Source organism: uncultured Maricaulis sp. (assembly GCF_905480005.1).
Lineage (GTDB): Bacteria > Pseudomonadota > Alphaproteobacteria > Caulobacterales > Maricaulaceae > Maricaulis.
The window spans coordinates 1-54,158 of the sequence record NZ_CAJQOO010000122.1; the positions used below are offsets into that span (position 1 = coordinate 1).

General features: G+C 63.1%; 62 protein-coding genes. 39 read left to right on the top strand and 23 right to left on the bottom strand.

Annotation, left to right across the window (positions count from 1 at the left end):
• From QZ266_RS10570 to sdhC, 6 genes are all read right to left on the bottom strand, one after another.
• A partial coding sequence (locus QZ266_RS10570; protein ID WP_295694943.1) for a 2Fe-2S iron-sulfur cluster-binding protein occupies positions 1–439 on the bottom strand: 439 nt, incomplete at its 3' end.
• A gap of 27 nt (positions 440–466) precedes the next feature.
• The gene (locus QZ266_RS10575) at positions 467–844 is read right to left on the bottom strand and encodes a hypothetical protein (RefSeq protein WP_295694945.1); all 378 of its coding nucleotides are present in this window, start codon (positions 842–844) and stop codon (positions 467–469) included.
• Entirely contained in the window at positions 844–1,269 is a 426-nt protein-coding gene (locus QZ266_RS10580; RefSeq protein WP_295694948.1) for a DUF3052 domain-containing protein, read from the bottom strand. The genes QZ266_RS10575 and QZ266_RS10580 overlap by 1 nt, the downstream gene beginning before the upstream one ends.
• Positions 1,270–1,271: 2 nt before the next feature.
• Positions 1,272–3,059 carry a succinate dehydrogenase flavoprotein subunit gene (gene sdhA / locus QZ266_RS10585; protein WP_295694950.1) on the bottom strand — a complete coding sequence of 596 codons (1,788 nt, stop codon included), beginning with the start codon at positions 3,057–3,059 and terminating at the stop codon, positions 1,272–1,274.
• Positions 3,060–3,071: 12 nt separating this feature from the next.
• Positions 3,072–3,443 (bottom strand): succinate dehydrogenase, hydrophobic membrane anchor protein, encoded by a 372-nt coding sequence (gene sdhD, locus QZ266_RS10590; RefSeq protein ID WP_295694952.1) that lies wholly within the window; start codon positions 3,441–3,443, stop codon positions 3,072–3,074.
• A gap of 2 nt (positions 3,444–3,445) precedes the next feature.
• Complete coding sequence (gene sdhC, locus QZ266_RS10595; protein WP_295694954.1) at positions 3,446–3,838, bottom strand: succinate dehydrogenase, cytochrome b556 subunit; 393 nt, start codon at positions 3,836–3,838, stop codon at positions 3,446–3,448.
• A 222-nt stretch (positions 3,839–4,060) separates the two neighbouring features.
• Here sdhC and QZ266_RS10600 point away from each other — a divergent pair, with 222 nt between their 5' ends.
• The 9 genes from QZ266_RS10600 (at position 4,061) to QZ266_RS10640 (ending at position 13,787) form a co-directional block, all read left to right on the top strand.
• A complete protein-coding gene (locus QZ266_RS10600) occupies positions 4,061–4,930 on the top strand; it encodes an SDR family oxidoreductase (protein ID WP_295694955.1) in 870 nt (289 codons plus the stop codon).
• A gap of 74 nt (positions 4,931–5,004) precedes the next feature.
• Positions 5,005–6,708 (top strand): hypothetical protein, encoded by a 1,704-nt coding sequence (locus QZ266_RS10605; RefSeq protein WP_295694957.1) that lies wholly within the window; start codon positions 5,005–5,007, stop codon positions 6,706–6,708.
• A gap of 77 nt (positions 6,709–6,785) precedes the next feature.
• Positions 6,786–8,627: a DUF885 family protein gene (locus QZ266_RS10610; protein ID WP_295694959.1), complete on the top strand. Its 1,842-nt coding sequence runs from the start codon at positions 6,786–6,788 to the stop codon at positions 8,625–8,627.
• On the top strand, positions 8,624–9,238 hold the full coding sequence (locus QZ266_RS10615; protein ID WP_295694961.1) for a hypothetical protein: 615 nt from the start codon (positions 8,624–8,626) through the stop codon (positions 9,236–9,238). Before QZ266_RS10610 ends, QZ266_RS10615 begins: the two co-directional genes overlap by 4 nt.
• Positions 9,239–9,309: 71 nt before the next feature.
• Positions 9,310–10,644: a tRNA (N(6)-L-threonylcarbamoyladenosine(37)-C(2))-methylthiotransferase MtaB gene (gene mtaB, locus QZ266_RS10620; protein ID WP_295694962.1), complete on the top strand. Its 1,335-nt coding sequence runs from the start codon at positions 9,310–9,312 to the stop codon at positions 10,642–10,644.
• Positions 10,641–11,570: a signal recognition particle-docking protein FtsY gene (ftsY, locus tag QZ266_RS10625; protein WP_295694964.1), complete on the top strand. Its 930-nt coding sequence runs from the start codon at positions 10,641–10,643 to the stop codon at positions 11,568–11,570. The genes mtaB and ftsY overlap by 4 nt, the downstream gene beginning before the upstream one ends.
• Positions 11,571–11,573: 3 nt before the next feature.
• Positions 11,574–12,422, top strand: coding sequence for a DMT family transporter (locus QZ266_RS10630; protein ID WP_295694966.1), 849 nt, complete (start codon positions 11,574–11,576; stop codon positions 12,420–12,422).
• A gap of 21 nt (positions 12,423–12,443) precedes the next feature.
• On the top strand, positions 12,444–13,085 hold the full coding sequence (locus tag QZ266_RS10635; protein ID WP_295694968.1) for a septation protein IspZ: 642 nt from the start codon (positions 12,444–12,446) through the stop codon (positions 13,083–13,085).
• Between the two features lie 90 nt (positions 13,086–13,175).
• The gene (locus QZ266_RS10640; protein ID WP_295694970.1) at positions 13,176–13,787 is read left to right on the top strand and encodes a MarR family winged helix-turn-helix transcriptional regulator; all 612 of its coding nucleotides are present in this window, start codon (positions 13,176–13,178) and stop codon (positions 13,785–13,787) included.
• Here the strand turns inward: QZ266_RS10640 and QZ266_RS10645 are convergent.
• From QZ266_RS10645 to ccmA, 5 genes are all read right to left on the bottom strand, one after another.
• Positions 13,784–14,290, bottom strand: coding sequence for a redoxin family protein (locus QZ266_RS10645; protein WP_295694972.1), 507 nt, complete (start codon positions 14,288–14,290; stop codon positions 13,784–13,786). The genes QZ266_RS10640 and QZ266_RS10645 overlap by 4 nt on opposite strands.
• On the bottom strand, positions 14,290–14,445 hold the full coding sequence (gene ccmD / locus QZ266_RS10650; RefSeq protein WP_295694974.1) for a heme exporter protein CcmD: 156 nt from the start codon (positions 14,443–14,445) through the stop codon (positions 14,290–14,292). Before ccmD ends, QZ266_RS10645 begins: the two co-directional genes overlap by 1 nt.
• On the bottom strand, positions 14,442–15,191 hold the full coding sequence (gene ccmC / locus QZ266_RS10655) for a heme ABC transporter permease CcmC (protein ID WP_295694976.1): 750 nt from the start codon (positions 15,189–15,191) through the stop codon (positions 14,442–14,444). Before ccmC ends, ccmD begins: the two co-directional genes overlap by 4 nt.
• A 202-nt stretch (positions 15,192–15,393) precedes the next feature.
• Complete coding sequence (locus QZ266_RS10660) at positions 15,394–16,062, bottom strand: heme exporter protein CcmB (RefSeq protein ID WP_295694977.1); 669 nt, start codon at positions 16,060–16,062, stop codon at positions 15,394–15,396.
• Positions 16,059–16,718: a heme ABC exporter ATP-binding protein CcmA gene (ccmA, locus tag QZ266_RS10665; protein WP_295694979.1), complete on the bottom strand. Its 660-nt coding sequence runs from the start codon at positions 16,716–16,718 to the stop codon at positions 16,059–16,061. Before ccmA ends, QZ266_RS10660 begins: the two co-directional genes overlap by 4 nt.
• 156 nt (positions 16,719–16,874) lie before the next feature.
• Between ccmA and acnA the strand changes: the two genes are divergently transcribed.
• Together acnA and QZ266_RS10675 are read left to right on the top strand one after the other, a co-directional pair.
• The gene (gene acnA / locus QZ266_RS10670) at positions 16,875–19,550 is read left to right on the top strand and encodes an aconitate hydratase AcnA (protein ID WP_295694981.1); all 2,676 of its coding nucleotides are present in this window, start codon (positions 16,875–16,877) and stop codon (positions 19,548–19,550) included.
• Between the two features lie 111 nt (positions 19,551–19,661).
• Positions 19,662–20,378 (top strand): thioredoxin family protein, encoded by a 717-nt coding sequence (locus QZ266_RS10675; RefSeq protein WP_295694982.1) that lies wholly within the window; start codon positions 19,662–19,664, stop codon positions 20,376–20,378.
• Here QZ266_RS10675 and QZ266_RS10680 read toward each other — a convergent pair.
• Positions 20,375–20,926 (bottom strand): ActR/PrrA/RegA family redox response regulator transcription factor, encoded by a 552-nt coding sequence (locus QZ266_RS10680; protein ID WP_295694984.1) that lies wholly within the window; start codon positions 20,924–20,926, stop codon positions 20,375–20,377. The genes QZ266_RS10675 and QZ266_RS10680 overlap by 4 nt on opposite strands.
• Before the next feature lie 37 nt (positions 20,927–20,963).
• The gene (locus QZ266_RS10685; protein ID WP_295694986.1) at positions 20,964–22,286 is read right to left on the bottom strand and encodes an ActS/PrrB/RegB family redox-sensitive histidine kinase; all 1,323 of its coding nucleotides are present in this window, start codon (positions 22,284–22,286) and stop codon (positions 20,964–20,966) included.
• Between the two features lie 151 nt (positions 22,287–22,437).
• On the opposite strand from QZ266_RS10685, the gene QZ266_RS10690 reads away from it, so the two are divergent.
• A complete protein-coding gene (locus QZ266_RS10690; RefSeq protein ID WP_295694988.1) occupies positions 22,438–23,070 on the top strand; it encodes an SCO family protein in 633 nt (210 codons plus the stop codon).
• A gap of 46 nt (positions 23,071–23,116) precedes the next feature.
• A complete protein-coding gene (locus QZ266_RS10695; protein WP_295694990.1) occupies positions 23,117–24,382 on the top strand; it encodes a polyhydroxyalkanoate depolymerase in 1,266 nt (421 codons plus the stop codon).
• Between the two features lie 82 nt (positions 24,383–24,464).
• On the opposite strand, the gene QZ266_RS10700 is transcribed toward QZ266_RS10695, so the two are convergent.
• Both QZ266_RS10700 and QZ266_RS10705 read right to left on the bottom strand, forming a co-directional pair.
• A complete protein-coding gene (locus QZ266_RS10700) occupies positions 24,465–26,033 on the bottom strand; it encodes a hypothetical protein (protein ID WP_295694992.1) in 1,569 nt (522 codons plus the stop codon).
• A 107-nt stretch (positions 26,034–26,140) separates the two neighbouring features.
• Positions 26,141–28,168, bottom strand: a complete 2,028-nt coding sequence (locus QZ266_RS10705; RefSeq protein ID WP_295694994.1) for a transglycosylase domain-containing protein — start codon at positions 28,166–28,168, stop codon at positions 26,141–26,143.
• Between the two features lie 131 nt (positions 28,169–28,299).
• On the opposite strand from QZ266_RS10705, the gene QZ266_RS10710 reads away from it, so the two are divergent.
• Positions 28,300–28,479: a hypothetical protein gene (locus QZ266_RS10710; RefSeq protein WP_295694996.1), complete on the top strand. Its 180-nt coding sequence runs from the start codon at positions 28,300–28,302 to the stop codon at positions 28,477–28,479.
• On the opposite strand, the gene QZ266_RS10715 is transcribed toward QZ266_RS10710, so the two are convergent.
• Complete coding sequence (locus QZ266_RS10715) at positions 28,467–30,341, bottom strand: sodium:proton antiporter (RefSeq protein WP_295694998.1); 1,875 nt, start codon at positions 30,339–30,341, stop codon at positions 28,467–28,469. The genes QZ266_RS10710 and QZ266_RS10715 overlap by 13 nt on opposite strands.
• Before the next feature lie 65 nt (positions 30,342–30,406).
• On the opposite strand from QZ266_RS10715, the gene QZ266_RS10720 reads away from it, so the two are divergent.
• Positions 30,407–30,664: a hypothetical protein gene (locus tag QZ266_RS10720; RefSeq protein ID WP_295694999.1), complete on the top strand. Its 258-nt coding sequence runs from the start codon at positions 30,407–30,409 to the stop codon at positions 30,662–30,664.
• Here the strand turns inward: QZ266_RS10720 and QZ266_RS10725 are convergent.
• Positions 30,661–31,191, bottom strand: coding sequence for a hypothetical protein (locus QZ266_RS10725; RefSeq protein WP_295695001.1), 531 nt, complete (start codon positions 31,189–31,191; stop codon positions 30,661–30,663). The two genes, QZ266_RS10720 and QZ266_RS10725, sit on opposite strands and share 4 nt — an antisense overlap.
• Before the next feature lie 62 nt (positions 31,192–31,253).
• Here QZ266_RS10725 and QZ266_RS10730 point away from each other — a divergent pair, with 62 nt between their 5' ends.
• Complete coding sequence (locus QZ266_RS10730; protein ID WP_295695003.1) at positions 31,254–32,249, top strand: glycerophosphodiester phosphodiesterase family protein; 996 nt, start codon at positions 31,254–31,256, stop codon at positions 32,247–32,249.
• A gap of 97 nt (positions 32,250–32,346) precedes the next feature.
• Here QZ266_RS10730 and QZ266_RS10735 read toward each other — a convergent pair whose 3' ends face one another.
• Entirely contained in the window at positions 32,347–32,559 is a 213-nt protein-coding gene (locus QZ266_RS10735) for a cold-shock protein (protein ID WP_295695005.1), read from the bottom strand.
• Between the two features lie 291 nt (positions 32,560–32,850).
• Between QZ266_RS10735 and QZ266_RS10740 the strand changes: the two genes are divergently transcribed.
• From QZ266_RS10740 to QZ266_RS10765, 6 genes are all read left to right on the top strand, one after another.
• Entirely contained in the window at positions 32,851–33,438 is a 588-nt protein-coding gene (locus tag QZ266_RS10740) for a hypothetical protein (protein WP_295695007.1), read from the top strand.
• Positions 33,435–33,746 carry a hypothetical protein gene (locus QZ266_RS10745; protein ID WP_295695009.1) on the top strand — a complete coding sequence of 104 codons (312 nt, stop codon included), beginning with the start codon at positions 33,435–33,437 and terminating at the stop codon, positions 33,744–33,746. The genes QZ266_RS10740 and QZ266_RS10745 overlap by 4 nt, the downstream gene beginning before the upstream one ends.
• Before the next feature lie 311 nt (positions 33,747–34,057).
• Positions 34,058–35,077 carry an aspartate-semialdehyde dehydrogenase gene (locus QZ266_RS10750; RefSeq protein WP_295695011.1) on the top strand — a complete coding sequence of 340 codons (1,020 nt, stop codon included), beginning with the start codon at positions 34,058–34,060 and terminating at the stop codon, positions 35,075–35,077.
• Positions 35,078–35,180: 103 nt separating this feature from the next.
• Positions 35,181–36,089, top strand: a complete 909-nt coding sequence (gene rarD, locus QZ266_RS10755) for an EamA family transporter RarD (RefSeq protein ID WP_295695013.1) — start codon at positions 35,181–35,183, stop codon at positions 36,087–36,089.
• A gap of 106 nt (positions 36,090–36,195) precedes the next feature.
• Positions 36,196–37,155: an alpha/beta hydrolase gene (locus tag QZ266_RS10760; protein WP_295695015.1), complete on the top strand. Its 960-nt coding sequence runs from the start codon at positions 36,196–36,198 to the stop codon at positions 37,153–37,155.
• Positions 37,156–37,235: 80 nt separating this feature from the next.
• Entirely contained in the window at positions 37,236–37,637 is a 402-nt protein-coding gene (locus QZ266_RS10765) for a hypothetical protein (RefSeq protein WP_295695016.1), read from the top strand.
• Positions 37,638–37,650: 13 nt separating this feature from the next.
• Here QZ266_RS10765 and QZ266_RS10770 read toward each other — a convergent pair whose 3' ends face one another.
• Together QZ266_RS10770 and QZ266_RS10775 are read right to left on the bottom strand one after the other, a co-directional pair.
• On the bottom strand, positions 37,651–38,790 hold the full coding sequence (locus QZ266_RS10770) for a serine hydrolase domain-containing protein (protein WP_295695018.1): 1,140 nt from the start codon (positions 38,788–38,790) through the stop codon (positions 37,651–37,653).
• A 41-nt stretch (positions 38,791–38,831) separates the two neighbouring features.
• The gene (locus tag QZ266_RS10775; protein WP_295695020.1) at positions 38,832–39,698 is read right to left on the bottom strand and encodes a PfkB family carbohydrate kinase; all 867 of its coding nucleotides are present in this window, start codon (positions 39,696–39,698) and stop codon (positions 38,832–38,834) included.
• Between the two features lie 45 nt (positions 39,699–39,743).
• On the opposite strand from QZ266_RS10775, the gene QZ266_RS10780 reads away from it, so the two are divergent.
• Together QZ266_RS10780 and arsC are read left to right on the top strand one after the other, a co-directional pair.
• Positions 39,744–40,592, top strand: coding sequence for a CoA ester lyase (locus QZ266_RS10780; protein WP_295695022.1), 849 nt, complete (start codon positions 39,744–39,746; stop codon positions 40,590–40,592).
• Positions 40,593–40,677: 85 nt separating this feature from the next.
• Positions 40,678–41,031: an arsenate reductase (glutaredoxin) gene (arsC, locus tag QZ266_RS10785; RefSeq protein ID WP_295695024.1), complete on the top strand. Its 354-nt coding sequence runs from the start codon at positions 40,678–40,680 to the stop codon at positions 41,029–41,031.
• Positions 41,032–41,041: 10 nt separating this feature from the next.
• On the opposite strand, the gene QZ266_RS10790 is transcribed toward arsC, so the two are convergent.
• Positions 41,042–41,572: a DUF4166 domain-containing protein gene (locus QZ266_RS10790; RefSeq protein WP_295695026.1), complete on the bottom strand. Its 531-nt coding sequence runs from the start codon at positions 41,570–41,572 to the stop codon at positions 41,042–41,044.
• 10 nt (positions 41,573–41,582) lie between these two features.
• A complete protein-coding gene (locus QZ266_RS10795) occupies positions 41,583–42,089 on the bottom strand; it encodes a MarR family transcriptional regulator (RefSeq protein WP_295695028.1) in 507 nt (168 codons plus the stop codon).
• A gap of 198 nt (positions 42,090–42,287) precedes the next feature.
• Here QZ266_RS10795 and QZ266_RS10800 point away from each other — a divergent pair, with 198 nt between their 5' ends.
• Positions 42,288–42,650: a response regulator gene (locus tag QZ266_RS10800; protein ID WP_295695030.1), complete on the top strand. Its 363-nt coding sequence runs from the start codon at positions 42,288–42,290 to the stop codon at positions 42,648–42,650.
• 4 nt (positions 42,651–42,654) lie between these two features.
• Here QZ266_RS10800 and QZ266_RS10805 read toward each other — a convergent pair whose 3' ends face one another.
• Positions 42,655–43,563 (bottom strand): hydrogen peroxide-inducible genes activator, encoded by a 909-nt coding sequence (locus QZ266_RS10805; RefSeq protein WP_295695032.1) that lies wholly within the window; start codon positions 43,561–43,563, stop codon positions 42,655–42,657.
• A gap of 124 nt (positions 43,564–43,687) precedes the next feature.
• On the opposite strand from QZ266_RS10805, the gene QZ266_RS10810 reads away from it, so the two are divergent.
• From QZ266_RS10810 to rplS, 14 genes are all read left to right on the top strand, one after another.
• A complete protein-coding gene (locus tag QZ266_RS10810; RefSeq protein ID WP_295695033.1) occupies positions 43,688–44,233 on the top strand; it encodes a peroxiredoxin in 546 nt (181 codons plus the stop codon).
• A gap of 150 nt (positions 44,234–44,383) precedes the next feature.
• Positions 44,384–44,905, top strand: coding sequence for a carboxymuconolactone decarboxylase family protein (locus QZ266_RS10815; protein WP_366523924.1), 522 nt, complete (start codon positions 44,384–44,386; stop codon positions 44,903–44,905).
• A gap of 129 nt (positions 44,906–45,034) precedes the next feature.
• Positions 45,035–45,337, top strand: coding sequence for a hypothetical protein (locus tag QZ266_RS10820; protein WP_295695036.1), 303 nt, complete (start codon positions 45,035–45,037; stop codon positions 45,335–45,337).
• Positions 45,338–45,436: 99 nt separating this feature from the next.
• Positions 45,437–46,711: a dicarboxylate/amino acid:cation symporter gene (locus QZ266_RS10825; protein WP_295695038.1), complete on the top strand. Its 1,275-nt coding sequence runs from the start codon at positions 45,437–45,439 to the stop codon at positions 46,709–46,711.
• A gap of 79 nt (positions 46,712–46,790) precedes the next feature.
• Positions 46,791–48,074 (top strand): glycosyltransferase, encoded by a 1,284-nt coding sequence (locus QZ266_RS10830; RefSeq protein ID WP_295695040.1) that lies wholly within the window; start codon positions 46,791–46,793, stop codon positions 48,072–48,074.
• Positions 48,075–48,108: 34 nt separating this feature from the next.
• Entirely contained in the window at positions 48,109–48,729 is a 621-nt protein-coding gene (locus QZ266_RS10835) for a hypothetical protein (protein ID WP_295695042.1), read from the top strand.
• 31 nt (positions 48,730–48,760) lie between these two features.
• Positions 48,761–49,129 carry a hypothetical protein gene (locus tag QZ266_RS10840; RefSeq protein WP_295695043.1) on the top strand — a complete coding sequence of 123 codons (369 nt, stop codon included), beginning with the start codon at positions 48,761–48,763 and terminating at the stop codon, positions 49,127–49,129.
• A gap of 356 nt (positions 49,130–49,485) precedes the next feature.
• Positions 49,486–49,677 (top strand): hypothetical protein, encoded by a 192-nt coding sequence (locus QZ266_RS10845; protein ID WP_295695045.1) that lies wholly within the window; start codon positions 49,486–49,488, stop codon positions 49,675–49,677.
• Between the two features lie 203 nt (positions 49,678–49,880).
• A complete protein-coding gene (gene ffh / locus QZ266_RS10850; protein ID WP_295695046.1) occupies positions 49,881–51,443 on the top strand; it encodes a signal recognition particle protein in 1,563 nt (520 codons plus the stop codon).
• Entirely contained in the window at positions 51,440–51,865 is a 426-nt protein-coding gene (locus tag QZ266_RS10855; RefSeq protein WP_295695048.1) for a hypothetical protein, read from the top strand. Before ffh ends, QZ266_RS10855 begins: the two co-directional genes overlap by 4 nt.
• Before the next feature lie 32 nt (positions 51,866–51,897).
• Positions 51,898–52,356 carry a 30S ribosomal protein S16 gene (rpsP, locus tag QZ266_RS15335; RefSeq protein ID WP_301063432.1) on the top strand — a complete coding sequence of 153 codons (459 nt, stop codon included), beginning with the start codon at positions 51,898–51,900 and terminating at the stop codon, positions 52,354–52,356.
• 59 nt (positions 52,357–52,415) lie between these two features.
• A complete protein-coding gene (gene rimM / locus QZ266_RS10865) occupies positions 52,416–52,973 on the top strand; it encodes a ribosome maturation factor RimM (protein WP_295695050.1) in 558 nt (185 codons plus the stop codon).
• A complete protein-coding gene (gene trmD / locus QZ266_RS10870; protein ID WP_295695052.1) occupies positions 52,966–53,706 on the top strand; it encodes a tRNA (guanosine(37)-N1)-methyltransferase TrmD in 741 nt (246 codons plus the stop codon). Before rimM ends, trmD begins: the two co-directional genes overlap by 8 nt.
• The gene (gene rplS, locus QZ266_RS10875; RefSeq protein ID WP_295695053.1) at positions 53,703–54,101 is read left to right on the top strand and encodes a 50S ribosomal protein L19; all 399 of its coding nucleotides are present in this window, start codon (positions 53,703–53,705) and stop codon (positions 54,099–54,101) included. The genes trmD and rplS overlap by 4 nt, the downstream gene beginning before the upstream one ends.
• The last annotated feature ends 57 nt before the right edge of the window (positions 54,102–54,158 follow it).

A 54,158-nucleotide genomic window follows, 5' to 3' on the forward strand; every position in this document is an offset into this window, starting at 1 on the left:
TGTCGGTCTTGAGATAGGGCTTCACCGCCGCGTGCTGGGCATAGAATTGCGTCAGGTCCGGGATCAGGTCGCGGACCACCGGCTGGTGCGGTAGCGGCGAAATGGTGATGTCGCCCTTGTACTCGTCAATGCCCGAGGTGCAGGCGATGGTGTTGCGGCCGCCGATATTCATCGAGCAGGAGCCACACACGCCTTCGCGACAGGAGCGGCGGAAGGCCAGCGAGGCGTCGACATTGTTCTTGATCCACAACAGGGCATCGAGAACCATCGGTCCGCAATCATCCATGTCGACCTTGTAGGTGTCCCAACTCGGATTCTGGTCGGTTTCCGGGTTGTAGCGATAGACCTTGAAGGTACGCGTATTCTTCGCCCCGTCCGGCGTCGGATGGGTCTTGCCCTTTTGCGGAGCGGAACCTTTGGGGAGTGTCAGCTGAACCATTGTGGAGCCTTCTTCGGAATTCCTGCGTCAGACGATCGGTTCGTCATCGCAATTGGTCACGGCACCGACGCTGCCGTAGCTTGTAACGAAATAGAGATGTCGCTCATCCCGGAACACTGTCCAGCATGACGCGCCCGCCTGAGGGTTCCGGACGCTGTACCGGTAGCAGATTTCGTCATTCTCAACCCACCAACTACCGACCTCGCGCTGCGGCGTGGCGGTCTGATCAAACAGGGTGCCATCGGCCCGGGTCAGCTCGTGCCACTCCGCGCCATCCGGGTAGCACCCCCGCAGGCTGGCACCGGTAAACACGTCGGTCAGCGCGGCACCGTCGAGCTCTGTGGGCTCGCCCTGAGCCGTCAGAAGCGCCGCCGCAACCAAAGCGAATGAAACCGAAGCCAGCATCAATTCACCATCCGCTTGTTCCGGGGGATCATCAGTTTCAGGCCGGACCAGATCGCGTCAACAGCACACACTTTCACATCGACCAAGTCGATGGGAAGGGCGACGTCGCGGATCACGTCCTCGGTCATGTCGGTTTCGACTTTCGACGCCTTCTTGGGCCAGGAGACCCAGATCATGCCGTCTTGCCGGATGGATGAGCGAAGGCGCGGCAGATCGGTTTCGAACTCGGTGCGCACCTTTGTGAAATAGTGCACATAGTCGAGATCATCGCCGGCCTCGGCCGTCGCCTGTTCGCGGGCAAAGATCGCCGCCGAGCGCAGATCGTCATGCGCCTCGGGCAAATTCAGGAATGCCACAGCCTGCCCGTCCTTGAGACCGAGCTTTCTTGGCAGGGGTGTTCCTGAATATCCGGCGGTTTGCGCCATGCCTAGTAAACCCGTGCCTTCGGCTTGATGTACTCGATATCGTTCGACATCGTGTAGGTGTGGACCGGGCGGTAGTCGATCTTCACATTGCCGGCCTCGTCGCACCAGGCGAGCGTGTGCTTCATCCAGTTTTCATCGTCGCGATCGGCGAAGTCCTCGCGGGCATGGGCGCCGCGGCTCTCTTCGCGATTGGCCGCACCATTCACCGTCACAGCCGCCTGGCTGAGCAGATTGTCCATCTCGAGGGTTTCCATGAGGTCGGTATTCCAGACCATGGTCCGGTCGGTGACACCGATATCGGCCATACCCGTATAGACTTGGCGGATCGCCTCGACGCCTTCATTCAGGACCTCACCGGTGCGGAAGACGGCGCAGTTATTCTGCATGGAGCGCTGCATTTCCAGCCGCAGCTTGGCGGTCGGCGTGGCGCCGGCAGCATTGCGATACTTGTCCAGTCGATCCAACGAAACCTGGCCGTCGGTCGCTTTGATCTCGGGCTGGCTGGCGCCGGCCTTGGTCGTCTCGCCCAGGCGCAGGCCTGCGGCGCGGCCGAAGACGACGAGGTCGATCAGCGAGTTCGAGCCGAGACGATTGGCGCCATGCACCGAGACGCAGGCCGCTTCGCCCACAGCCATCAGGCCCGGCACGACCGTATCGGCATCGCCACCGACCTTGGTCAGGACTTCGCCATGATAATTGGTCGGGATGCCGCCCATATTGTAGTGGACCGTCGGCAGGACCGGGATCGGCTCCTTGGTCACATCGACACCCGCGAAGACGCGGGCGCTTTCGGAAATGCCCGGCAGGCGCTCGCCGAGAATGTCCGGATCGAGATGATCGAGATGGAGATGGATATGGTCGCCATTGGCGCCAACCCCGCGGCCTTCGCGGATTTCCATCGTCATCGAGCGCGAGACGACATCGCGGGACGCGAGGTCCTTTGCCGATGGCGCATAGCGCTCCATGAAGCGCTCGCCGTTGGAATTGGTCAGATAGCCGCCTTCACCGCGGGCCCCCTCGGTGATCAGGCAGCCGGCGCCGTAAATGCCGGTCGGGTGGAATTGCACGAATTCCATGTCCTGGAGCGGCAGGCCGGCGCGCAGCACCATGGCATTGCCGTCACCGGTGCAGGTGTGCGCCGAGGTGGCGGAGAAATAGGCGCGGCCATAGCCGCCCGTTGCCAGGACCACGGTCTGGGCGCGGAAACGGTGCAATGTCCCGTCGTCAAGCTTCCAAGCCGTAATGCCGCGGCAGACACCGTCATCATCCATGATCAGATCGAGCGCAAAATACTCGATGAAGAATTCGGTCTCATTGCGGACCGACTGGCCATAGAGCGTATGCAGGATGGCGTGACCGGTCCGGTCGGCAGCAGCACAGGTGCGCTGGACCGGGCCTTCGCCGTAATTCTTGGTCATGCCGCCAAAGGCGCGCTGGTAGATCTTGCCGTCCTCGGTGCGCGAGAAGGGCACGCCCCAGTGCTCGAGCTCGTAAACAGCATCGGGCGCATTGCGGCAAAGATATTCAATCGCGTCCTGGTCACCCAGCCAGTCCGACCCCTTGACGGTGTCATACATGTGCCAGCGCCAGTCATCCTCACCCATATTGCCGAGCGAGGCGGAAATCCCGCCCTGGGCAGCAACCGTGTGCGAACGGGTCGGGAAGACCTTGGTGATGCAGGCGGTCTTCAGACCAGCCTGGGAAGCTCCGAGTGCCGCGCGGAGGCCCGAGCCCCCGGCGCCGACGACGACCACATCATAGGTGTGATCGATCCAATTGTATTCGGCCATGTGGTGCGTCCGTTAAAGCGCGAGTTTGAGCAGGGCGAAGGCGGTAACCAGCCACAGCCCCAGCGTCAGGAATGTATTCCCCAGCATGAGCACCATCTTGGTGCCCGACTTGTGGATATAGTCCTCGATGATCACCTGCATACCCAGACGCATGTGCGACAAACCCGCCGTCAGGGTGAGCAGCGTAATGATGGCGCCCGCCGGGCTGGCGAAGAAGTCGGCGGCAGTCTCCGGCGCGCCCGACTTGGCCAGCATCCAGACGAAGACCGGAGCGAGGAAGAAAAGGGCGATCGAGGTCACCCGGTGCGTGATCCAGTGGCTCGCGGCATGGCCGGAGGCTCCGAGGCCGCGGACCTTGGCGGTCGGGGTGCGATAATCACTCATGATCAGATCCCCAGCTCGAGCCAGACCAGCGCGGTCGGAATGATGGCACCAACAATGATCAGTACAGAGCGCAGATTGGACCCCGCCGGATCATAGCCCTTGCCGGCATCCCAGACGAGGTGGCGCAGACCGTTGAGCCAGTGATAACTCACCGCATAGGTGAGCGCGATCAGGCCCAGCTGCGTCACCCAGGCCATCCAGCCCTCGAACAGGAAGCTGACTGCGCCCTCGGCGCCGAAAGCCAGCAGGATCACCCAGACGCTGATCGCGACTGCGCCGATATAATTCGCCACGCCCGTGGCACGATGAAGGATGGATGACGCCATCGTCGCGTGCCAGCGCCAGACCTGAAGGTGTGGCGACAACGGACGCGGATCAGACCAGTCGGAAGCCATGCGGCAGCCTTTCGCTCTTTTGTCCGGAACCTGCGCGGCAGCCCCGCCGACGCAGAAAGTCAGTGCTGAGGCAGCACAATAGGCCTGAAGCTGTCAGGGTCAACGCGACAGGAAGTGCACCGCTGACAACATCCGGACATTTTTTCAGGGATTCGGTACGCAATCCCGTTTGAGAACGGCCCGGCACGCCCTAGGTTAAGCCTGTCCATCAAGGAGATCGACATGACCCAAGTCCAGCCATCCGCCGTCGTGACAGGCGCCTCCACAGGGATCGGCGCCGCCTGTGCCAAGCGTCTTGTCGATGAGGGCTGGCGTGTCTTTGCCGGCGTGCGAAAGCCGGCAGATGGCGAGCGCCTCAAGGCCGATCTGGGCGCCAGCCTCATCCCGGTCATTATCGACGTCACCGACACGGCGAGCGTCAAGGCCGCCGCCAAGACAGTCGGCGCGGCGCTCGACGGCCAGACGCTGAAAGGCTTGGTCAATAACGCCGGGATCGCCGTGGCGGGTCCGATGCTGGAATTGCCGCTCGAGGAATTCGAGAACCAGATGGACGTCAATGTGACCGGTATTGTCCGCGTCACCCAGGCTTTCGGACCGCTTCTGGGCGTCGATGCAAGCCTGACCGGCGAGCCGGGCCGTATCGTCATGATGTCCTCGGTTGCCGGCGAGATGGGGGCCCCCTTCCTGGGGCCCTATGCCGCGTCCAAACATGCCGTTGAAGGGATCAGCAAATCGCTGCGCCGCGAGCTGATGTTGTATGGCATCGAGGTTGTCGTGATCGGACCGGGCGCCGTCGCGACGCCGATCTGGTCCAAGGCCGAAGAGATCGATACCACGCCGTATGAGAACAGCCCCTTCTTCGAGGCCATGACCCGCATCCAGGGCTGGATGGCCAAGAACGGTCCGGCCGGCTTCCCGCCCTCGAAGATTGCGGACCGGGTCTTCCGCGGGCTGACAGATGCCAAGCCGCGCTTCCGCTATGCCATCGTGCCGGACAGGCTGACCAATTGGTCTCTGCCGCAGATCCTGCCCGAGCGCCTGGTCAACAATCTGGTCGCCAAGCGCGTCGGACTGCAACGCAAACATCGCTAGATGCGTATTTCCGCGTGTTAATTTGATCAGGTGTCCTGTTTGCCGCTGAATACGGTCCATTCGGGGAGACACACATGCTGCACACACTTCTGGCCACTGCCGGGACGCTCGCGCTTCAAGCGGCCGACGATCCAGCCACACTGGACTACACGCTCGATATCTCCAGCGAAGCCGGGGTGACCTACGTCACCGTCGAGGTGAACCTGACTGGCGAGGCCGATGGCGAAACCGGCATCATTCTGCCGAATAGCTGGGGCGGTCAGGACGCCTTGTGGGGCGCCATCGATGACGTCTCGCTGACCAGCGATGACAGCGCAGCCGCCATCCAGACAGGGGATGACCCCTCAAGCCTGACCCTGACACATGCTCCCGGTGCAGACCTCAGCCTGCGTTACACGATTACGCCGGAACGCACGGGCGAACCGCAAAATGCGCTGGGCGACAATTATCGCCCCTATGTGGAACCGGACTGGGTTCACCTTATCGGACAGACCATATTTGCCTTTCCTGATTCCGACGCGGATTTCGATGTCGAGGTCGCGCTCACGGCGCCTGATGGCTGGGCGCTGGCATCGGACCTCGAACAGGGTGATCTGGACGTCAATACACTGCTGACCAGCATCACGGTGGCCGGCGATTTCAGGCTCCAGGACAATCTGGTCGACGGCGTCTCTCAGCGGGTCGCCATTCGCGGTGACCAGGCCTTTACCGATGCCGACATGGCCCAGTCGGTCAGCCAGGTTCTGGCCGCCAATGCCACCTATTGGGGCGTCGAGGCCGAACCCTTCCTGGTCACGGTTCTGGAACTGGAGGCGGAACCGGGCGTGATGAGCGTCGGCGGCACCAATCTGGGCGACGCCTTTGCCTTCTTCACGACCAGCAATGCGGAGCGCGCCATCCTCCTTCGCATCCTCATGCATGAACATGTCCACACGTGGATTCCCGGCCGCGTGGGCGGCGCCATTACCGGCGAAACCGAGCCGTCCGGATACTGGTTCTCCGAAGGTTTCACCGACTTCCTCACCCAGCGCGCCGCTGTGCGGGCCGGTCTGTGGCCGGCGGAAGTTGCGATCGAGACCTGGAATGAAGCGCTGGTGGAAAACTACGCCTCCCCGGTTCGGGATGCGCCCAATGACGCCATCATCGCCGGCTTCTGGACCGATGGCGACTTTCAGCGTCTGCCCTATCATCGCGGTATGATTTTCGCCGCCCTCATCGACCAGACCATCCATGCCCAAACCGGCGGCCGCCTCGATCTCGACGACGTCCTTCTGGCGATGCAGGATGATCCGCCGGCTGACCCCGCGCCGCTCGCTTTCGCGGACCGGGTTCTGGATGTCACCGGTATCGACATCGCTCCCCTGATCGACTGCCACATCATCAATGGCGAACCGGTCAGCCTGCCAGCCGAGACCTTCGGGGCCTGCGGCCTCGTCGAGACGATCAGCGAACCGGTCTTCGTCTATGGCATGTCGGGACAACGCAATGCCGATGATCGCTATGAGATCGCTGCCGTGGATCCGGACGGGCCGGCGGCGCCCGCGGGCTTCCAGCCCGGCATGATCATTCTGGAACGCCTCGAAGGGGCCGTGGGCGATGCCACGGTGGACAGTGTGCTGCGCGTCCAGACACCGCAGGGCGAAACGCTCGACCTGCGCTACCGCCCGACCAATGGCGAGGTGCAGACCTATCCGCGCATCACGATGGCGCCCGGCGATCTCGTTTCGAATGGCTGCACGGCACGGCTGGCGGGCTTGCCCGCAACCGGCACAGACTGATCGGATCGGCACGATGACGGCCCGGCTTGCGGGTCGTCGCGTGCCGGGCCATCCTCTGGCCAACAGGGGAGAGATTTATGCTTTTTCAACGACCCGCGCGCCTGCTCGCCGGCGCCTCGCTGCTCGTCCTGGGCATGACCGCGCCTGCCGCTCTTGCCATGTCGCCGGCGGACCAGACCGCCAAGACGACCTTGACCATGCAGGACGAGACGGCCGCCAGCGCTTTCGCCCAGCTGGTCGAGGACTTTGAAGCTTTCGAGCACGAAAACAGCCCCGGCGCCCGCGCTCGCGACGGTGATCTGGAAGCGGCCGGCGAATGGTTTGACATTTCGCCCGAAAGCCTCGCCGCCCAGGCCGAGGCCGAAACCGGTTTTCTGCAGCGGCTCGAAGCCATTGATGTTGACGCGCTCGATGAAAATGACGCGACGTCCTATGCCGTGCTCGACTATATCCTGCGCTTCCGGGTGGAATTGGCACCCTTTGACGAGATGCGTGCGCCGTTCCGGAATGATAGCGGGTTCTTCTCGGCCCCGTCCTATGCCTCTGCCTCGACCCGCCCGCGCACAATTGCCCGCGCCGACGCCTGGGTCGCGCGGATCAATGCCATCCCGGATTATTTCGACGCCAATATCGCCTGGATGCAGCAGGGGCTGGAAGACGGCTTCACCCAGCCGCGCCTGATCGCCGAGCTGGCCGCCTCCCAGATCGAATCCCTGAGCGACCCGGAAACGCTGACCACACTCCTGATCGCCCCGATCGACCGCTTGCCGGAAGGTCTGCCGCAAGCCGAGCGTGATCGCGTGCGCGCCGACGCCGAAGCTGCCATTCGCGACGCCGCCATCCCGGCTTACGAGACTCTGCTCGCCTTCTTCCAGGACGAGTACATCCCGCAGACCCGCGCGAGTCTCGGCATTTCGGAAACTCCGGACGGTCGCGAATACTACCAGACCGTCGTCCGCTACCACACCACACTGGATACATCGCCGGAAGAGGTTCACCAGCGCGGCCTCAATGAGGTCGCGCGCATCCGGGCGGAAATGGACGAGGTGATTTCCCGCACGGGTTTCGAAGGCACATTCGCCGAATTCCTGAACTTCCTGCGCACGGACCCGCAATTCTACGCCGAGACGCCGGAAGAATTGCTGATGCATGCCGCCTGGATATCGAAGCGGGCCGACGATGCCATGCCCCGCTTTTTCGGCAATCTGCCGCGCCTGCCCTATGGCGTCAGGCCCGTGCCGGACACGATGGCCCCAACCTATACGACGGGCCGTTACTGGCCGGGCGATCTGGAAAATGGGGTGGCCGGCGGCTACATGGTCAACACCTATGACCTGACCCAGCGCCCGCTTTATACCCTGCCGGCCCTGACCGTTCATGAGGCGGTGCCGGGTCACCACCACCAGATCTCGATCGCCGCCGAGCTCGAAGACGTCCCGGATTTCCGCCGCGACAGCTATATCACCGCCTTTGGTGAAGGTTGGGGTCTCTATACCGAGACCCTGGCCACCGATATGGGGCTCTATACGACGCCTTATGAGGAGTTTGGCCGCCTGACCTACGAGATGTGGCGCGCCTGCCGTCTCGTGGTCGATACCGGCATCCATTACATGGGCTGGACCCAGGCCGAGGCTGAGGCCTGCCTGCTGGAGAATTCAGCCCTGGCGCCTCACAATGTGCGCACAGAGGTCCAGCGCTACATCTCCTGGCCTGGCCAGGCGCTGGCCTACAAGTCCGGGGAGTTGCTGATGCGTGATTTGCGCGCCCAGGCCGAAGCCCGGCTCGGCGCGGACTTCGACATCCGGGCCTTCCATGATCGGCTTCTGGACGATGGGGCCATGCCGCTGTCAGCCCTGGAAGCAAAGATGCTGGCCTGGATCGATGAACAGGAAGCGGAGCTGGCGGAGGCGGCCGAATGATCGCCTTTGCCCTGACCGACGCCCTGGTCACGATCGGGGCGATTCTCGGCATTTATCTGCTCTGGCCGCACCGGCGCAATGGCAAGGTCCGGATGATCCGGCTGGGCCTCGGCCTGATGGGCTTTGCCGCACTGGTCGGGGCGATCCGCTTTGCCTCGGGACAGGTCGATGCGCTCGCCGAAGCGCACAGCCTGACCAGCCAGTTCGCGGCGGCGGCAGGCCTCCTGTTGATCGCCACCGGGCTGTTGCTGAAAGCGAATGATGCCCGGCTGGATCCGGGCATCACCCGCTATGTGCGCTACGGCATTCCCATGCTTGTCGTTTTCCTGATGATTTTCCCGGGAACGGGCGGCGTTCTCGGCTTCCTGCCGACGCTGGCCTTCATCCTCGGACTGATCGGCAGCGGCATGCTGATCATGCACGGCCAGCGCCCGGCGGGCCTGGCCTGGCTGGCCAGCTTCCTGGTGCTTGGCGTGGCCTCCATCCTGATAGGGGGAAGCCGGACCGAAACAACATTCGGGATCACCAACTGGCACCTCTACCACGCCCTGCTCGGCATCTGGGCGGTCATGGTGGGCGAGGCAACCAAGCGGGTCATGGCCCGGTCCTGACACCGGAGTGACGGAGTGATTGCCCGCGCGGCTTGACGATGGGCAGCCACTCCACCACTTATCCGCACTCCATGAGCACGCATGATGACAATCCGGCCGCTTCCGGTGCCGACACCCCGCCGACACGGCCGGTCGACACCGAAGCCGGGCTCGACATTCTGACCTTCGGCTGCCGGCTCAATGCCTGGGAGAGCGAGGTCATGCGCAAGCATGCGCGTGAGCAGGGGCTGACCAATACCATCCTGGTGAATACCTGCGCCGTGACCAATGAGGCGGTGCGCCAGGCGCGTCAGCACATTCGCCGCGCCCGCCGCGACAATCCCGACGCCCGGATCATCGTCACCGGCTGCGCCGCCCAGGTCGATCCGGACATGTTCGGCAACATGCCGGAAGTGAACCGCGTCATCGGCAATGACGAAAAACTCAAGGCGGAGACTTTCCGGCCGGCTGACCTTCTGGGTGGCACCGAGAAGGTGCGCGTCAACGACATCATGAGCGTCACCGAAACCGCAGGCCATCTGGTCGAGGGCATGGAGGGGCGCGCCCGCGCCTATGTTCAGGTCCAGAATGGCTGCGACCATCGCTGCACCTTCTGCATCATCCCCTATGGCCGCGGCAATTCACGCTCGGTGGGAGCCGGCGAGGTGGTCGACCAGATCAAGACGCTCGTCGATAGCGGCCATAGCGAAGTCGTGCTGACCGGTGTCGACCTGACCTCATGGGGCGATGACCTGCCGGGCACGCCGCCGCTGGGCCGCCTGGTCCAGTCCATCCTCAAGCATGTGCCTGACCTGCCGCGCCTGCGGCTGTCTTCGATCGACGCCATCGAGATTGACGAAGCCCTGTTCGAGGCCGTCACCGGCGAAAACCGGATCGCGCCCTATCTCCATCTGTCGCTACAGGCCGGCGACGACATGATCCTCAAGCGCATGAAGCGCCGGCATTTGCGCGATGACGCCATAGCCCTGTGCGATCGCCTGAAGTCAGCCCGACCCGAGATCGCGTTTGGCGCCGACATGATTGCCGGTTTCCCGACCGAGACCGAGGCCATGTTCGATAATTCGATCCGGCTCGTCGACGAATGCCAACTGGCCTATCTGCATGTATTTCCCTACTCGCCGCGCCCGGGTACGCCGGCGGCCCGCATGCCTCAGCTCGAACGCGCCGTGATCAAGGAACGCGCCACCCGGCTGCGCGCGAAGGCCGATGACGCGCTGACCGCTCATCTCGACAGCATGATCGGCATCGAAAAGGCAGCGCTGGTTGAAAAACCAGGCTTCGCGCGGGCCGGCAATTTCGCCAGCATCCGCATACCCGAGGCCGACATTCCGCGGCCAGGTGCGCTTGTCGATATCGCCATATCCGGGCATGACGGACGCGAACTTCAGGGGGTCATCACCGGATGAGCGAGAAGAAACCGGGCTTCTTTTCCCGACTGGCGCAGGGGCTGAAACGCTCCTCCACCAAGCTGGGCGACAGCGTCACCGCAATTTTCACCAAGCGAAAGCTCGACCGCGAAGCGCTGGACGAGCTGGAAGATGTCCTCATCGCAGCCGATCTCGGCGCGGCCGCGGCCATGCGTGTCACCGAGCGCCTGGCCAAGGATCGCTTCGACAAGGAAGTGTCGGACGAGGACGTGCGCGAAGCCCTCGCAGACGTCGTCGCCGAAACCCTCACGCCACTGGAACAGGCGCTCGATCTGGGTGGCAGCAAACCGCAAGTCGTCCTGTTTGTCGGGGTCAATGGCTCGGGCAAGACCACGACCCTGGGCAAGATTGCCGTGAAGCTGAAGCGCGAAGGCCGGAACCCGATCCTTGCCGCCGGCGACACGTTCCGCGCGGCCGCGATCGAACAGGTCTCGATCTGGGGTGAGCGGGCAGAAGCCCCGGTCATCAAGCGCGAGATCGGCGCCGATGCGGCCGGCCTCGCCTATGACGCCATCGATCAGGCTGATCGTGACGGGCATGATGTCGTGCTGATTGACACGGCCGGCCGGCTTCAGAACAAGGCCGAGCTGATGGATGAGCTGAAGAAGGTCGTGCGCGTCATCAAGAAGCGGATGCCGGACGCGCCGCATCATGTCGTGCTTGTGCTCGATGGCACCGTCGGCTCCAACGCCGTCTCCCAGGCCCAAGCCTTCCTGGCAGCCTCGGACGTGACGGGCGTGGTGATGACCAAGCTGGACGGAACCGCCAAGGGCGGCGCCCTCGTCCAGGTCGCCGAGAAATTCCAGCTGCCTATTCACTATATCGGCATTGGCGAGGGCGAGGCTGACCTCCAGCCCTTCTCGGCACGGGATTTCTCGCGGGCATTGGCCGGGCTGGAAGGCTGACGCGTGGACAACACGCTCGCCCTTGCCACAGTGGCGATGCTGGGCTCAGCGCTGGCTCACGCCATCATGACCCTGCTGACGAAAAAAGCGGATGACCGGCTGGTTTTTCGTGGCCTGACCCAGGGCTTTCTCGCCATTCTCATCCTGCCCTGGCTCGTCTTCCAGCCGATACCGCCCTGGGAAGTCTGGCGTTTCCTGCTCGCCGGTGCCCTGGTGATCTGGGCCTTCAACATGCTGCTGGTCGCCGCCTTCAATGAGGGCGAGATGAACCTCGCCTACCCGGTCATGCGTGGCGCCGCTCCCGCCCTGGCAGCGATTGCCGCCTTCGTCTTCCTCCGGGAAACCGTCAGCCTGGGCCAGATGGCCGGACTGGGCATTGCCACCGCCGCCCTGATCGGTTTTGCCTGGCCGGAGAAGGACGGTCGCCCGAAGTTGAAACTCATCCTGCTGGCCCTCGCCGCAGCGAGCATGACGGCCAGCTATACCGTGATCGACGCGGCAGGCGTGCGCACGTCCGGCCAGCTTTTCATCTATCTGGGCTGGTTCTTTGTCCTGTCCGGCATGACCATCCTGCCGACGGCCATCTTCCGGCGCGGCGCGCAATTCCTCGCGATCGCGCGGCAGGAGACCAGGCCGGCCCTGATGTGCATGGGCTTCAACCTCGCCACCTACGGCCTCGCGCTCTACGCCTATGCCAATGCACCGGTTGCACCGATGGCAGCGCTGAGGGAGCTCTCTATCGTGCTGGGGGCGCTGCTCGCCGCCTTCGTACTGAAGGAACCCTTCGGCGGACGGCGCATCACGCTTGCAATCTGTCTTGCTGCCGGGCTCGTATTGCTTCAGGTGATGTAAACCGCAAACGGAGAGCCGATCTTGGCCCAGACCCAGAAAACGTCCGAGCAGAGCTCGCGCCTCCTCATTGATGCCGGCCCCATCGGGGTGTGGATCGTCGTCTACAATGTCGCGCGCATGATTGCGGCCGATCAGGCGATCTATATCGGAACCGGCGCCTACATGATCGCCGCAACGATCGCCCTGGTGATGTCGATCCGGGTCGAGAAGCGGGTCCCACCCATGCTCGTCTTCACGACGGTCATCGTGCTCTTCTTCGGCGCTTTGGGGATTTTCCTGCAGGACCCCGTCTTCATCTATGCCAAGCCGACCATCATCAATCTTTTCCTGTCCTATCTGATCCTGGTCAGCCTCGCCTTCGGCCAGAATATCTGGAAGGTCTTCTTCAAGCACATTTTCGAACTGACCGACCGGGCCTGGATGCTGCTGGCAATTCGCTGGGCGCTCTGGTTCCAATTCCTGGCCTTCCTCAACGAGGTGATGTGGCGCCACATCACCGACAGTGTTGTGCCGGAGAGCGCACGCTGGTTTGCCGGGCTGGAGCTGAGTGAGGCCTTCTGGTCAAACGCCAAGCTGGGCGTGATGGTCCTGTCGATCGGTTTTGCCGCATCACAGATGCCACTTGTACTGAAGAACCAGCCCAAAAAACCGGATGGTGAGTAGAGCCGATACCGGCATTCCGTGCTCGGACATTTGTCATTCTCGCGTTATAAATCCGACCTAGGATGAATTCCCGAGCACACGGGGGGCGTCATGGCGCACGACAGGCACGACACCAAGACCTTCCACCTCTCGGAATCCCCGGGACACCTGCTTCATCGCGCCCAGCAATTCGCCGCGGAACGCTTCACCAAGGCGATGGCCGGGGCAAAGCTGACCCAGCGCCAATTCGCTGTCCTGCACGCGACTGCGGAGGAGGAGGGGCTGACCCAGACCCAGCTGGTCAAGTCGACCGGGATTGATCGGTCCACCCTGGCCGAGCTGGTCGCGCGAATGGTCAAGAATGGTCTCCTGGAACGCGAGAAACTCGCCGATGACGCACGCGCCAATGCCGTCAAACTGACAGCCAATGGGCGCACATTGCTGGAGGCGGCCACGCTCGGCGCCATGGACGCCGACAAGGCCATTCTCTCCGCCCTCCCGAAGAACAAGCGGGCCAGCTTTCTGGAAACCCTCCGCCGCATCGCCGAAACGCTCGAGAAGGGCGAGGAGGCCGCCAAGGCTGCCAAGCTGAAGGCCAAGGAGAAGAAGAAGAAGGCCAAGAAAAAGGCGAAGGAGAAGGCCAAGGCCAAGGCCAAGAAGGCCGAGAAGAACGCCAGGAAGGCCAGGACGTCCAAGGCGGCCCGGAAGGCCGACGCCGCCTAGTCGCGACTGGCGCGGTCGAGTGCCGGATAGATTTCGTTGCGCAAGGCGTCAGAGGTCAAAGGCCCCGGCCAACGGGCGTATATCTCGCCATCCTTGATGACCAGGGTCTCCGGCGCCCCGTTAATGCCCAGCGCAGTGACCGATGCATTGTCGATATCCTGCATCACGCCGACAAAGGGATTGCCGAGATCGTCCAGGAATTGCTGGGCATCTTCGGGGGTGTCCCTCCAGTTGAGCCCGTAGATTGCAATGCCCTCACGGCGCAGCGCCATCAGCACCGGATGCTCGGCATGACAGGGCGCACACCAGCTGCCCCAGACATTGAGCAGCCAGACACCCTCAACCTCATCCGGCTCGAAACCGGCGCGTGCTTCAAGCGACTGCATCTGCAGTGCCGGCAGGGCTTGTGTGGGCGGCGGCGTCTGATCGGCCAGATAGCGCCAGCCCAGGGCCGCCACGAGTCCGAGCAGCGCCAGCCAGGCAATGAGACGAGCCCACTTCATCACGCTTCATCCTCTTCAAGCCGGCGCAAAGCAGTCTGCGCCGCGCGACGCTCCAGGACCGCATGAACAACCAGGCCTGCGAGCGCGGCAAAGGAGAGCCCCCAGGTCGGCCAGACGAAGGCCGCATACCCGCCCATGTCCAGAAACGCGTTCATGATACGGCCTCCTCTCGCGCCCGGGCCGCCTGCTCACGCTGGCGCTGCAGGGTCCGGACCCGGCGCCGCAAGGCCTGACTGCGCAGGCGATAGAGGATCAGCCAGCCGGCAAGGAAGCTGTATCCCAAAGCCATGATGGCCAATGGCCAGAGCTGGCTGGAATGGATGGTCGGACCATCGAGGCGAATGACCGAGGCCGGCTGGTGCAGGCTGGACCACCAGTCGACCGAGAATTTCACGATCACCAGATTGATAATGCCGGCCATGGCGAGGATGGCACCGGTCCGGGCCGCCTGCTGGGCATCCTCCAGCGCGGCGCGCAGGGCCATATAGCCCAGATAGACCAGAAGCAGGACCAGCACGGAGGTCATCCGGGCATCCCATTCCCACCAGGCCCCCCACATCGGCTTGCCCCAGAGTGAACCGGTAAACAGGGCCAGAACGGTAAAGACGGCGCCGATCGGGGCAATCACCTCCGCCGCCGCATCCGCCAGCGCATGGCGCCAGACGAAATAGACGAAACTCGCCGCCGCCAGCGCCGCATAGAGTGCCATCGCCATGTAGGCCGCGGGCACATGCACATACATGATCCGGATCGTCTCGCCCTGCTGGTAGTCCGGCGGCGATGCGAAGAAGGACAGATAGACCCCCACGGCGAGCAGGCCGAGCGCCAGAACCGCGAAGATCGGGATCAGGGTCCGGGCCAGCTGATCGAAACGCTGGGGGTTGGAAAAGTAGGACAGCATGTCAGCTGATTACTTTGCGACCGACCAACCGGCAAGTGCGGCAAACGATCCCGTCCCGGGCCACAGGTGGGCGCGACGGCACAAACCGCCAAGACAGGGGCCGGGCATGACCGGTGACACACGGGTCAGCCAGGGCAGGAAATCCGTACCGGGCGGCCTTTTGGCCTCGCCCGTCACATGCAGGACGCCATGACCGGCAAACCTAGCCCAAGCGGCTCCGGATCGCCGCAGCGATACCGAAGGGGGCAAGCGCGATCGTGCCGAGCGAGACTGCGGCAGTGAGCAGGAGATTGGCCAGGGCCCGCTCGTCACCCTCGAAGGCAGAGCGTCCGGCGCCGGCGGCAAAAATCAGGACCGGCACCATCATCGGCGTGGCAATCAGGGCAATCAGCAAGCCGCTGCGCCGTATCCCGGCGGCGAGAGCACCGGCAAATCCGGCAATCAGCGACAGCGCCGGGATAGCGGCCAGCAGCGCCAGTGCGCCCATCAGGGCCGGTTGGACGGGCACGCCATACATCATCGCGCCAAGGCATCCGATCACCGGCAGCGGCCAGAGTGTGGCCAGGGCCTGGCCCGTGACCTTGGCCAATACCAGCCAGGCCGGCGAAACGCCGCTGAGGAGGTAGAGTTCCGCGGTTCCATCCCCATGATCATCACCGAACAGGCGGTCGGCGGATTGCAGGACGGAGAGCAGCGCGGCAAAGCCCATGATACCGGGACCAACTGCGGAGAGGAGGTCTGCCGCCGGACCGATGGCCAGCGGTGCCAGGGTAATCGCGGCGAGAAAGAAGGCTGTCGGCCCGGCTGCGCCGCCGCCGCCGGCCCAGGCCAGGCGAGCCTCCCGCATGAAGATCGCTCGCAGCGCGCTCATCGATGCGCTCCCAGATCAATCCGCCTGGCATCAGGCCAGTCGAGCCGCTGATGGGTCGCGGCAATCACACTACCGCCACGGGCGCGGTGCCAGGCGACAAGCGAGGCCAGCCGCGCGCGACCACCGCCATCGAGCGGGCCGGCAGGTTCATCGAGTAACCAGATCGGGCGATTGGCGAGGGCAACGCGCACCAGTGCCGTCCGCCGCTGCTGGCCGCGCGACAGGCGCGCTGCGGGCCGGTCAATCAGGCTCTCGACCGCCATCGCCCGCATGAGCGGCAGGATGGCCTTGCGGCTCTGCCCGGTGAGGTCTGCCCAGAAGCGCAGCGCGGCGCGGGGCGTCTCATTGGGCTTGAGGCCATCGGCATGCCCCAGCCAGCCCAGACAATCTGCAGCCACCTCGCCTGGTGGCAGCTCGCCGAAGCGGATCTCACCGGCATCGGGGCGGATAAAGCCGGCAAGCGCTCTGAGCAATGTCGTCTTGCCGGTCCCGTTCGGGCCACTCATGAGCACGGCATCCCCGGGAGCGAGATCGAGCGAAAAACCGCGGACCAGCTCGATCCCCCCGCGCGCCAGCGACAAACCGGAAACCCGAAGTGTTTCCGTCTCAAATTCCGGCATGTCCGGAGAAATTTCGGTCGCGCTTTGCATGGTCATGCATGTCGCCTGACAGCGCGCCATCCGTCAACGCACGGAACGCCGCATTGCAGCAAACCGAATGTCCGGCTAAAACCCCGCCAAAACATATGGCCGTAACCTGCGGCCACCCTCCCCACCGGGTATTTTACCCCTGACCCCATGAGGACGACGCATATGCCCTCTCTCGACAGCTTTTCCTGTAAACGCACCCTCACCGCTGCCGGTGAAACCTATGTCTATTATGATCTGAAGGTCGCTGAAGCGAATGGCCTGGCCGGGGTTTCCCGCCTCCCGGGTTCGCTGAAAGTGCTTCTGGAAAACCTGCTGCGTTTTGAAGACGGCAAGACCGTCACCAAGGCTGATATCGAGGCGATGGCCGAATGGCTGACGACCCGCAAGTCGACCCATGAAATCGCTTACCGCCCGGCCCGTGTGGTCATGCAGGACTTCACCGGTGTTCCGGCCGTGGTCGACCTCGCCGCCATGCGCGATGCCGCGACCAAGCTCGGCGCCGACCCGGACCGCATCAACCCGCAAGTCCCGGTCGACCTCGTAATCGACCACTCGGTCATGGTCGACAATTTCGGCCAGGCCAACAGCTTCTCGAAGAATGTCGAGCGCGAATACGAGCGCAATGGCGAGCGCTACAAATTCCTCAAATGGGGCGCCAAGGCATTTGACAATTTCCGCGTCGTCCCGCCGGGCACGGGCATCATCCACCAGGTCAATCTGGAAAATCTCGCCCAGGCTGTCTGGACCAAGGAAGAAAACGGCGAAACCGTCGCCTATCCCGACACCTGCGTTGGCACTGACAGCCACACCACCATGATCAACGGCCTCGCCGTCCTGGGTTGGGGTGTCGGCGGTATCGAAGCCGAAGCCGCCATGCTCGGCCAGCCGGTGTCCATGCTGATTCCGGAAGTCATCGGCTTCGAGCTGACCGGCAAGCTGCCGGAAGGCGCGACCGCGACCGACCTGGTCCTCAAAGTCGTCGAAATGCTCCGCAAGAAGGGCGTGGTCGGCAAGTTTGTGGAGTTCTACGGCACCGGCCTCGACCATCTTTCGCTGGAAGACGAAGCCACCATCGCCAACATGGCGCCCGAATATGGTGCGACTTGCGGCTTCTTCCCGGTCGACAATGAAACCCTCGCCTATCTCAAGGCCACCGGCCGCGACGACAAGCGCGTCGCCCTCGTGGAAGCCTATTCCAAGGCACAAGGCATGTTCCGCCCGGAATATGACGCCGACCCGACCTTCACCGATACGCTGCACCTGGACATGTCGACCGTCGTGCCGGCCGTGTCCGGTCCCAAGCGTCCGCAGGACTGGATCGAGCTGTCCAATGCCGCTGCCGGCTTTGCCCGCATCATGGAAAGCGAGTACGGCAAGGGCGACGAGCTGGACAAGTCTGCGCCGGTCACCGGTGAGGATTTCCCGTTCACCAATGGCGATGTCGCGATCGCGGCCATCACCTCATGTACCAACACATCCAACCCGTCCGTCATGCTCGGCGCCGGCCTCCTGGCTCGCAATGCCGTGGCCAAGGGCCTCAAGACCAAGCCCTGGGTGAAGACCTCGCTGGCTCCGGGTTCCCAGGTTGTGACCGATTATCTGCTCCGCGCCGGCCTGAATGACGATCTCGACGCGCTTGGCTTCGATCTCGTTGGTTATGGCTGCACGACCTGTATCGGTAATTCTGGCCCGCTGCCGCCGGCCATTTCCAAGACCATCAACGAGAATGACCTCGTCGCGACCTCCGTGCTGTCGGGTAACCGCAATTTCGAAGGCCGGATCTCGCCGGATGTGCGCGCCAACTATCTGGCCTCGCCGCCACTGGTTGTCGCCTACGCCCTGGCTGGGTCGATGAAGGTCAATCTGGTCACCGATCCGCTGGGTCAGGACCAGGACGGCAATGACGTCTATCTGAAGGACATCTGGCCGAGCTCGGCCGAGATCGCCGAAGTGGTGCGCACCTCGGTCACGCCGGACATGTTCGCCACGCGCTATGCCGACGTGTTCAAGGGTGATGACGCCTGGGGCGGTATCGAAGTCTCCGGTGGCCTGACCTATGCCTGGGACCACACATCCACCTATGTTCAAAACCCGCCCTATTTCGAAGGCATGACGATGGATCCGGAAAGCCCGGGCGATGTCATCAATGCCAAGATCATGGGCCTGTTCGGCGACTCGATCACGACCGACCACATCTCGCCGGCCGGTTCGATCAAGGCCGACAGCCCGGCTGGTCGCTACCTGCAGGAACGTCAGGTGCCAGTGCTGGAGTTCAACTCTTACGGCTCGCGTCGCGGCAATCACGAAGTCATGATGCGCGGCACGTTTGCCAATATCCGCATCAAGAACAAGATGCTGGACGGCGTCGAGGGCGGTTACACGCTCAAGGACGGCAAGCAGGTCGATATCTTTGACGCCTGCATGGAACACCAGGCCGCGGGTACCCCGCTGGTCGTGTTCGGTGGCAAGGAATACGGCACGGGCTCCTCGCGTGACTGGGCAGCCAAGGGCACGCGCCTGCTGGGCGTGAAGGCCGTCATCGCCGAGAGCTTCGAACGTATTCACCGCTCCAACCTGATCGGCATGGGCGTCCTGCCCCTGCAGTTCGAGGACGGCGGTAGCTGGGAATCGCTCGGCATGACCGGCGACGAGACGGTCACGATCAAGGGCATTGAAAGCCTCGAGCCTCGCGCCGTGATGACCGTCGAGATCACCCTCCCGGACGGCACGGTGAAAACCGCCCCGGCCCGCGCCCGGATCGATACCGAGAACGAGCTGGAATACTTCCGCCATGGCGGCATCCTGCACTACGTTCTGCGCAACCTCGCAGCGTCGTAAGTCGCCGGACAGCATTCTCCCGCCCGCGTCACGCCCAATTGATTGGATGATGCGGGCGGGCATGCTTATCTAGATGCCATGAAATGGCTCCTTCCCCTTTTGCTCGCAGCCATGAGCGGGCTGTCGCTGCCGGGTGCGGTCGCTCAGGATGACGCGGAAACGCCCTGCGAGGAGCGCCCGGTCCTGGTCGAGCTCTTCACCAGTCAGGGCTGCGGGCTGTGCCCGGAAGCCAATCGCTATCTCGGCGAGCTGGACCAGCGCGAAAATGTCTTCGTGCTCGCCTATGCGGTGTCCTACTGGGACATGTATGGCTGGACCGACACCTATGCCCGGCCGGAATATGTCCAGCGCCAGCGGACCTATCTGCCGCGGCTCGACGTGCCCCGTCTCTACACTCCCCATTTCGTGGTTGATGGCGTGACCGATGCGCCCGGCTGGGAACGCGATGCCGTTGCCCTGGCCGTGGGCGAACGTCTGACCGCCATGCCGGACAGCCCGGTTATCACGATTGCCGACGGTCCCTTCGGCTCCTTTCAGGTCACGCTGGACGGCAATGCGCCGGAAGAGGAGCTGGATGTCTGGCTCGTCGCCTATTCTCCCGGATGGGCCACGGTGGAAGTCCGCGCGGGCGAGAATGACGGCCTCGACATGCTTCACTACAACATGGTCAAGAGCATGACATATCTGGGAAACTGGGCGGGCGGGCCGGCCACTTTCACCGGTGAGAGCTTCCGCCGCTATGGCACGGTCGCCATCGTTCAGGGCGCCAATGGCGGCCCCGTCTATGGCTATGCCCGGGTCGCCCCCAGCGAAATGGCCACCCGCTAGCGCGGTGCGCGTTTGGCCAGGATGCGCTGCAGGGTGCGGCGGTGCATGTTCAACCGGCGGGCCGTTTCCGAGACATTGTGATCACACAGCTCGAAAACGCGCTGGATATGCTCCCAGCGCACGCGATCGGCCGACATCGGGTTCTCCGGCGGCTCCGGCTTGTCTTCCGGGTGGGCCAGCAGCGCCTTGATGATGTCATCGGCATCGGCCGGCTTGGAGAGATAGTCCACGGCGCCCGCTTTCACGGCAGCCACTGCGGTCGCGATATTGCCGTAACCGGTCAGCATCACCACACGGCAATCGGCGCGCGAGGCGTGCAGCGCCTTGACCACATCCAGTCCGTCCCCGTCCTGCAGGCGCAGGTCCAGCACCGCGAAGGCCGGTGGGTTGGAGCGGGCCACTTCCTTGGCCTCATCAACGCTGGCCACGGCCGAGACGATGAAACCGCGACCGGTCATGGCACGGCCAAGACGGGTCCTGAAGGGCGCGTCATCGTCCAGGATGAGAAGGGATTTGTCTTCGGGAAGCTCGTATTCGATCTCGCTCACGCGTCGGTCCTCGTGAATTTTGGTCCTTGACCACTATCTAGCCCAGTGCGGGCGGCACCTCTACCCGTTTGCGCGGCCAGCGGATTGCGACAATCGCGCCACCCGGCCCGGGCGCATTGTCAAAACGGACCACACCCCCGCTTTTCTCGATCATGGTCTTGGCGATGAAGACACCCAGTCCGAGGCCGCCCTGGCCGGGAGTCCCCGACCGGGTCGTAACATAGGGCTCACCGATCTTGGAGAGAATGTCCGAGGTGAAACCGGGCCCGTCATCGACCACACGAACATAGATGTTGGACCGGTCCCATCGCCCTTCCACAACAACGCGGGAGGCCGCGAAATCTACTGAGTTTTCAATGAAGTTCCCGATGCCATAGAGCAGCTCAGGAATGCGCCGCAAGACAGGCGCGTCGCCATCGCCGGTTTCCGACAACTCCACCGTCACGACCGGGCCAAGGCCGCGCAAGGGCACGCTCGCCTCCTCGAGTGCAGCGAGAAACTCGATACGGTCATGCCGCTCGTCGGAGGCTTCCTGCACCTCGCCCAACCGCTTCAGTATGTCGCGGCAACGGCGCGCCTGTGTGACCAGGAGATCGGCATCCTCGGCCAGCGGCGAGTCGGCCTCGATCTCGCGGAGCATTTCCTTGGCGGTCAGCTGGATGGTTGCCAGTGGCGTTCCCAGCTCATGCGCGGCAGCGGCCGAAAGGGCACCCAGTGCCGACAGGCGCTGCTCGCGGGAAAGAACGCTCTGGGTTGCCGCCAGCGCCGTGGCCATGCGCTTGCCTTCCTGACTGACCCGCCAGGAATAGACGGCGGTAAAGGCGACGGCGATGAAGATGGCCGCCCACAGGCCAAAGACGTACATGCCCGGCAGGTCAAGCGTGTCACCGCCATACCAGGGCAGGGGCAGGCTCCACAGCCACATCGCGCCTGTCCCGCTGATCGCAACAGCTGCGACACCGCCGGACCAGTGCGCCGGGAGGGCAGCGACGGCAATGATGATGGGGGCTGCCAGCATCACGATGAAGGGATTTTGCAAGCCACCTGTCAGGGTCAACAGCGCGCACATCTGGAGGATGTCAAAACCCAGCTGGGCGAAGGCTTCCCAGTCCCGGGCGAATTTCTGCGGCGGCACAGCAAGGGTCAGCCAGGTATTGACCAGCGCGCTCATGGCAATCAGGCCGAGGCAGAATCCGATCGGCAGCTCGAACCCGACAACGAAATGCACGATCAGAATGGTCAGCGTCTGCCCGCCAACCGCGAGCCATCGCAGCATGACCAGTGTACGCAGGCGCAGCCGCCCGAAGACCGGTGTCAGATGGGCGTCCCCGCCATAGGGGTCCCAATCGCTCTCACTCATCGCGTGCTTGCCTCCTGAAAGCGTGACCGCGTCCGGTTATGGACAGGGCGCGGGCTTGGCCCTACCTTCGCATCCGCAGCAAAACCGGAGCATTCTGACTAGCATGCTTCGTTTGCGCCCGGATAGACCGGGCGCCGGCCAAGGAGTGACAATGCCGCGTCCATTGCTCTGGCTGCTGATCGCAGCGCCCACAGTCTTGTTGATAGCGTTCTTCACTCTCTACCTGACCCAGCCGGGCGAGGTCGTGGAGCGTCGCTCAGGCGTGCGCACAACCGGGGAAGCCCTGGTGGGCGGCCCGTTCGAACTGATCGACCAGACCGGAGCAAGCGTCACGCAGGAAGCCTATGCCGGCAAGGTCATGCTGATCTATTTCGGCTACACGTATTGCCCGGATGTCTGCCCCTTTTCCCTGCAGATCATGGCCGCCGCCATGGACCAGCTGGATGCCGGGCAACAGGCCCGAATTCAGCCCATCCTGATTACGGTCGATCCGGAGCGGGACACGCCGGAACAGATGGCCCGCTATGTCAGCTCGCCGGCCTTTCCCGACGGCCTTGTCGGTCTGACGGGCAGCGAGGAGCAGATTGCCGCCGTCGCCCGGGCCTATCGCGTGGTCTACCAACGCGCCGAAGAAGACAGCAGCAGTGACTATCTGATGGATCATTCGTCGATCATCTATGTGATGGATGGCGACGGGCGTTTCGTTGATCTCTTTACCTCGGGCGTGGACCCGCGCGATGTCGCGCTCCGCCTGCAAGACTTCCTTGAGGAAAATCCCGGATAGTCATCCGGAACAGTGCCGGCGCACGGCGCCGACGCGAGGAGAGCGTATGCTTTACAGCGTCTATGAATTCAATCGTCTCGCCATGACACCATGGCGCGCGGCGGCCAATGCCACCCGGCAGGCCCTCCGCTCGCCCATGAATCCGATGGCCGAGTCCATTGCCGGTCGTTCGATGGCCGCCGCCGCCGAACTCTTTGAATCCGTGACCCGGCGCTATGCCAAGCCGGAATGGATGCTCGATCACACCACGGTCAACGGGCAGTGCGTTGGCGTCAGCGAGGAAGTCGTCTGGACCAAACCCTGGTGCTCACTGCTCCACTTCGAACGCGATCATGACGCACTCATCGCGGCCCGGGGCAATGAGACGCCGGATCGAAAAGTCCTCTTCGTCGCACCGATGTCGGGCCATTATGCGACGCTGCTGCGCGGCACCGTTGAAGCCTTCCTGCCGGATAGTGAGGTTTACATCACCGACTGGCAGGATGCGCGGATGGTCCCGGTCACTGACGGCCGTTTCGATCTCGATGAATTCACCAGCTATATCCGTGAAATGGTCAGCCTTCTGGGACCGGACGTCCACGTCGTCGCTGTCTGCCAGCCAGGTCCGCCAACACTGGCCGCGATCGCGCTGATGGCCGAGGATGACGACCCGAACCGTCCGGCTTCGATGACCTATATGGGCTCGCCCATCGATACCCGCCTGTCGCCGACCGTGCCGAACAAGCTGGCAGAAGAGAAACCGTTCGACTGGTTCGCAGGAAATCTGATCCACACCGTTCCAGCGCCGAATCCCGGCGCCTTCCGGCGTGTCTATCCGGGCTTCCTGCAGCTGGCCGGCTTCATGAACATGAATCTGGAGCGCCATGTCGACGCTCACTGGGATTTCTTCACCCACCTGGTCGATGGCGATGGCGACAATGCCGACAAACACCGCACCTTCTACGACGAGTATCTTGCCGTCATGGACCTGTCGGAAGAATTCTACCTGCAGACCATCACCGACGTCTTCCAGGAGCACAAACTGGCCAAGGGCGAGCAGATGCACGGCGAGCGCACGGTCAACCCGGCCGCCATTCGCGACATCGCCCTGTTGACGGTTGAAGGCGAGAATGACGACATTTCCGGCATTGGCCAGACCCAGGCCGCGCACACTTTGTGCTCAGGCCTTCCGGACACGCTGCAACAGGACTGGATCCAGCCCGATGTCGGCCATTACGGCGTTTTCAATGGGCGCCGTTTCCGCGAGCAGATTGCGCCGCGGATGAAGGCTTTCATGGACGAAACCGGCCAGGCCGCACTCGCCAGCCGCTAGGGCCTGCCCCTTTGGACGGCGAACAAGAAAAAGGCGCCAGTCGAACCGACTGGCGCCTTTCCTGTCTCTCGTCAGGACACGATCAGGGCGCTTCGGACGTGAAGCTCAGCCCCAGCACGTTGTAATCAAAGGTGCCGGCCTCGATATCCACCAACATCTCACCGATGCTGAGCGGCTCGGGCGGGGTCATATCGATCGTCAGGCTGCCACCCTGATTGACGAACTTCGTCAGGGCCGACGACAGCTCGGCGAGTACCGTTCGCGGGATCTCCGGCGGTGCCGCCATCAGACCCATACCCATCATCGCACCAGCCTGGACACGCAATTCGTCCTTGGTGATGCCCTGGGCCGCAGCGCCAGCATCAAGGGCGCGGTCAAGCAATGACAGGTCGACGAAGCGCATGGACATATTATTGATGAGAAGCGGCCCCATCAGACTGACCATCGCATCCATCTGGGCGGCCTCATCGGACTCGTCCACGGTAGAGAGCGTTTCCATCGCCGACGGCATGTTGGCCAGATACTCGTTGAAGCCGGACATGTCCTGCGCCATCTCGATACGCAGACCATCCGTCAGCTCGAGATAGTTTTCGCCGGTTGTGTAGGAGCGGCCCGAGTCTTCGTCATAGACCGAGTTGGCCTGCATCCGCAGTTCGAGCTGGTCATAGCCGAGCATGCCCAGACCCATGGCGAGTTGTGCCCCGCCCGGCTTGGATGCGTCCGGGATCAGCATTGCGGAGCCGAGTTCAGCCGTGCTGAAGACCCGGGAGCCGCTGCGCTCCATTTCGGCCGTGAGGTGATCCATGGAGAAATGAACACCCGACGCCTCGACGAGGATGTCGCGCACGGCGAAGCGGTCATAGATATCAACCGGAGAGAGGAAGGCGCTCTGGTAATAGGCCTGCATCACCGCGTCTTCATCAGCGCCCGCAGCCGCGGCATCCATCATGTCGGCATAGGCCGCCGTCTGGAAGCCGAGGATCGACATCTCGCCGAGATTGACGGTCACATTCTCACCGGTCTCGTCTGCACCCGAGAAGGCGAAGCCGAGCATGGCCAGGCGACCCAGTTCGACGCGTGAGTATTGCTCGACGACGAATTGGGCGAGGCTGAACTCGAACGGATTGCCGTCTTCTTCGCCTTGGCCCACGAGACCTTCAATCGCGAATCCCTCAAACTCGTAGAGATTCCAGTCCGGCTCGAAATCATCATCATTTTCGCCCGCGACGGCGCGACCGAAATCATGCGTCATGACCGAATTGGGGCCATCAAGGCTGACGCGGTCGAGCCGGACCACGGTGCCATCCATATCATCGGTGGCCGAGATGCCTTCCAGAGCGAGACCGTCAAACAGCACTTCACCGTCGGAATCGAGGCGAAGCGCGTCAAAGATCATGCGCTCGACCTGGACCACGTCCGGGCCGCCATCGCCTTCATCATTGATGTCGCTGAAAGTGACATCGTTGAGAATGTAGCGACCGCTGCGGAAGCTGACGCTGTCATAGCTGAAGCCGTCCTGTCCGCCATCCAGTCCCATCCGCTCCATGGCGGCTTCCGCCGCTGCACGGCTCTGGGCCTCGACGCTGCCGGCCGGCAGCATGTAAATGGCGACGCTCGCCGCGGCAGCGGCAGTAAGCAGGCTGTATCTCATAATGACCCCCTTAATGGATCGGTGTTTCTAGGTCCCTCGAACGGGAGTTTAACACCACGGCAGCGACACGTCCTTGAAACAGTGTGGCTCTTTGGGGGGATTTTGGGTCAGTCGCGTCCCCCCAAACCGGCGAGGAATGCACCGATGGGGTCTTCGCCACTGTCCGTGTCAGTCTCCGCATTCGTCGCGGGCGCATCGGATGTGGCTTCGGGTGATGGGTCCAGGCTTGCCGCGAGGATGTCGGCGAGTGCATCAGGAGCGGCAATCGGCGCCGCGCCGAGGCCGTGACGCGGGGCGTTTTGCAGATAGGCCTGGAATATCCGCGCCGGCGGACCGCCGCCCGTGGCCCGTTCAGTGGGCGAATTATCGTCATTGCCGGTCCAGACGACCGTCACCAGCTCGCTGTTGAATCCGGCGAACCAGGCGTCCCTGAAATCATTGGTGGTCCCGGTTTTGCCGCCAATCGTCAGTCCGGACACTGCCGCGCGGCGACCCGTGCCCTGACGGACATTGGTCAAAAACAGATCACGCATGCGCTGGCCCGTGCGCGCGTCCAGCACCAGCTCACCCCCGGCGGGCGCGGCGGCGTAGACGAGGTCACCGTCGGCGCTTTCAATCCGGTCAATGCCATAGGCCGAGGCCCGCAGACCGCCATTGGCGAAGGGCGCATAGGAGGAGGCGAGTTCCAGCGGCGTCACCTCGAACACGCCGAGCGCCAGCGAGCGATCGACCCGCATCGGGCTCTCAATGCCCAGTCGGCGCGCCAGACGGGCGACATGACCACGGCCGGTCTCCTCGGCAATCTGGACGGCGATGGAATTGGACGAGCGGATGAAACCCTCGCGCAAGCTCATCTCACCCCGATACTCGTCATTATAGTTCTGCGGTGCCCAGTCCCCGATCCGTACGGGGGCGTCATTGCGCCGGTCTTCCGGTGTCAGCCCCGCTTCGAAAGCCGAAGCGTAGACAAAGGGCTTGAAGGCGGAACCCGGCTGGCGCTGGGCCAGGACAGCGCGATTGAATTGCGACCGGGCATAGGAGCGCCCGCCGACCATCGCGCGCACGGCGCCATCATGCGCCAGGGAGACCAATGCGCCCTCGCCGGCACCGGCTGCCAGGTCATCATCGTCCAGTATAGTGCTGAGCGCCCGCTCGGCGGCGCGTTGGGCATCAACATCCAGCGTGGTGTGCACGACCAGGTCGCCATGATCGAGGCCGGCAATGCCGCGCACCTGTTCCGCGGCCCAGTCGACGAAATACTGGGCGCCCTGGCTCGAGGCGCCGCGTGAAACCCGGATCGGGGTCGAGGCGGCGTCAATCCGTTCGGCGTCGGTAATCCGGCCGGTCTGGGCCATCAGATCAAGCACGACGGTTGCCCGCGCCGCGGCGCGCTGGGCGTCATTGACCGGACTGTAGCGGGAGGGCGCCTTGAGCAGGCCGGCAAGCAGGGCCGCTTCACCCAGACCCAGTTCGCTGGCCGGACGGGAGAAATAGCGCAGGGATGCCGCCTCGACGCCATAGGCGCCGCCGCCGAAATAGACGCGGTTCAGATAGAGCTCGAGAATCTCGTCCTTGCTGAAACGGCTTTCCAGCCAGAAGGCCAGCATCATTTCCTGGACCTTCCGGCGGAGGGTCCGTTCAGGGGACAGGAACAGGTTCTTGGCCAATTGCTGGGTCAGCGTCGACCCGCCCTGGACCACACGGCCGGCGCGCAGATTGGCGACCATGGCGCGGCCAAGACCGATCACATCAATCCCGGGATGGCTGTAGAAGCGACGATCCTCCACCGCGAGGACCGCATCGACGAGATAGGGCGGCAGCTCGTCGATCGTTACTTCATGCCCGTGAGCCGAGCCGCGTCGTGCGATCAGGGCGCCATCCTGGTCAAGAAAGGTGATTGTGGCCGTGCGTTCGACCGCTTCCAGGCCGCTTGTGTCCGGGAGGTCGCGCGCGATCGAGACCAGCAAGCCACCGATGAAGAGTGAGGCGATGATGACAAGGCAGGCCGCGATGCGGAACCAGGGAAAGCCTCCGCCGCTCTTGCGCTTTCGCCGGGGCGAACGCCTTTGACCGCGCGATGGCGCTGCCGAGCGGGCGCGCTGCGCCGCCTGAGATTTTCTGGGCCGGCGGGCCATGCTCGATCCTTGTCGCAAAACCGGGAGTTTTATCTGCGCGCAGCAGGGTTAATTCCCCATGAAGGCACGCCCCTAAAAGCTTGCACTGGAACAAGCCTGACGGCACGATATGGCCGAAGAGGGGCCTCATCATGTCAGTCAAGCGTTCACTTCTTGTCCTCGCCGTGCTTCTGGGCGCAGCCAGCCTGTCCGGCTGTATTGCTATCTATGAAGGCACGGATGCGGTCTGCCCGCACGGCGACCCCAATGCCGACAACTGGCCCTATTGCGGCGGGGCCCCGCCCGGCGGGTCACAGCCCTACGACGACTGATCGTCAGGCCTGTTGTCCGGTGCGTCCGCCTCTGGCGGTCCAAAACGGATCAGGATCGTTCCCGGCTGGCTGGGTGCCTCGCGGCCCGAGCCCAGCAGATGGAAACTGCCATTGAGCATGCGCGCCATGACCAGATCCGGACTTTCACCGGCGTCCTCGAGATAGGTTTCGAGCGGATAGGTGTCGGACAATTTGGTGTTGCGAAACCGCCACCCCTGCCACCAGTCCCGTGCAAGGCTGTCATAGCCGCGCCCGCGCCGGATCAGCGTGCGGCCACGCGCTGTGAAGGCAATCGCTCGCGGATCATCCTCCACCTTCTCGGCGTCCACAGGCCCGTCAAAGCCGGACAGCTGGAACACCCGGCTACGGCCCATGTCCGGCCCGTATTCGATACAGACCAGGGCGTTGTAGGCATCATTGGGAGAAACGGCGAGCAGGGCCGAGAAACGGGCGGGCTCCAGCCGGTGATCAGCGACCTCCGACAGGACTTCGCCATAATGGACATCGTGCCCGGCCAGACGCGCGGCCCGCAGCCGCCGCCAGCTGGTATCGGCGATCGTGACCGGTACCTCGGCCTTCTTCAACGCATCCGCGAGGCCGAGACTCCAGGGGTTCGCGCCGACGAGAAGAAGACGCTCGGGGCCCGACTGGGACAGACCCAGAAGCTTGGCCAGCGGTGAGACCGCAAACCCGCACCCGAAAACACTGATGAAGATGGTCACGAAGACCAGCGGGGCGAGAATGGCCGCATCCTCGCGCCCGACCTCGACAAGGCTGGCCGCGAGATGGCCCGCCGCCGCCGCCGCAACGACACCGCGCGGGCCGATAATGCCGATAAAGGCGGTCTCTTTCAGATTGAGGCCGGACCCCCAGGTCGCGAGCACGACCGAGATCGGCCGGGCCACCAGGATGAAGACGCCGACGAAGGCCAGATGCCAGCCATTGAGCGCCAGCAAGTCGCCCGGGGCGAGATCGGCCGCCAGCACAACGAAAACACTGGCGACAAGGATGGAGGCAATTCCTTCCTTGAAGCGACGCATTTCCTCGATCGAGGCCAGCCGCGAATTCGCCACCACGAGGCCAAACAGGGTCACGGCAACAAGCCCGGTCTCACTGGCCAGCGCGTCGGCGACAGAAAAGCAGACCAGGACAGCCGCGAGAATGAGCGGCGCCTTCATGGGTTCCGGTACCCAGCCGCGCCGGAAAGCGCGCGAAAGGCCGGTTCCGAAGGCGAAGCCGAGCGCCGCGCCGATCAGCGCGCCCAGCCCAAGCGCCATGCCGGCCTGGATCCAGTCCTGGCCCAGTGCGGTCTGGCGGATGGCTTCAAAGACAAAGACGGCCGACAACGCACCGATCGGATCATTGACGATACCTTCCCACTTCAGCACCGAAGCGATCCGGCCGGGCAATTTGGCCTGGCGCAGGAGGGGCAGGACAACGGTCGGACCGGTCGTGGTCAAAAGGGCCCCGATCATGGCGGAAATGTCCCAGGCGAGACCTGCCACATAATGCAGGGCGAGGACCGCGCCGGCCCATCCGAGCGGATAGCCGAGAAAGACCATGCGCCGTACCGGACCGGAGGCATCGCGCAGCTCGCGGAAATTCAGGGTGATCCCGCCCTCAAAGAGAATGACGGCCACGGCCAGGGCAATCATGGGGCGCAGATAATCACCGAAAACGGCGCTGGGATGGACCAGGGGCGCGCCGGCGGCGAAGGCCCAGATCGGCCCCAGGATAAGGCCTGCCCCCATCATCAGGACGATGGAGGGCCAGCGCAGGCGCCAGGCCAGCCATTGGGCAGCAACACCTGAACCGGCGATGAGCGCGATAGTCAGGGTGAGGTCAGGTCCGGTCTCTATCATGGCGATCCTGTTAGCGCGTTTCGTTCCATTCGTCGCCCGGAGGCGACAGACCTGGGGAGGCAAAAATGGACACCCTGCCGCAAGAGGCCCAACTGGCCGTGACATCCTTCATCGCCGCCATGCTGATCGGCGGCCCTGTCGCCCTGATCGGGGCCGGCAATGCCTTTGCCATCGCCCGCTGGACCGGGGCATTCATGCTGCGTCGCCGGCTGGCGTCCAGCGCCCTTCTGGGCCTGGTCGGCGGCGCTGGCGTGTTCGGATCCGGCCTGTTTGGCAGTCCGGGACTGGATATCGCCGCACTGATCGGTCAGGCCTTCGCCTAGAGCGAGCCCTCGTCGGAGTGAACCAGATCGAACCCGATCGTGCGACCGCCATAATCGCCGTTCTCGTAGAGATCGGCCTGGTCGTTGAACCAGGCAATCAGATGCGCCTGCAAGCGCTCGAACACGATCGTCAGCGCCGACTCGCCAAGCGGCAGCTCCAGATCGAAAACCGGACCATTGGCGATCGCGATCTCGACATGATGGCCCTTCTTCGCACAGGACAGGACGAGACGCGTCCAGTCACCCGTGCGCGAGACTTTCACTGCCAGTCCGAAACTGATGACGCCAAGCGGCAAGAAGCCCTTGCCCGACACCGAAAAAGCGCCGGACCGGTGCGGTTGCGGTGACCACGCACCTTCCGGCGGGACCAGGTGGACGCACACCTTGTCACCCGACCCGAGAAAGCGGCAGAATCCGGTCGAGACATTCTCGGCCACCGAACGGATCACCGCATAATTGTCCAGCGAGCACACCCCATAGCGCTCCGCCGCATCGGCAAGCTCGTCAAACCGGCTCTTGTCGCGCATTTGTCACTCCCGTGCGATACCGGCTCAGGCTAGAGTGCAATTCAGCAAAGCGGGAGGGGGCGATGCGACAAATCTTTCTGGGGATTGGGATTCTTGTCGGGCTCGCAGCCTGTACACCGGCTGCAGAAGGCCCGCAGCCGCATGTCTGGACCACGCTCGACGGCCAGCCACCCCTGGTCATCGCTCATCGCGGCGCATCGGGTGACCGGCCGGAACACACGCTGGAAGCCTTCAGACTCGCGATCTCCCAGGGCGCCGATGTGATCGAACCGGATCTCGTCATGACCGCCGACGGCGTTCTGGTCGTACGCCATGATCACTATCTCTCCACGACAACCAATATCGCCGACCTTCCCGAATACGCGGACCGGCGACGCACCCAGGGCGATCGCGAGGATTGGTGGGTCGAGGACTTCACCCTGGCCGAAATCCGCGCCTTGCGCGCCCGCCAGCCCTGGCCGCAGCGGGATGCCAGCTACAATGACCAATTCCTGATCCCGACATTCGAGGAGGTTCTGGACCTCGCGGCCGAGCACAATGTTCGCACCGAACCCGAGGTGAAGGCGCCGGGCCATTTCACTGCCATCGGCCTCGACCCCTTGCCGGTTCTGGTCGAAATCCTGCGTGCCCGCGGTCTCGATACGGCCGACGCGCCGACTGCGATCCAGTGTTTCGAGCCGGACTTTCTCGCCCGCCTCAACGGTGAGGTCGAAACCCGGCTTCTGATGCTGGTTTTCCCGATGATCGAGCTGGATACGGAAGCCGACCCGCTTACCCCGACAGTCTCACTGGAAGATGCCGCGACCTTCGCGGACGGGGTCGGACCCTCCAAGGCCCTGCTGATCTCTGCGGACGGGGACGATACCGGCTTCGTGACGCGCGCCCACGCGCTGGGCCTGGCCGTTCATCCCTGGACTTTCCGTGATGATGTTCCGGTTTCCGAGGACATGGATATCGACGCCGAGCTGCAGCGTATCTATGCCCTCGGCGTGGATGGCGTCTTCACGGACTTTCCCGCAACGGCAGTGCAGGTTCGCGACGCCATGAGCGACGGCTGATCCCGACCGGACAAAGAATCCCGTCTGGACAAAGAAAAACGGCGCGGAGCCTGAGCTCCGCGCCGTTTCCCGTAGATCTTGCGATCCCTGAACTGCCTTAGTCGGCCAGCTGCAGGTCAACCGCCTTCGGACCCTTGCCGCGACGATCCGGCTCGGTTTCGAAAGAGACTTTCTGGCCATCTTCCAGACCCGGCAGACCAGAAGCCTGGACAGCCGAGATGTGCACGAAGACGTCATCGCCGCCCTCGTCCGGGGTGATGAAGCCAAAGCCTTTGCTTTGGTTGAAGAATTTAACGACACCTGTAGCCATTAGAGGGAACCTTCCCAGTATGCATGCCCCGCGTCCGGACAAAAAATAAAGTCAGTACCAGCGTCCTGATACCGGTAATACGGACGTAGAAAGTCGGGGAAGGCTGAAGTCTCTGGGCCCGATGGGACCCTGCCAGAAAGGCAGGCACCGGGTAGGCGATCAGTTTTCCGTCCGGCCAGTTCGGCCGCCCGTTGCCAAACTTATGCGCATGAAATCGCGCCCAACGCAAATGAAACTCCTGTGGCGCAACGCGATTGGAGCGCCATAATCGGGATCGGGGAGACCGTGTCCATGACCGAGCATGACCGCAATCAATACGCCCTGTCTTTCGGCGCCGTCGCGATGTCGGCCATTGCGCTCCTGTTCGCCTTCCTGGAATTGCAATCGTCTGATCGTCAACTCGACGCCTCGGTCTGGCCCTATGTCGACACCACTTTCACCCTCAATTCCGAAGCCGGGAGCCTGACCCTGTCCAACAAGGGGCTTGGGCCGGCCCTCATTCATGAATTCCGGGTCCTGTATGAGGGCGAGCTCGTCCGTCATCCGATGGAATTGCCACAATTTGCCGAGCTCGTCGGGGATTACTCCGTGACCACGGCATCCGTGCCGAGCTCGGTCCTGTCGGTCGGTGAGGATCTGGTTGTGTTCGAAGTGCGCGGCGATGATGCTGGCGAGCGCATGCAGTCCGCGTTGCGCGGCCTGGAGCTGGAAATCTGCTATTGCTCACTGAATGGCGCTTGCTGGAGCAATGCCTCCGAGGTCAATTTCCGTGAGCCCGTGGAGGCCTGCGCGGTGCAGGATGTCGACATTGACGATGCGCTGGATGTCCTCCGGGATATCCACTCGCCCGCGGACCAGACACAGGAGAATGAGGGATGAGTCGACGCCGCTTTCTCGAACGCACGCGCCGCAATCGCGAAGAACAATCCCGGGCCGGTCGCAGCTTCAACCCGGCGACGATGATCCGGCTCGCCTTCTTCGGCGTTGCCATCGTGGTCGCAGCCGCTGTCTATATCGGTTTCTGGCGACAGGGCGAGACGATCTATGACGGCCCCTGGGGCCTGCTGCAGCGTCTGATCACACCGCTCTTCCTCGGCATCAATGCCCTGGAGCTGATTGTCATTGCGCTCGGTGGACTGGTTGCCTGGCGTATCTGGCTGCAGATGAAACGGCCACGCCAGCCCTGAAAATCGAACCTGGGCAGTGTTTGAATCGCGGATGCTATCCGGGGCGCGTTTCGACCCTTGCTGGCAGGCCGCAAGACAACCGCGAACAAGGCCAAACAGTCCAGGGCGTCGCCGAAAGGCAATCCGGGTATCATCGTCCATCGCGGGCATCGCCGCGCCTGAACCCGCTGCAAGATTGGAAATTTTTGCCCGGCTTAGCCAGAAGAACGGCGCCATACCGCAAAATCAGCCTAGCCAGTGCCCTGATGCGGGTTTATGTGCACCCGATCGGCATGGATAAACCCTTGGGCAAGTGAAAGGTCATCACGCAAATGGGCGTCAAGATAGCAGTATTCGGAGCGACCGGAGCCGTGGGCAAGGAGATGCTCACCATCCTCGCGGAGCGCCTTTTCCCGGCAGATAAAGTCCATGCCCTGGCCAGCCGAAAGTCCATGGGTGTCGAACTGTCCTATGGCGACAGCACGCTCCGCTGCCAGAATGCAGAAAGTTTCGACTTCTCCAGCGTCGATCTGGTCCTGATGTCGGCCGGCGGTGATGTGTCCAGGGAATGGGCGCCGAAAATCGCCAAGGCGGGTGCCATCGTGGTCGACAATTCCTCGGCCTGGCGCATGGACCCGGATGTCCCGCTGGTCGTGCCCGAGGTCAATCTGGACGCGCTGGACGGCGTGACGAAAAAACGCATCATCGCCAATCCGAATTGCTCGACCATCCAGCTCGTCGTGGCCCTGAAGCCGATCCATGACCGGGTCGGCATCAAGCGCGTCAATTGCGCCACCTATCAATCGGTGTCCGGCGCCGGACAGGCGGGCATGGATGAGTTGTGGACGCAGACGAAGGGCATTTTCGTCAATGACAGCGTCGACCCGCAGGCCTTCACCAAGCAGATCGCCTTCAATGTCATCCCCCATATCGACACCTTCATGGAAGACGGTTCCACCAAGGAAGAGTGGAAGATGATGGTGGAGACGAAGAAGATCCTGGACACCAGGATCAAGCTCTTCGCCACCTGCGCCCGCGTTCCGGTCTTTGTGGGTCACTCCATCGCGGCACATCTCGAACTGGACGCCCCGATGTCCTCCGGCGAAGCCCGCGACCTGTTGCGCGAGAGCCCGGGCCTGATGGTGATCGACAAGCGCGAGGACGAAGGCTACGTGACCCCGGTCGAATGCGTTGGCGAGTTCGCCACCTTCGTTTCCCGCGTTCGCGAGGACCCGACCGTCGATAACGGTCTGGCGCTGTGGATCGTCTCCGACAATTTGCGCAAGGGTGCGGCCCTCAACGCCGTACAGATCGCAGAAGGCCTGCTCAACAAGGGGCTGATCGGCAGCTGAGCCGGCAGGCCGGCAGACGCAGACCTGTCATGCGCAAGAAGCGGGTCGTCATCGACATGCGGGCACCCTATGTGCGATGGACGACGTCGACCGAGGAGCCCGCATGTCCACCGAGACTTCGACTGATACGCGGCGTGCCCTCGCGGCGGGCCTTTCCGGCTATCTCATCTGGGGCATTTCCCCCTTCTTCTTCCAGGCCCTCAGCTTTGCCGGCGCGATCGAGATCATCCTCCATCGTGTGGTCTGGGCTGTGCCGCTTCTGGCGGCCTCGCTGCTCGTTTCCGGTCGACTGAGGACCGCCCTGGGCGTCCTCGCGGACCGCCGGACCCTGCTGACACTGCTCGCGACCTCGGCGCTGATTTCGGTGAATTGGTGGGGCTTCATCTTTGCGGTGAATACCGGCCAGGTTCTGCAGGCTTCACTGGGCTATTACATCAATCCGCTGATGAGTATCGCCGTCGGTGTGGTCATTCTTCGCGAGCCGCTCGGGCCGTGGCGGATTGCGGCCATCTCGCTGGCCGCCCTTGGTGTCGCCAACCAGATTCTCACCGTGGGCGAAGTTCCGTGGATTTCCCTGATGCTGGCGACGAGCTTCACGGCCTATGGCTATCTGCGCAAGGTGGCCGCGGTGGACGGCCGCGTCGGGCTGTTATGGGAAACACTTTTCCTTCTGCCCTTTGCGATCATCGGCCTGATCTGGATGCAAGCCTCTGGGGTCGGACATTTCCTCGAATCCCCGATCCAGGCCGCGCTGCTGATCGCGGCCGGCGCCGTCACTGTCGTGCCGCTTCTGCTCTATACGATCGGCGTGCGCGGCCTGCGTCTGTCGACCATGGGGCTGATGCAATTCCTCGCGCCTTCCATCCAGTTCGGGATTGGCGTGATGAGCGGCGAACCCTTCGCGACCGGCCACATGATCACCTTCGCGCTGATCTGGTCAGGCGTGGCCTGTTTCGCCTGGAGCCAGATCCGTCGCGACCGCAAGCAGGACGCGCTGCCCGGGGATGTCTGAACCGGCTGCCTCGCGCTTGACCCATGCCGGTCCCTGCTTTCTCCTGCCCGCCAACCCGCAATGATCTGATCCCGCTCACCGATCGGGATCGAGACGAGGCTGTTCCATGACTGATTTCCCGACACCGCAACGGATCGCCACCAACGGCATAGAGATTTCCGTGCATCTGGCAGGCCCCGAGACCGGGCAGGCTTTGCTGCTGGTCCATGGCTGGCCCGAGCTGGCCTATTCCTGGAAGAACCAGATCAGCGTGCTCGCCAATGCCGGCTATCGGGTTATCGCGCCCGACCTTCGCGGCTTTGGTGGCTCGGACTGTCCCGGCGGTGTCGACGCCTACGACATTGACACAATGATTGCCGACCTCACCGGACTGCTCGATGCGCTGGGCCATGACAAGGCTGTCTGGATCGGTCACGACTGGGGCGGGATCATAACCTGGCACGCAGCCATGCTGGCGGCCGACCGGTTTGACGGCGTGATCGGGGTCAATACGCCCCACCTGCCGCGGGGAGCCCAGCCGCCGACCGAGGCCTTCCGGGAAATTGGCGGAGAGGACCACTATATCCTGCGCTTCCAGGAGCCCGGCTATGCGGAAGGCGTGTTCGAGGGCAAGGAAGATGAGTTCTTCGCCTTTATCTTCGGCAGCCCGCCCAAAATCGGCAAGCTCGAGGATTATTTCCCCGACATCACCCATATCCCCGCCCAGTTCGAGCGCTTCAATGGCCGTCCGGAAAAGCGGATCGTGGTGAAGCCGGAGGACCGGGCCGTCTATGCCGAGGCCTATCGCAAGACCGGCTTCGCGCCCGGCATCAATCTCTACCGGAATTTCGACGCCAACTGGCAGCGCATGGGCGGTGTCGACCACCGCCTCTCATTGCCCTGCCTGATGATCTCCGCCGAGCTCGACTTCATGCTGCCGCCGAAACTGGCCGGGTGGATGCCGGCCTTGTGCAAGGACAGCGAGTTCGCCGTGATCGAAGGCTGCGGCCACTGGACAATGTGGGAAGCTCCGGACGAATTGAACGCCTATCTTCTGGAATGGCTCGAACGCCGCTTTCCGGCCTGATCACAGCAAGATGAGAAGATATCTGGCGCACTGGGCAAGGAACATGTCTAGACTACACGCCTGCACTTCCGGGGAGCCGTATGGGCAAGGCACACTGGACACTCCATCGTGATCTCAAAGTCGCCGAACTCGTCTTCGGTGCCGATACATCGATGTTGAATTTGCGCCATTCCATTGCGGAATTACCGGGCATTCCGGGCTGGCAGTCGGACTTCGATTTGTTGTTGATCATTGGCGACTTTGCCACGCTCGAGACCTTCACCCCGGCAGCGATGAATGATCACCAGACCTTCATGCGGGGCTGGAATGAGCGCTACCGCGCCGGCCACTCACCAAAGACCGCGCTGGTCTGTGCCGATGATCTCAAGCGGATCATCCCCGAACTCTGGTCCGCCATGACGCGGGAAGGGTGGAAGACGAGGATCGCCGTCTTCACGACCCGACCGGAAGCGCTGGAATGGCTGGCAGAAGACGGCACATGACCACGACAGCCGATTAAAGACAGCCGTAAACCGCCTCGATGATCCGGACGGGCCGCGGGTCACCGGCGAGATAATGGTGCTGGCGGTTCATGACATAGGCGCCGGTCAGATTGCGCACCGGATCGGCGAAGGCGCAGGATCCGCCCCAGCCGGAATGACCGACGGTTTCCGGGGTCGGTCCGTAAAAGCCCGGCGATACATTGCGCATGATACCGGCACCCCATGAGAGGTCGAAAGGCAGGACCTTGTCCGGGCCATGGACGCGTTCCTTGACCAGCGCGGCGAGGGTCGCCTCGGAAATAAAGCGCTTGCCCTCCAGCTTTCCGCCATCAGCGTAAGCCGTCATCAGACGGGCGAGCGAGCGCGCGGTGGCATGAGCGTTGGCGGCAGGGAATTCGGCCTTGCGCCATTCCGTTGCACCGCGGCGCCCGGGCGAGGACCAGGGCTTGAGAAAGGCCAGTTGGCGCGCCGTGTTCAGCTCACCGAGATCCGGGACCTGTCGCGGCATGGCGTGCTCGGCCGTGCGCTCATGCTCGCTCTCGGGCAGGCCGACATGGAAGTCGATGCCGCGCGGACCACAAACCTCCTCGCGCAGGATCGCGCCGATGGAGCGGCCATCGGTCCGGCGGGCGAGCGCATCGGCGATGAAGCCGAACGTGACCGGGTGATAGCCCGATCCTGTCCCCAGCTCCCAGAGCGGGACCTGCCGCGCCAGCCTGTCTTCGATCTTTGCCGCATCGAACCAGTCGCCGGCATCCATCTCCTCGGCAATGCCGGACAGGCCCGCCTGGTGGGACAGGGCCTCGGCCACCGTCACTGCGGATTTGCCGCCCGCACCAAATTCCGGCCAGTAATCAGCCACCGGCGCGTCATAGCGCAGGAGCCCCCGGTCCACGAGGCGGGCCAGGACCAGCGCCGCGATAGCCTTGCCGGTGGAATAGACCGGAACCAGCGTATCGGCGGTCCAGTCCTGCGACTTCCTGCGGTCTGCCCAACCGGCATGGATGTCGACCACCATCTCGCCATCCAGGCTGAGGGCGAAACCGGCGCCGATCTCGTCCTGATCTTTCCAGTTGGCAAGGAAGGCATCGGCCACTGGTTCGAAACCGGCGGCAACATGTCCATGGAGGGCGGGCAAAATCTCGGTGCTCATGAGGAACTGGCTAACGCGCGCCGCGGCAGCGATCAAGCGGGCTAAACTGCCTCGGCTTCGAGCGTGACCAAGGGTGAGGTCAGCACATCCGCTGCCGCGACCACCGGGAGTTCAGGCGCAGACCATTCATGCGCCCTCATGACGAGACTGACCGTCATCGCCACGGATTGCTCCAGAGCCGTGCGGGCGTCAACCCCGGCGAGCAAGCGATTGATAAAGGCCGCGGTGAGGGCATCGCCCGTGCCGTTCGGCGCCTTGGGCAGTCGGTCATGGGTCACCAGCCAGGCCTGTTCGGAGTCGACGTAGAGCACGCCGATCTGTCCATGACGCGGCAGGGACGAGACCAGGACTGGCCGCTCCATCGCCCGCGCCGCCCGCACCATCGAGGCCAGGTCGGTCAAGGGCCGGCCGGTGATATGGCCCAGCTCGAACAGGTTCGGCGTGACCAGGTCCGCGCGGGTGATCAGTTGATCCTTGATGGCAGCCGCGATCGCCGGCGATACATACAATCCGCCCGGCGAGTCGCCCATGATTGGATCTACCACGATGATGGGCGCCGGCAGGGCCGCCTTGACGCCCTTGTTCATGCGCCGCCCCTTGCGCACGACATCGATCACCGAGGCGGTATCGAAAACCTGACCGACATCGGCAAAATAGCCCGCCAGCACGATATCGGTGATGTCGAGCAGACCCTGATCGGCAATACCGCTGAGAACGCTCTCGAACTGGTCCTGCTCCACCGGACCACCGCCGGGCTCACCCCAGCCGGGGTGCCGCCCGAAGAGAACGGTCGGCACCAGCATGGTGTCGATACGGGCTGAATTGAGCACGCGCTGGGAGACCCCGCCTCCGACCATGGAGGCGGCCACATGACTGGAAAGGATCAGCGCCATCGGCATGGAAAACATGCTATATCCAAAACCTCACCGAGCAGAAGCCCCGGAAACGACTTGATGCGCCGACTGATCCGTTCAGCCCTCTTTGTGCCGGCCTCCAAGCCTCGCGCCATCGAAAAGGCCGCCCATGTCGGCGCCGACCTGCTTATCCTTGACCTGGAAGATGCCGTCGGCCCGGAAGAAAAGACCGATGCGCGCACCGTGGTCGAGAACGCCCTGCACAGCTGGGAATCATCGGGCGCGGTCCGGGCCGTGCGGATCAATGCCCTCGAGACAGAGTGGGGCGCGGCCGATCTGCGCAGCGCGGCCAGGGCCGATGCCGTCATCCTTCCCAAGGTCGAACAAGTGGGCGACCTACACGCCGCCCGGTCGGCCTTGAGCTCGCACGGGTCCTCGATTCCGATCTGGGCGATGATCGAGACGCCGCGTGCTGTCCTGGCTCTCAATGCGATCGCCAGCGCCGTGGGGACAGGGCTCGCCGGACTGATCGCCGGCACCAATGATCTCAGCAAGGAATTGCACTGCTCACTCGAGCATGAACGCCTCGCCCTGGTGCCGCACCTGGTGAATATGGTCTGCGCCGCCCGGTCACGGGGCCTTTATGTCCTTGATGGCGTTTACAATCATTTCCGCGACCCCAAGGGGTTTCGGGCCGAGGCCGAACAAGGGCGGGCGCTGGGTTTTGACGGCAAGACCCTGATCCACCCCGGGCAGGTGGATCTGGCGCATCTCTATTTCGGGCCGACCTCGCGGGATCTCGAGCAGGCCGCCAAGGTCGTCGCCGCCTTCGCGGACCCGGAAAACGCGGGAAAGGGTGTGATATCGCTGGAGGGCAACATGGTCGAACGGCTCCACCTGGAAGCCGCGCGCGCACTGCTTTCAACCGCCAGCGAAAATGATTCCTGATTGCATAAATGCAGAAGAAACGCAGGCCAAGACTTGATGTTGCAGCACAAGACCGGCTTTCATAGCTGCACTTGAGGGACTTTCAATGACCGATTCGACGATTATCTGGCACAATCCGCGCTGTTCGAAATCGCGGCAGACGCTGGCCTTGCTTGAAGCCCGTGGCAGCGCGCTTGAAGTCCGTGACTACATGGACGACGCGCCCAGCGTGGACGAATTGAAAGCCGTGATGAAGAAGCTCGGCTTCGTTTCCGCCCATGAATGGCTTCGCAAGGCGGAACCCGACTATCGTGAACTCGGCCTCAAGGCGGTCGAGGATGAGGAAGCGCTCTTCAAGGCGATGACCGAGTATCCGAAACTGATAGAGCGGCCCGTTGTCATTCATGGTGACAAGGCGATGATCGGACGCCCGCCGGAGCAGGTCCTGGAGCTGTTCTGACGCCCGGACGTCAGTCCGACGCCTGTTCCAGCCGCCCCCGATATCTCACGATCAGACCGACCAGCGGCAGGCTGAGTGCGACATCGAAAAGATGCGCCTGACCATCAGCGCGTTCGCGGGCCCGGATTCGCGGCCACAGGATGTGAGGCAGGGAGAGTGACCAGAGCGTCACACCGGCCTGATCAAAGACCAGGGCGCCAGCCTCCAGCCGCAGGTCGAACGCCAATGTAAACGGTCCGATGCGCTCGGTCAGCCGGCCGGCCGAGCGAGCCTGACGGGTCGCGAAATGGCGGCCGTCATACCAGCGCTCCAGCAATTCATCGCCGTCGAGCCGGCTGACCCGGACCAGAGCCGGCAGATCGCGCCCCGACTTTGGCAGGCCGAGCAATGCAGCGACCAGATCCGCAAGCGGATTGCGGCCACGGATAATCTCGACCCGGCCTTCGAAGAGAACCGCCGGGTCGGGGCTGTGCAATTCCTGCGTAACCGCAGCAAGCTTCGCCCAGTCCGGCCCCAGAAGAGCCTGGTAGAGATGGGTCATGGCGACCCCCTCATCCGCCGACGAACCGGGCGATGCGACTTCCCATCTCCATCAGCTTCAGCAAGGTGCCCTGCGGGAGTTTGCGGATCTGCGCGTACCAGCCCGTCAGATTGGTGACAAAGCCCTCCATGCGACGCAGACGCTGGACCGCCAGTTTCGGGGTGTCGGGGTCGGCCTCGGCGGCTTCAGCGCACTCGCGCAGGATATCGATCATTGGATCGATCTCCCTTTGCTTGCGCGCTTCGGCGATCGCCATGAGCATGTCCCAGGGCTCATGGGTCGCGGTAAAATGATCGCGACGATCGCCCAGCACATGCTCGCGCTTCACCAGACCCAGCGCCTGAAGTTCTTTCAGGGAGTTGGACACATTCGAGCGGGCGATCTGCAAGACCTCGGTGATCTCTTCGGCGTGCAGCGGCGATTCCGCGAGATACAGGAGGGCGTGGATCTGCGCGATCGAGCGGTTCACACCCCAGCGGGCGCCCATCTCGCCCCAATGGAGGACAAATCGCTGCATGGGTGCGGAGAGCTTCACGACGCCTGACCTTCTTCAATTTCTGTCCTGACAGAAACTAACAGGAGGCTGAAGCGTTGTCGCGTGTCGCCATGACGCAGGCCGCGAAGCGGGGGAGCGCGGGAGCCGGATTTTTTTATACATTCTACCGATGGTCGATTCAGCCGAGTCTCGCGTCGTACCTGGTAGGAAGATACCCGCATGCGCGTTGCAGTCGTCGATGATGATCCTGTCGAGCACGTCATCCTGAGCGAAATGAGCCAGTCATTGGACTTGAATGTTCATATGGAAGGCTTTGCGCGACTGGACGCGTTTCTCGACTCGGAGCCGAGCAGTTTCGACATTGTTTTTCTGGATCGGCGCATTCCGCCGCATGATTCATACTCGGAGACCCTGCCGCAACTCCAAGAGAGCGGCTATTCGGGGCATGTGGTCCTGATGAGCGCCCATGTCGATGAGCCTCGCGTCGACCAGTTTGCATTTCGTGTGACCGGGCCAGTCGACAAGATTGACTTGATGCGCAGCGATCGCCTGAAGCGGATTCTGACCGCAGGGGCTGACTGAGGCCTCAGGGGCTGTCCGGCGCCTGCAGGATGTCGCGGATCGCATCGCCGAGCTGGATCGCTTCTTCCGAACGGGCGGACCCTTTGCGCCAGGCCACCCCGATTTCCCGGCCGACAACAGGCGGATCAAAGGGTCGGACCTCAAGACCCATGCGATCCACAAGACCGGCTTCCACCGCCATACGTGGCAAAAGCGTCGCGCCGAGGCCGGACTTCACCATGTGAACCAGCGTGTGCAGGCTGGTGGCCGCAAAATCGGCGCGCGCCGAGCCGGTCGCGCAGGCCGCGAGTGCGTGATCGCGCAGACAATGCCCGTCCTCGAGCAAAAGCAGGGGCTCGTCCGTCAAGTCGGACGGCGCCAGTGTCTTGTTTCGGGCAAGGGGGTGATCCGGCGGGGCGGCAAACAGGAATTCATCCGCCCACACAGCGTGGGTTTCGATCATCGGTGCATCATAGGGGAGCGCAATCAGGGCCGCATCAATGCGCCGCTCACGCAGGGCGTCAAACAGGCGGTCGGTCAGGTCTTCGCGCAAGAACAGCTCGATATCGGGATAACGCTCCCGCAGCGCGGGCAACACACGCGGCAACAAGAAGGGCGCGATGGTCGGAATCACGCCCAGTTTGAAAGGTCCTGAAAGTGGCTCGCCGGCAGCCTGCGCCGCGATCACCAGATCCTCGGCCTCGGTCATGACCCGGCGCGCGCGCTCCAGCACCGCGTCACCAGCCGGGGTCAGCACCGCACCCCGGGCTCCGCGTTCAACCAGGACCGTTCCGAGAATGGTCTCCAGCTCCTTGATGGCAGCGCTGAGCGTTGGCTGAGTAACGAAGACGGCCTCGGCCGCTCGAGAGAAACTTCCATGCTCGGCAAGGGCGATGATGAATTGCAGTTGGCGAAGAGTCGGAAGCTGAGACATGGCCATAGATAATACCTATGACTTCTCCAAATACAATCCATTGGATTAATCGCAGAACGCCCGTAGTACCGGCCCCGTTCACAACGCCGGCAGACAAGCCGGCCCGTCCAAATGGAGAGACACAATGCTGGGTATCGGCGAAAAACTTCCGGAATTTGAGATCGTCGGCGTGAAGCCGGGCTTCAACGCACACGAGGAAAATGGCGAGTCGGCCTTCGAGCCGATCAACCAGGACAGTTTTGAGGGCAAGTGGAAGGTCATCTTCTTCTACCCGAAGGATTTCACCTTCGTCTGCCCGACTGAAATCGTCGCCTTCGCCAACCTGGCTGAAGAGTTTGCCGATCGCGACGCCGTCGTGATGGGCGGTTCGTCCGACAATGAGTTCTGCAAGCTGGCCTGGCGCCGCGAGCACCCGGACCTCGACAAGCTCGGCATGTGGCAGTTCGCCGACACCACGGGCTCGCTGATCGACAGCCTGGGCATCCGCTCGGAAGAGGGCGTTGCCTATCGTGCAACCTTCGTTGTCGACCCGCACAATGTCATCCAGCACGTCTACGTCACCAATCTGAATGTCGGCCGCAACCCGGAAGACACGCTGCGCGTCCTCGACGCCCTGCAGACGGACGAGCTGTGCCCGTGCAACCGTCCGCTCGGCGGCGACACGCTGTAATCCAGCAATTCTGACCGGCAGCCCGCCCTCCGCAGGTTGCCATTGCCCTGGAGCCACCCTCACCCGACCGGCGCATTGCCGGCCTGGCAGGCGGCTCCAGGGCCCTTTTCTCCTACCCCGATCACAGACCGCACCAGATGGGAGCGAATGATGTCGCTTGACGCCTTGAAGAATGAATTGCCGGACTACGCCAAGGACCTGAAGCTGAACCTGTCCTCTCTTGGCCGTGAAACCGAACTCGACGCGCAGAAGAAATGGGGCACTTTCCTCGCCTCAGCCCATGCCATTGGCGAGCCGAAGACCCTGGCCGCCATCAGCGCCGCGGCCGAAGCCGAGTTGAGCCCGGAAGCGGTCAATGCTGCCAAGGCAGCGTCGGCCATCATGGGCATGAACAATGTCTACTACCGCTTCGTTCACCTGGCGAAGAACAAGGAATACAGCACGCTGCCAGCCAAGCTGCGCATGAACATCCTGGCCAATCCGGGTGTCGACAAGGCCGACTTTGAACTGTGGTCACTGGCCGTCTCCGCCATCAATGGCTGCGGCTTGTGCATCGACAGCCACGAAGCCGAATTGCGCAAACATGGCATGACCACGAGCCAGATCCAGGCTGCGGTCCGGATTGCTTCGACGGTGAATGCGGTCGCTGCGGTGGTCGCTGCCGAAAGCTGAGTAAGGGTCTTTTTTTGCAGTGCGGGAGCGTGTTTGAAAACGCGCTCCCAAAGCGCTGAAAAGGGGATTTAAAAGCGAGTTTTACACAGCCCGGTTGCATCCGAAAAAATAAGTCCGTATAATGATTGAATGTCGCTTATAGATCATTCATTCGATCCGCTGCCGAGGCGGACGACTCGCAAGGACCATGACGTCCGCGGCGGCCGCATATGGTTCTCCCGCGAGACGATCAACAAGGCTCGCAGCTATGACGATGTGTCCTGGCTGCGGGTTTCCCGCACCGCCCAGATCGGCGCCGCCCTTGTGGCCGCCGGCCTTCTGATTGGCGCTGGCGGCACCAGCTCCCTGCTGATTCTGTCCGGCGTGGCGGCTATCGCGATCAATATGCCGGCCCTGATCCTCAAGGCTGCCTACGCCTCCAAGGCGGGCTGAACCCCACCTCTCCCCAAAGATTGACCCCGACCGCGCACCCACTAGTGTGCGAACGCATCATCGTGCCTGCACGGCGCGTCTGGATCGGGGAGAGACTTCATGGGCTGGTGGTTCAAGATCAAGCTGTGGCAGCGCGTACTGGCCGCTCTGGTGCTGGGGGTTGTGTTCGGTCTGGTGACATCCAATTTGATGGGGCAGGACGCAGCGACAAGCTGGCTCGACAGCTATATTCGCCCCGTCGGCCTGCTATTCATCAACTTGATCCGAATGTTGATCGTACCGCTGATTTTCACCACGCTGGTGGCCGGTGTGATTGCGATGGGCAAGCCCTCCAAACTGGGCTCGCTGGGTCTCAAGACAATCGCCCTATATCTGGTAACCACATTCTTCGCCAATGTGATTGGCCTCACCTTCGGCGCGCTCTTCCGCCCCGGCGCCGGCGTCAATCTTGAAGGTGTCGAGGCCGTGCCAGTCAGCACCGACCCGCCCTCCATTACCGAGCGGCTTCTCGAGATCGTTCCGACAAATCCGATCGCGGCTCTCGCGGATGGCGATGTGCTGGCGATCATCTTCTTCTCACTCTTCCTGGGCATCGCCATTCTTTCAACAGGCGCCGCCGGCAAGCCGTTGGGCGACCTGTTCAACTCGGCCTCCGAAGTCGTGCTGAAGATCACCCACTACGTGATGGAGGTCGCACCCTTCGGAGTCTTCGCGCTCGTCAGCTACACCGCTGCCAGTCAGGGGCTGGAGGCGCTTCAAGCCATCCTGACCCTGATTGTGGCGGTCTATCTGGGCCTGATCGCGCATGCGATCATCACCTACGGCATACTGGTCCGCTTCGTGCTGAACCTGCCGCTGGTCCGTTTCTTCCGCGGCATGACCGACCCCATCGCGGTGGCCTATTCCACGGCGTCTTCCTCGGCGACCCTGCCGGTCACCATCGCCGCGGCCTCCGACAACCTCGGCGTCAAGAAATCCGTTGCCGGTTCGGTTCTGCCGCTCGGGGCCACCATCAATATGGATGGAACGGCGCTCTATCTCGGCATTCTCGCGCTCTTCACGGCCCAAGCCTTTGGCTACGACCTCACCTTCATGAATTACGTCATGATCGCCTTCACGGCCGCGATTGTGTCAATCGGCGCCGCCGGCATCCCGTCGGCATCGCTCTTCCTGTTGGCGATCGTGCTTGAGACCTTCGGTGTCACCCCGGAACACACCGCGATCATTGTCGGGTTCATCCTGCCGGTTGACCGGATCATGGACATGGCGCGTACGGCCGTGAACGTGACCGGCGATGCCGCTGTCGCGACGGCGGTCGCCAAATGGGAAGGCGAGCTGGACGAGGAACGCTTCCGCGACCCGGCCGTCATCTAGCGACTGCCATTCGCTTTGAACCCGATCAAACCGTCCCTCCACCTGTCTCAATAGAGGCACGGTGGAGGGACGGTTTGTCATGAAGATTGCCATCCACGCATTCGGTACGCGCGGCGATGTTCAGCCCTATCTCGCCCTGGGGCTCGAACTCCAATCCCGCGGCCATGCGGTGACCCTGTCAGCGCCGCGCGATTTCACCGCCTGGATCGACAGTTTCGGCCTTCCGGCCCGCGCCTTCGATTTCGACATGGGCGAATTCATTCGCCGGGCCGAGGCCCTGGGCGTCACCCGCAATCCGCTCAAGGCGTTTTCCAATCGCGGCGAGATGATCGAACCGATGATCGATGCCTGCCTGACCGAGGCGGTCGAGGGGACGCGGGATGCCGACATGGTCATCGCCCACCCCAAGGCCCTGTTTTCAGCCAGCGGTGCGGAAGCGGTCGGGGCCGGCTTCATCCTCGCCGCGCCGCTCCCCATTATCAGCCCGACCCGCGACTTTCCGATGCCCGGCGTGATGGCCAATAATCGGGCCCACTGGCTCAATGCGCTGAGCTGGGCGCCACTGGGGCTGGGCATGATGCCCTTCCGCAGAAAGCTGAATGCCTTGCGCACGTCACTCGGTCTCGCGCCGGTCGGCAACAGTCTCGACTACGGCACGTATCGCGGCGAACCCTGCCTGCGGCTGACGGCCAATTCCGCTCATATCCTGCCGCGGCCGGATGATTGGGACGATTACAGCGTGCTGACCGGGAACTGGGTCTTGCCGGACCCATCCCGATCGCTGGCGCCAGACATCGACGCCTTTCTCGAGAGCGGCGCCCCGCCCGTCTATGTCGGCTTCGGGTCCATGGTCACCGGTGATGCGACCCGGCTCGTCACCGCCGCGGTCGCCGGGCTTCGACGGGCCGGCCTGCGCGGGATTATCGCCCGCGGATGGGCCGAACTTCCGGCCACTGCCGAGCCGGACATGCTGGTGATCGACGGCGCCCCGCACAGCCTGCTTTTTCCGCGTTGCCGTCTGATTGTCCATCACGGCGGCGCCGGGACGACGGCCGCGGCCCTGACGGCCGGCAAGCCCAGCCTGATCACCCCCTTCATGGTCGACCAACCCTGGTGGGCTGAACGATTGCGTGAGGCCCGGCTCGGACACAAGGCCCTGCGCCCTGAACGTCTGAACGCCGGACGCTTTGCCCGCGCGCTCCGGCGGCTCGAGGACGACAGGGCCGTCGCCCGAAATTGCGCGGATCTGGGCGAGCATCTCCGCCGTGAGAATGGCGTCGCCAAGGCCGCCGATCTGGTTGAGCGCGACGCAGAGCGCTGGGCCGGACTGAGCCGAGCTGGAAGCCCGCCCAAATCAGGCTAGACTGCGCATTCACACGGGTCGGGGGGGCGCCATCATGAAACTGCAGCACCGCATGATCGAGCTGATCGTGGCTGTGAGTGTCGTTGTCATCTCGCTCGCATCCCTCTTCGTCGCGGTCTACCAGGGCATCGTCATGGACCGCACGATGAAGGCATCGGTGATGCCGGTCATCCAGGTCGAAAGCGGCAATATCGATGATGACCGCGAAACCTGGGTAATGACAATCAACGTCAAGAATACCGGGCTTGGCCCCGCCGAAGTCCGCTATTTCAACATGTATTGGGGCGGCGAAATCATCCATGACACCTCGGTTTTCATTGCGCGCTGCTGCCTTCCGGAAGAAATCCCGGCCGATGAACGCCTGCCCTTTGTCCATGACGCGTTCCGCAATGGTCAGTTGAATCTTGTGTTCGACAATGTCCGACGCCGCTTCCTCGCTCCCCAGGAAGACATCGACTACATCGCCTTCGACCGACCGGATGCCACAACCCAGCCGCTTGGCCACGCGCTTTGGGACTCCCTCGACGCCGTGCGCCATGAAATGAGCTATGAAGTCTGTTACTGCTCGGTCTTCGATGATTGCTGGCTGGCGCGCTTCCCGGAGCACAGCCGCGAACCGGTTCGCCAATGCATTGATCCGGCCATTGCGGACTGATCCGGCACGTGCGGGACCACGTACCAACCGCATGACCTCCTCGGAACCCCGCTTCAAATCGCTCCTCATTCGTCTGGCCGCCCTCATCGGGACGCTCGGGCTGACCGCGCTGATTGTGTGGGCCGTCCAGGCTGGCGACTTCGGAGCCGCCGGTGACTGGCTGACACATCATCCGTGGGGCCTGGTCACGCTTGCCGATCTGTATTTCGGCTTTCTGATCGCGGCCATTTTCATCGCTGGAATCGAGCGGGACTGGCGCTGGGCCTTATTCTGGATTTTGCCCCTTCCCCTTCTGGGCAATGTCTGGGCCGGCCTTTGGCTTTGCCTCCGGGCCGGTCGTGTCTGGAACACGCTGCGCGGTCGGAATGGCCGGGACACACAACAAAACCGCCCCGAGTGATCCAGCCGAGCCCGGGCAGCGTAACTGCCATGTCCCCCGAGCGGTGCATGGGCTGACCCTCCAAAAACCGTGCCCGCTCAAACCGCGTCGGCCCTGTCCGCCTCATGTCCCGGCGGGCAGGCCGGCGTCTCCCTGGACAGCCCCGGATCCGGATCAGACATCGCCCCTCTTGAACGGGCCAAACCGTCTCCCATATTCAGGCCACATTCATTGGATACGCCGACAAGACAGTTTGAGGCGTATTTTACTTGTTTTAACGATAAACCCGCTTCGAACGCCGCCGCTAGGACCCCGTTAAGGGAATCGGCGCTCAAATCGGTACGCGTAAAAAAGGGCAATCCCGCCCCGAGGACATCATGGCCAAGGCTCAATTCGCAATCAGCACGCTCGCAAAGACAGCCCTTCTGTGGCTGACGGCAGCGCTGATCTTTGCGTCTCTGTTCGGCGCCATGCTTTCTGCGCGCCCTGATCGTCCGGGTCTGACCTTCTCCAGCTCCGAACCGGTCATGGTCTCCGGCGAAGCCGACACGGTTGCCGAGACCCGCTGAGCCTCGCCCCGCATCGTGCGTGCGGCTTGACTCTTTTCCACACGCCACGTACTAGCCCCGCTTCATCTTGCAAGCATCACGCTTGTCTTACCGGCACATCCGCACCAACTGGTCGGGGGAGGTCGGCGAGAACCCTGCTCGGCGAAGGTTTCGCTCAGCGGGGCCGCTTTGCTTTGTGATGATGGCGACGGATTGAGGTTTTGATGTTCGACACACTGACAGAACGACTTGGCGGCGTTTTCGACAAGCTCACCGGGCGCGGTGTGCTGTCGGAGAAGGATGTCGATGCGGCGTTGCGCGAAATTCGCGTCGCCCTGCTCGAAGCCGATGTCGCTCTGGACGTGGTGAAGGCCGCGACCAAGCAGATCCGCGAACGCGCTGTCGGAGAAGATGTGATCCGCGCCGTCTCGCCGGGTCAGCAAGTCATCAAGATCGTCCATGACGCCCTCGTCGACCTGCTCGGCGGCGAAGGCGAGCCGGTCGGCCTGTCCCTGGACGGCGAACCGCCGGTCGCCATTTTGATGGCCGGCCTGCAGGGCTCCGGTAAAACCACGACCTCGGCCAAGCTCGCGAAACGCATTCAGGAAACGCAGAAGAAGAAGGTCATGCTGGCCTCGCTTGATACGCGTCGCCCGGCGGCCATGGAGCAGCTCCAGCAGCTGGCCGGCCAGATCGATGTCGCCTTCCTGCCCATCGTTCCGAACCAGCGCGCGGTCGATATTGCCAAGCGTGCGATGAGCGCCGGCCGCCTGCAGGGCTTTGACGTCGTCATCCTCGACACCGCCGGCCGCACCTCGATCGACGAGGACATGATGGCCGAGGCGCATGAGATTGCGCGCGTCACCAATCCGCACGAGACCCTGCTGGTCGCCGACGCCCTGACCGGTCAGGACGCTGTCGAGACCGCCCGTCGCTTCCACGAGCGCCTGCCGCTATCCGGCCTGGTACTGACGCGGATGGATGGCGATGGCCGTGGCGGCGCCGCCCTGTCCATGCGCCATGTGACCGGCCTGCCGATCAAATTCCTTGGCGTCTCGGAAAAGCCCGACGGGCTGGATGTCTTTGACGCCAAGCGTGTCGCCGGCCGCATTCTCGGCCGCGGCGACATCATCTCGCTGGTCGAGAAGGCCGCCCAGAATGTCGACGAGGAAAAAGCCGCCCGCATGGCCAAGAAGATGGCCAAGGGCAAATTCGACCTCGACGATTTGCGCGAACAGTTCAGCCAGCTCAAGACCATGGGCGGGCTTGGCGGCATCATGGGCATGCTGCCGGGCATGAACAAGAAGATGCAGGCCCAGGCGGCCGCGGCCGGCATGGACGACAAGATGCTGACCCGCCAGGAAGCCATCATCCTGTCGATGACCAGGCAGGAACGCGCCAAGCCGGAAATTCTCAAGGCCAGCCGCAAGAAGCGCATCGCCGCCGGTTCCGGCGTTCAGGTTGCCGACGTCAACAAGCTGATCAAGATGCACCGCCAGATGGCCGACATGATGAAAAAGGCCGCCAAGGGTGGCCGCGGCGGTCTCGCCGGCATGATGGGCGGAATGGGCGGCGGCATGCCTCCGGGCATGGGCGGCCAGATGGGCGGAATGAACCCCGCCGATATGGGCCGCGCCACACAGGACCTGCTGGGCGGCAAGGCGCCATCCGGCTCAAAGCTGCCCGGTCTGGGCAATTCAAACACCAGCAAGCCTGCGGGCCTGCCGGGATTGGGCGGCGTACCGCTCGGTCCCGACGGGCTGCCGCTGGGTCTGCCGAAGAAATGATCCGCGCGCTCGTCATATTCCTGCTTGTGGCCAGTGGCTCGGCGTTGGCTGACGACTGGGCGGATGAGCTGCGCGCGACCACCCGGGTCGAGCCCACCTATCCCTATCTCGCTGCGGCGACGGGCATGACAGCCGTGTGCCGCGCGGCCTACGGCATTGATGAAAATGGTCGCCCGTTTGACGTTTGCGTGGCCTGCAATACAGGCTTGGAACGGCCAACACCGCCGCGGACGCAGACCCTGGTATCGCAACAATTCGTGCAGTCGGTTGAAGTCGCCATCAGCCAATGGGCCTATTCACCCGATCTGGCTGGATACATTGGCGTACGGACCGAAATTCAATTTCTGCTCGCCGACCAAAGCCCCGACGTCCTGCCGGAACCACCCGCAATGGATGAGTGCCGCGGCCCTCAAATCACCTGATCTCCCTATACGACTCTAGAAGGAATACCCCTATGTCTCTGAAAATCCGTCTCGCCCGTGGTGGCGCCAAGAAGCGCCCTTACTACCGCATCGTCATTGCCGACAGCCGCTCGCCGCGCGATGGCCGCTTCATCGAGAAGATCGGTTCCTACAACCCGATGCTCCCGAAAGACGGCCAGCGCGTCGAGCTGGACATGGACAAGGTGAAGGCCTGGCTCGCCAAGGGCGCCAAGCCGACCGATCGCGTCGGCCGTTTCATCCACGCCATCGAAGCCGAGACCTGGAAGTGGGAAGCCAGCAACAACCCGAAAAAGGGTGAGCCGGGCCAGAAAGCCAAGGAACTCGCTGCCGAGAAGGCCGAGAAGGAAGCTGAGCGCAAGGCTGCTGCTGAAGAAGCCAAGGCCGCTGCCGAAGCACCAGCCGCTGAAGAAGCTCCGGCTGAAGAGGCTCCGGCCGCTGAAGCTGCTGCTGAAGAAGAAAAGTCCGAGTAGGACTTTCCCGCGATCGGCCCCCTCATGAGTGAGGGGGCCGTCACGACCGGATACCCATCATGACCGAGCCCGCCGACGATCTCGTCTTTATTGCCGCCATCGCCGGCGCCCACGGTGTCCGTGGCGAGTGCAAGGTCAAGAGCTTCGCCGGCACCCCGGCCGACGCTTTCATCTATGGCGCCTTCCTGGACACAGACGGCAAGACCATCCTGACTCCCAAGGCCGCCCGGTCGGTCAAGGACGGTTTCGTGGTCCGCTTCGCCGAACCGCTCGACCGCGACACGGCCCAGGCCCTCAAGGGCACAAAACTCCACGTCCTCCGCTCAGCCCTGCCGGAACTGGAAGAGGACGAATTCTACCATTCCGACCTGTTGGGCCTGAAAGTCCAAGGCCTGGACGGCGCGCCCATGGGTACGCTCAAGGCCGTCCATGATTTCGGCTCCGGCGACCTCTTGGAAATCACCGGCACGCCCGACCGTAATGGCAGCTGGATGCTCCCCTTCACCCGCGAATTCGTGCCGCATGTCTCGATTGCCGAGGGTGTGGTGACGATCGACCCGCCGGAAGATGTCGGCTCGAAGGCCGAGGAAGAGGCGAGCGGAACTGTCGATGACTGACGCCACCAGCCCTTCCCTGCCTTGGACCGCGACCGCGCTCACCCTCTTCCCGGATGCCTTTCCGGGACCCCTGGGGGTTTCGCTGATTGCAACAGCTGCGAATCATGGGTTGTGGGCGCTTGAAACTGTGGACATCCGGGATTTTTCCCGTCATAAGCACCGCTCCGTGGACGACACCCCAGCCGGCGGAGGCGCCGGTATGGTGCTCAGGCCGGATGTCGCGACGGAGGCGATTGATGCGGTGCAGTCTCGCTGGCAAGGCGGGAAACGACCGTTGATCTATTTGACGCCGCGCGGAAAACCGCTGACCCAGTCCCGGGTTCGGGAATGGGCGACGGGTCCGGGCGTTGTCGTGTTTTGCGGACGCTTCGAAGGCCTCGACCAGAGGGTGATCGAAAGCCGCGAGATGGAAGAGGTCAGTGTTGGCGATGCCGTGCTGGCCGGGGGCGAAGCGCCCGCGCAGGTTCTCATCGAGGCCTGTGTGAGACTTCTCCCCGGCGTGCTGGGCGACCCGATGTCGGCCGAGGATGAAAGTTTCGAGGGTGATCTCCTCGAATATCCTCATTACACGCGACCGCGCGTGTTTGAGGATCGGGAGATCCCGGACGTCCTGTTGTCGGGGCATCATGGCCGTGTTGCGGCCTGGCGCCAGGAACAGGCTGAGAAAATTACGAAGGCGCGTCGCCCCGACCTCTGGACGAGGTACAAGGCCCGCAAGGAGAATGCACGATGAACATGATCGAGCAGCTTGAACAAGAAGAAGCCGCCCGCGTCCTGGGTGACAAGAAAATTCCGGATTTCAGCGCCGGCGACACGCTGCGCGTCCATGTTCGCATCAAGGAAGGCGAACGTGAGCGGATCCAGGTCTTCGAAGGCGTCTGCATCGCCCGCAATGGTGGTGGCCTGAACGAGAGCTACACTGTCCGCAAGATCTCCTTCGGTGAGGGCGTCGAGCGCGTTTTCCCGCTCTACTCGCCGAATGTCGAGCAGATCGAGATCAAGCGCAAAGGCCGTGTCCGCCGCGCCAAGCTCTACTATCTGCGCGATCGTCGCGGCAAGTCGGCCCGTATCGCCGAGCGCGTCACCGGTCGTGGCATCGAAAAGCGCGAGCCGAAGAAGAAGGGCTAGTCCCGCCTCTTCGCGACAGCGACACGAAAAACCCCGTCAGCCTCGCTGGCGGGGTTT

Excerpts from the sequence above, each read along its gene's own strand:
- QZ266_RS10675 (WP_295694982.1), top strand. The coding sequence starts at position 19,662 with ATGAGCGGGCTGTCGCTGCCGGGTGCGGTCGCTCAGGATGACGCGGAA.
- QZ266_RS10660 (WP_295694977.1), bottom strand. The coding sequence starts at position 16,062 with ATGAGCGCGCTGCGAGCGATCTTCATGCGGGAGGCTCGCCTGGCCTGG.
- QZ266_RS10640 (WP_295694970.1), top strand. The coding sequence starts at position 13,176 with ATGGCGCACGACAGGCACGACACCAAGACCTTCCACCTCTCGGAATCC.
- sdhC (WP_295694954.1), bottom strand. The coding sequence starts at position 3,838 with ATGGCTTCCGACTGGTCTGATCCGCGTCCGTTGTCGCCACACCTTCAG.
- ccmA (WP_295694979.1), bottom strand. The coding sequence starts at position 16,718 with ATGACCATGCAAAGCGCGACCGAAATTTCTCCGGACATGCCGGAATTT.
- QZ266_RS10580 (WP_295694948.1), bottom strand. The coding sequence starts at position 1,269 with ATGGCGCAAACCGCCGGATATTCAGGAACACCCCTGCCAAGAAAGCTC.
- QZ266_RS10605 (WP_295694957.1), top strand. The coding sequence starts at position 5,005 with ATGCTGCACACACTTCTGGCCACTGCCGGGACGCTCGCGCTTCAAGCG.
- rarD (WP_295695013.1), top strand. The coding sequence starts at position 35,181 with ATGTCCACCGAGACTTCGACTGATACGCGGCGTGCCCTCGCGGCGGGC.
- QZ266_RS10725 (WP_295695001.1), bottom strand. The coding sequence starts at position 31,191 with ATGCGCGACAAGAGCCGGTTTGACGAGCTTGCCGATGCGGCGGAGCGC.
- QZ266_RS10800 (WP_295695030.1), top strand. The coding sequence starts at position 42,288 with ATGCGCGTTGCAGTCGTCGATGATGATCCTGTCGAGCACGTCATCCTG.
- QZ266_RS10610 (WP_295694959.1), top strand. The coding sequence starts at position 6,786 with ATGCTTTTTCAACGACCCGCGCGCCTGCTCGCCGGCGCCTCGCTGCTC.
- ccmD (WP_295694974.1), bottom strand. The coding sequence starts at position 14,445 with ATGAACGCGTTTCTGGACATGGGCGGGTATGCGGCCTTCGTCTGGCCG.
- QZ266_RS10830 (WP_295695040.1), top strand. The coding sequence starts at position 46,791 with ATGAAGATTGCCATCCACGCATTCGGTACGCGCGGCGATGTTCAGCCC.
- ftsY (WP_295694964.1), top strand. The coding sequence starts at position 10,641 with ATGAGCGAGAAGAAACCGGGCTTCTTTTCCCGACTGGCGCAGGGGCTG.
- sdhA (WP_295694950.1), bottom strand. The coding sequence starts at position 3,059 with ATGGCCGAATACAATTGGATCGATCACACCTATGATGTGGTCGTCGTC.
- QZ266_RS10745 (WP_295695009.1), top strand. The coding sequence starts at position 33,435 with ATGAGTCGACGCCGCTTTCTCGAACGCACGCGCCGCAATCGCGAAGAA.
- QZ266_RS10815 (WP_366523924.1), top strand. The coding sequence starts at position 44,384 with ATGTCGCTTGACGCCTTGAAGAATGAATTGCCGGACTACGCCAAGGAC.
- QZ266_RS10575 (WP_295694945.1), bottom strand. The coding sequence starts at position 844 with ATGCTGGCTTCGGTTTCATTCGCTTTGGTTGCGGCGGCGCTTCTGACG.
- QZ266_RS10835 (WP_295695042.1), top strand. The coding sequence starts at position 48,109 with ATGAAACTGCAGCACCGCATGATCGAGCTGATCGTGGCTGTGAGTGTC.
- QZ266_RS10705 (WP_295694994.1), bottom strand. The coding sequence starts at position 28,168 with ATGGCCCGCCGGCCCAGAAAATCTCAGGCGGCGCAGCGCGCCCGCTCG.
- QZ266_RS10685 (WP_295694986.1), bottom strand. The coding sequence starts at position 22,286 with ATGAGTGAGAGCGATTGGGACCCCTATGGCGGGGACGCCCATCTGACA.
- arsC (WP_295695024.1), top strand. The coding sequence starts at position 40,678 with ATGACCGATTCGACGATTATCTGGCACAATCCGCGCTGTTCGAAATCG.
- rpsP (WP_301063432.1), top strand. The coding sequence starts at position 51,898 with ATGTCTCTGAAAATCCGTCTCGCCCGTGGTGGCGCCAAGAAGCGCCCT.
- QZ266_RS10795 (WP_295695028.1), bottom strand. The coding sequence starts at position 42,089 with ATGCAGCGATTTGTCCTCCATTGGGGCGAGATGGGCGCCCGCTGGGGT.
- QZ266_RS10760 (WP_295695015.1), top strand. The coding sequence starts at position 36,196 with ATGACTGATTTCCCGACACCGCAACGGATCGCCACCAACGGCATAGAG.
- QZ266_RS10735 (WP_295695005.1), bottom strand. The coding sequence starts at position 32,559 with ATGGCTACAGGTGTCGTTAAATTCTTCAACCAAAGCAAAGGCTTTGGC.
- QZ266_RS10645 (WP_295694972.1), bottom strand. The coding sequence starts at position 14,290 with ATGAAGTGGGCTCGTCTCATTGCCTGGCTGGCGCTGCTCGGACTCGTG.
- QZ266_RS10700 (WP_295694992.1), bottom strand. The coding sequence starts at position 26,033 with ATGAGATACAGCCTGCTTACTGCCGCTGCCGCGGCGAGCGTCGCCATT.
- QZ266_RS10740 (WP_295695007.1), top strand. The coding sequence starts at position 32,851 with ATGACCGAGCATGACCGCAATCAATACGCCCTGTCTTTCGGCGCCGTC.
- QZ266_RS10820 (WP_295695036.1), top strand. The coding sequence starts at position 45,035 with ATGTCGCTTATAGATCATTCATTCGATCCGCTGCCGAGGCGGACGACT.
- QZ266_RS10720 (WP_295694999.1), top strand. The coding sequence starts at position 30,407 with ATGGACACCCTGCCGCAAGAGGCCCAACTGGCCGTGACATCCTTCATC.
- rimM (WP_295695050.1), top strand. The coding sequence starts at position 52,416 with ATGACCGAGCCCGCCGACGATCTCGTCTTTATTGCCGCCATCGCCGGC.
- trmD (WP_295695052.1), top strand. The coding sequence starts at position 52,966 with ATGACTGACGCCACCAGCCCTTCCCTGCCTTGGACCGCGACCGCGCTC.
- QZ266_RS10615 (WP_295694961.1), top strand. The coding sequence starts at position 8,624 with ATGATCGCCTTTGCCCTGACCGACGCCCTGGTCACGATCGGGGCGATT.
- QZ266_RS10840 (WP_295695043.1), top strand. The coding sequence starts at position 48,761 with ATGACCTCCTCGGAACCCCGCTTCAAATCGCTCCTCATTCGTCTGGCC.
- QZ266_RS10790 (WP_295695026.1), bottom strand. The coding sequence starts at position 41,572 with ATGACCCATCTCTACCAGGCTCTTCTGGGGCCGGACTGGGCGAAGCTT.
- QZ266_RS10710 (WP_295694996.1), top strand. The coding sequence starts at position 28,300 with ATGTCAGTCAAGCGTTCACTTCTTGTCCTCGCCGTGCTTCTGGGCGCA.
- QZ266_RS10775 (WP_295695020.1), bottom strand. The coding sequence starts at position 39,698 with ATGTTTTCCATGCCGATGGCGCTGATCCTTTCCAGTCATGTGGCCGCC.
- acnA (WP_295694981.1), top strand. The coding sequence starts at position 16,875 with ATGCCCTCTCTCGACAGCTTTTCCTGTAAACGCACCCTCACCGCTGCC.
- QZ266_RS10855 (WP_295695048.1), top strand. The coding sequence starts at position 51,440 with ATGATCCGCGCGCTCGTCATATTCCTGCTTGTGGCCAGTGGCTCGGCG.
- QZ266_RS10780 (WP_295695022.1), top strand. The coding sequence starts at position 39,744 with ATGCGCCGACTGATCCGTTCAGCCCTCTTTGTGCCGGCCTCCAAGCCT.
- QZ266_RS10810 (WP_295695033.1), top strand. The coding sequence starts at position 43,688 with ATGCTGGGTATCGGCGAAAAACTTCCGGAATTTGAGATCGTCGGCGTG.
- QZ266_RS10730 (WP_295695003.1), top strand. The coding sequence starts at position 31,254 with ATGCGACAAATCTTTCTGGGGATTGGGATTCTTGTCGGGCTCGCAGCC.
- ffh (WP_295695046.1), top strand. The coding sequence starts at position 49,881 with ATGTTCGACACACTGACAGAACGACTTGGCGGCGTTTTCGACAAGCTC.
- rplS (WP_295695053.1), top strand. The coding sequence starts at position 53,703 with ATGAACATGATCGAGCAGCTTGAACAAGAAGAAGCCGCCCGCGTCCTG.
- QZ266_RS10845 (WP_295695045.1), top strand. The coding sequence starts at position 49,486 with ATGGCCAAGGCTCAATTCGCAATCAGCACGCTCGCAAAGACAGCCCTT.
- QZ266_RS10695 (WP_295694990.1), top strand. The coding sequence starts at position 23,117 with ATGCTTTACAGCGTCTATGAATTCAATCGTCTCGCCATGACACCATGG.
- QZ266_RS10750 (WP_295695011.1), top strand. The coding sequence starts at position 34,058 with ATGGGCGTCAAGATAGCAGTATTCGGAGCGACCGGAGCCGTGGGCAAG.
- QZ266_RS10715 (WP_295694998.1), bottom strand. The coding sequence starts at position 30,341 with ATGATAGAGACCGGACCTGACCTCACCCTGACTATCGCGCTCATCGCC.
- QZ266_RS10690 (WP_295694988.1), top strand. The coding sequence starts at position 22,438 with ATGCCGCGTCCATTGCTCTGGCTGCTGATCGCAGCGCCCACAGTCTTG.
- QZ266_RS10600 (WP_295694955.1), top strand. The coding sequence starts at position 4,061 with ATGACCCAAGTCCAGCCATCCGCCGTCGTGACAGGCGCCTCCACAGGG.
- QZ266_RS10805 (WP_295695032.1), bottom strand. The coding sequence starts at position 43,563 with ATGTCTCAGCTTCCGACTCTTCGCCAACTGCAATTCATCATCGCCCTT.
- mtaB (WP_295694962.1), top strand. The coding sequence starts at position 9,310 with ATGAGCACGCATGATGACAATCCGGCCGCTTCCGGTGCCGACACCCCG.
- QZ266_RS10825 (WP_295695038.1), top strand. The coding sequence starts at position 45,437 with ATGGGCTGGTGGTTCAAGATCAAGCTGTGGCAGCGCGTACTGGCCGCT.
- QZ266_RS10770 (WP_295695018.1), bottom strand. The coding sequence starts at position 38,790 with ATGAGCACCGAGATTTTGCCCGCCCTCCATGGACATGTTGCCGCCGGT.
- ccmC (WP_295694976.1), bottom strand. The coding sequence starts at position 15,191 with ATGCTGTCCTACTTTTCCAACCCCCAGCGTTTCGATCAGCTGGCCCGG.
- sdhD (WP_295694952.1), bottom strand. The coding sequence starts at position 3,443 with ATGAGTGATTATCGCACCCCGACCGCCAAGGTCCGCGGCCTCGGAGCC.
- QZ266_RS10765 (WP_295695016.1), top strand. The coding sequence starts at position 37,236 with ATGGGCAAGGCACACTGGACACTCCATCGTGATCTCAAAGTCGCCGAA.